This is a genomic window from Flavobacterium sp., assembly GCF_027482425.1.
Taxonomy (GTDB): Bacteria; Bacteroidota; Bacteroidia; order Flavobacteriales; family Flavobacteriaceae; genus Flavobacterium.
This window is the reverse complement of record NZ_JAIXWA010000054.1, coordinates 1-57,671: the sequence shown is the minus strand read 5'-3', so window position 1 is coordinate 57,671 and position 57,671 is coordinate 1. Positions and strand designations below refer to the sequence as shown.

The following is a 57,671-nucleotide window of genomic DNA, read 5'->3' as shown; positions in this document are numbered from 1 at the left end:
TTGGCGCTCAACACATCGGCTATAGCACCATTTTTATCAATCTCTTTTTCAAACGGAAAGTTTTTTAGGGAGAAATCTTTTAATTTACCTGTGCTTACAAGTTTAATGAATTTCAAATAAGAAGTGAGATTGGGTCCCAAATCATGATAATGCAAAAATGCATCTTTCTCGAATCCAACGTTAACGAAGGCTGCGTTGAGTCCTGGGACTGGTTTTCGAATTTTGGCAATAAAAATATCGCCTACCAAAAATTGGCTTCGATCTTCTTCTTCTTTGTGTAATTCAATGAGTTTTCCATCTTTTAATAAGGCAAAATCTACAGCATCGTCACCCTTTCGGATGATAAGTTCTTTATTCATGATGTAAATTTTTATCCCGGAACAGATCATTAAAGACCAATTTTAGGATGGATTAAACATTTATACAGGTTGTTTACCCGTTGGGAAAAATGAAAAAAAAATTAACTATTGTTTAGGTTTGCAACGTAAAACAACCCAAAAAACGGTATTTATTTCGAATTTTTTTAAGTTTTTCCCGTAATTTCAAGGAACGTGAAAAAAGAAAAAAGTAGTTAAAAACTACTTTTTCTTTTTATGACGGTTTGCTCTCGCTCTTTTCTTACGTTTATGCGTCGCAACCTTATGTCTTTTTCTTTTTTTACCGCTTGGCATAGGTTAATTTGTTAGTGATTAATAAATATTTTTAGACTGTAACTTCAGTTTTAGCTTTTACACCTTCAACAAATACTTTAGCTGGCTTAAAGGCAGGAATGTTGTGGGCTGGAATTTTGATGGTAGTATTTTTGGAAATATTTCTACCCGTTTTCTCTGCTCTTGTTTTGATGATGAAGCTACCGAATCCTCTTAGGTATACATTGTCTCCGTTCTCTAATGAAGCCTTTACTTCTTCCATCAATGCTTCTACAGTAGATTGAACATCTCCTTTTTCAAGACCTAATTTCTCTGAAATCTTCGCTACGATATCTGCTTTCGTCATTTTCTTTCGTATTTAATAATTATGTGTAAATTTTTGAGAGTGCAAATATAGGAATTAAAAAAACAAATTTTCAAGTATAATCTATTAAAATTTAAATACATAAAGTTATACTTTTGTTAAACTCAAATTATCCATGGAATTTACTAACTCACTATTACTTTGGTATTTAGAAAACCAACGCGATCTCCCTTGGCGTCAAACACGCGACCCTTATTGTATTTGGCTCTCAGAAATCATGCTGCAACAAACCCGCGTCGCTCAAGCCACACCGTATTATTTGCGCTTTCTTGAAGCCTTTCCTACAGTAGTCGATTTAGCCAAAGCCTCCGAAGAACAAGTGCTCAAACTATGGCAAGGGCTAGGGTATTATTCTCGGGCTAGGAACCTTCATCATACCGCCAAACAAGTTGCCTTTGATTACCATGGTCAATTTCCAACAACTTATCACGAACTCCTAAAACTCAAAGGCATCGGAGCCTATACCGCTGCCGCTATTGCTTCTATTGCGTTTGACGAACCCGTAGCTGTGGTCGATGGAAATGTTTATCGGGTGTTAGCACGCTTTTTTGGGATAGAAACAGATATCGCCTCTACTTCCGCTCAAAAGGAATTTTCTGCCTTAGCCAATACACTATTGGACCCCAAGCGCCCCGCTCAATTCAATCAAGCACTCATGGAATTTGGAGCCCTACAATGCACACCCAAAAATCCGCAATGCCACCAATGTCCTCTTCAGTGGAGCTGCATTGCTTATCGTGATCAAAAAGTAGATGAATTGCCTGTAAAAACTAAAAAAACTAAAGTGACCGACCGCTACTTCCATTACCTTGTTGTTGAAGACCCACAACGTAAGATTTTGCTTGAAAAAAGAACGGAAAAAGGCATATGGCACAACCTCTACCAATTCCCATTAATTGAAACTATCTCATCCTCATCTTGGGAGGATTTACAACAAAAAATAGAATCCATTTGGCCTAGTGAAACCATCAATTCTATAGTTGAAATGAATAAAACAGCCATTTTACATAAACTTTCTCATCAAAATTTGTACATTCGTTTTTATAAGATTAGTCTTAATAAAGAATTGGCGACTGGAGTTCCAAGAGAATCTCTTGAGGATTACCCTTTTCCAATAGTAATTTATAATTTTATTAAGACGTATTAGGTATTAATTCGTATTTTTGTGTGATATAAACACGCCAATTTAATTATGAACGGGACACTTAACAAAGTTATGCTGATTGGTCATCTGGGGGATGATGTTAAAATGCACTATTTCGAAGGCGGTAATTGCATTGGACGCTTTCCATTAGCAACAAACGAGATTTATATCAATAAATCCACTAACGAAAAAATTACATCAACCGAATGGCACAATTTGGTTGTACGCAACAAAGCAGCTGAAATCTGCGAACGCTTTTTATCCAAAGGCGATAAAATTTATGTCGAAGGGCGTATCAAATCGCGTCAATGGACTACCGAGGAGGGTATTACTAAATACACTACAGAAATTCAGGTGACTGAGTTTACATTTCTAAATGTGAAAAAAGATTTAGAAAGCCGTGCGGTACCCAACCACGAACCTAGAAATGCTAGCTATGAAACGCCAAGCTCGCATGTTGAAAACGATATGCCTTTCTAAACCACTCCGTTTTAATGTATTGCATTAAAAGGGTAAAAAGTCAAACTGCAGTTGCTTCTTGGATTATATTCCCGTTGTGAGAATATAATATTGTTTCTACAAAACAACCCAAAAAGCAATTGCAGTTCTTTTTTTCATAAACACTAGAATCTGCTGGTGTCTTTCTATATTTTCAACTTACATTCTCTATTTTTAAAATAATACGACTAGCTTAGCGTTAACCCCTTTGATAAAAAGAATAAATTGTCGTAGCTAAATGATACCTTTGTGCACCTATAATTATAATCATTAGATGAACCATTATACCTCCATTTTCTCGGCGCACCATCGCTTTTATAGCTTTGGTTTTTTTTTGACTTTGCTCTTGTTTTGCACTTCGAGTTGCAAAGAAGAAACCATTCCAAAACCGCCTGGTCATTTGCGTTTGGAGTATCCTATGGCCGCTTACACTTCCTACAACGGCCCTTGCCCTTTATCATTTGCTCGAAATAAAGAAGCACTAATTAAGGAAAAAGGCGACTGCTCGTTTACGATCACGTATCCCAAAATGAAGGCAACGCTATTTCTTACGTATAAACCGATTCAAGGAAATTTAGAACAATTGTTACGCGACACGCAAAAGCTTACTTATAAACATGTAATTAAAGCCGATAATATATTGGAACAACCTTTTATGAACGCCAAAGACAAGGTATATGGTATGTTTTATCGCGTGGGTGGGAATGCTGCTACTAATGCACAATTCTATGTGACCGACAGCACCCGCCATTTTTTAAGTGGCTCTATGTATTTTTATGCGCGCCCTAATTTTGACTCGATTATGCCTGCCGCCGATTATATTAAAAATGACATGCAATCCTTGATGGAATCTTTAAAATGGAAATAAAAAAAAGGATTCCAGTAGAAATGGAATCCTTGGGAAGAGTATAATTAAGTAAGTTGTTAACTTTTTTTAGCCACTTTCATATCGGTGACTTTGTACGTTTTACCATCGGCACAGGATTCAATAGCCGATTTTAATTCAGTACCTGAAAGTTGATCGGCATCAAAATACACGACCGCTTTTTTGGTTTCAAAATCGACTTTCGCCTCTTGAACACCAGGCATTTCTACAAGCTTTTCTTCAATCGTTTTGGCACACCCAATGGCACAAGTCATTCCATCAATTTGCAAAGAAGCCGTTTCAGGTTTGGTAGCAGGCGTTTTGGCTGTACTAGCAACGTCTTTGCCGTTTGGAGCAGCAGCGATCTCTTGTTTACAAGCGGTTAATGTCAAAACCATAGCCGCTAGGATACTGAATGCAGAGGATATTTTCATGGTAATTTCTTTGAATTGCAAACAAAAATAAATTTTTTTTTATACCAGCATTCATAAAATAATCCCAATTTTGCAAACCTTAACATCTTTGCTATGACCCAACAACAAGTAAAATGGTTATTCCTCATCATCCTAGCGCTTACATGGGGAAGTTCATTTATTTTGATAAAAAGAGGATTGTTGGGCTTGTCGCCACTTCAATTGGGAGCCGCTCGAATCGTGTTTTCTGCCCTTTTTTTACTCTTAATTGGCTTTCAGAGTTTAAAAGACATTCGCCATTATCAATGGAAATTTATTGCACTTACTTCATTGTTTGGCACCTTTATTCCGGCTTTTCTTTTTGCCATTGCGCAAACACAAATCAGCAGCGCTGTGAGTTCCATCCTAAATTCCTTGACTCCCCTAAACACGCTTATTTTAGGAGCATTTGCCTTTGGACTTACCTTTAAACGCAGTCAGATTTTCGGGGTAATCATCGGATTTTCAGGAACACTGTTACTCATTATCGACGGAGCCCTTTCATACCCCAATCAAAATTATATGTATACGGTGTTGGTGCTTATTGCTTCATTTTGTTATGCAACCAATGTGAATTTGATCAAAAAACACCTTTCTGATGTGAAACCGTTAAGCATTACTACCGGTAACTTTTTGGTCATGCTATTCCCCGCATTAGCCATTCTGTTGAGTACCAACATTCAGGAAATTATTATGGCACCTGCTACCCAAGAAGCGTTGCTTTACATTATGATTTTGGGCGTAATTGGAACAGGAATAGCTAACATTCTTTTTTACAAATTAATTCAAATCTCTTCTCCTGTTTTTGCCACTTCTGTAACCTATTTAATTCCGGTGGTTGCCGTGTGTTGGGGTATGGTTGATGGCGAAAAATTGACCGCAGTACAGGGCATTGGGGCACTGATCATATTGATTGGTGTTTACCTCTCGAGTAAAAAATAAAAAAGGCTGCTCCAAAGAACAGCCTTCTTGTTATAAAAGCTTTTAGTTTATTGAAAATCAGCGTCGGTAACTCCTTCGTTGATTTTTACATCCGAAACTTTGATTTCTAAATCACGACCTCCTTGAGAAAGTACAATAATATAAGGTACTTTAACTCCTTTTACATCTTTATAATCCGACAATAAAATGGAAGAGGTCATTTGCTGTCCATTGCGCTCTTGTGTTGTTGTTGAACCCACACGCAATCCCGTTTTCACATCGTAATAATAGATTGTTTTACCACTTTTCAATGCGTAAGCATCCACGCCATTAAAGGGTTCGATTCCATCTAAAACCACATCGGTTTTCTTAGCCAAGCCTAATTCTTCAAAGGTACCCGCCAATACTTTTTTATCTGCAAATTCCTCTGCGGTCATTTCTTTTTTCTGGCCTTGACCTGCAGAATACCCCGATTTATCCCCTATAACTTGTTTGGACAACTCCATCATCCCTGTAAGTTCTAATTTCATCAACGTGCGTCCTTTGCTATCTTTTTTAGAAACATACGCTAATGGAGCGGGAGCACCTTCAATTTCTGATGTTCCATTTACCGCGATTGATTTTACAGCCATTACTGCTTTTTCGCCTCCAATGGCGGCCATGTATTTATCCAAAACCGTTTTTACCGTTACCCCAGCAGGAACTGGCATTTTCATTTTTGGCTTTTCTGTTGGGTTACCAAACTTATCAAAGAAGAACATTGGAATTTTCAACTTTTCTAAAGCAGGTACAACTTCAGCCGCTTTCCCTGTAATGATAATGCGTAAGTTATCGGCCAATACGTATTTATTCATGACACGCATGACATCTTCTGCAGTTACTGCCTCAATATTTTTGATGTAATTTTCATAAAAATCGGCAGGTAAACTTTCGGTTTCAATGTTTAAAGCATATCGCGCTACGGTTTGCGGCTTTTCAACTTGCATTACGAAACGACCGATATAGCCAGCTTTCACATTTCGAAGTGCCTCATCGGTCACTTTTTCAGTGCGAATACGTTTGATTTCTTTCATGATTTCAACCACAGCACTATCCGTAACCGAATTACGTACTTGGGTGTTTGCTTTGAATTTGCTCATCATGTACTTATTTGACCCTACATTGGAACGGGCGCCATACGTCCAACCATGGGCTTCACGCAAATTCATGTTTAAATAACTATTAAAATCACCTCCTAACACTTGATTCGCCACGATAACAGGGAAAAAGTCAGGATCAGACAATTTCAAGTTCACAGTATTAACTACCGAAATCTCCGATTGCACTGCGTTGGGCATATCGACGAAATTGAGTTGCGTGTACTGAACATTACTAGGCTGGGTATACGTAACCGCAGGCGCTGTAGCTTTGGTCCATGAGCCAAATAATTTTTCGACTAACTTCTTGGTTTCTTTAAATTTTACATCACCAATGATGACCAAATACGCACGAGAAGGCACAAAATAGGTCACATAATTTTTCTTGATGTCGTCTAAGGTTACATTTTTAATGGTTTCCTCTGACAAATATTCTCCCGCAGGATGATTCTTGCTGTAAACCAATACATTTTCAACGCGACCAGCCACAGCAGGAACACTTTTCTCTTGTGTTTTTAACCCTTCGATTAATTTATCGCTTTCTTTTTCAAACTCTTCTTGCGTGAAATTAGGCATCAAAGATCCTTCGGCCATCAATTCTAAAATGCGCTTCGAATATTTAGACAAACCACTAGCATAAGCACCACTAGAACTGAAACTAATGTCGGCTCCTAAAAAGTCAACTTCTTCATTGAACGCATCTTTTGGGGTTTTGGTAGAACCCATTCCCATCAAACTGCTAGTCAAATCGTCAATTCCTTTTTTATTGCCTTCAGCATACGGTGCATTATCAATAGTCAAACTAAAGGAAACGCGAGGTAATTTGTGATCTTCTACCACCATCACCTTTAATCCGTTGGGAAGCGTAAACGTTTCTGGTTTTTTGATACTAATTTTTGGTGCCGGTCCAGGCTGTGGTTGAGGTCTGTCTTGTGCTTGCATAATGAATGTCAGAAACAAGCCTGATAAAAGTATAATAGATTTTCTCATGATAATTCAATTATTTAGCGTCTGCTTTGTCTTTGGCTGGAACATAATCCAGAATTAAACGCTGGTTGGGATTCAAATACTTTTTGGCAATGTCACGAATTTCTTCTCGTGTAATAGAGCGATACATTTCGATTTCGGTATTGATTAAATTAACATCGCCATACAACATATAGTAAGACGCCAAATTTTCAGCTACCCCTTCAACACTAGAATTGTTGTTTACGTAATTGTTTTCAATTTTATTTTGCAACTTCTTATAATCGTTCTCCGAAATAAGTTCGTTTTGCAATTTCACAATTTCCTCATCCATTTCTTTTACCAACTGCGCCAATGTAGTATCCCCTTGAGGCATTCCATAAAGAATGTACATTCCATAATCTTCTTGTGAATAATTAAAAGCTCCGATTTGTAAAGCCATTTTTTTATCATCGACAATTTTCTTGTACAATTTGGAACTGTTTCCATCGCTTAAATACGTTGAAATCATGTCCAATACACGAGCATCACGTGACTTCATGGAAGGGGTTCTGTACGAAGCCACCACCATGGGTTTCTGGATGTTGGGATCTTCATACGTAGCGCGGATTTCTTGCGTAATCGGTGCCTCTTCAAACTTCTGACGCTTCACCTCTTCCCCACGAGGAATGGGTCCAAAATACTTTTGAATCCAAGCTTTCGTTTGCGCAATATCAATTTGCCCCGCCACTACCAAAACGGCATTGTTTGGGGTATAAAACTTTTTGTTGAAAGCTTGAAACTCTTCCAAAGTAGCCGCATCCAAATGCTCCATAGAACCAATGGTAGCCCAACGATACGGGTGTTTCACAAACATATTTTTCTTTACCTCAGCAATCAATTGCCCATAAGGCTGATTGTCTACGCGCAAACGCTTCTCTTCTTTAACCACTTCATTTTGAGTATCAACTCCAATTTGGTTAATTACAGGATGCATCAATCGCTCTGATTCCATCCATAAGCCTAACTCAAGGTTATTAGAAGGAAAAACTTCAAAATAATACGTACGGTCATCAGTGGTATTGGCATTGTTTGTCCCCCCATTACCGGTAACGATTTTGAACCATTCCCCTCGTTTAATGTTTTGAGTCCCTTCGAACAGTAAGTGCTCAAAAAAGTGGGCAAAACCTGTACGTTCTGGGTTTTCGTCTTTGGCTCCTACATGATACATTACCGAGGTAATCACTACAGGCGCCGAAGGGTCGTTGTGGAGAATGACATGCATTCCGTTGTCTAAGTCATACTCTTCAAAAGCAACTTTTTGAGCATGAGCTGTACCTCCAAGCATAAGCAATGAACTTAAAGCGATTAAAGATTTTTTCATAAGAATTCGTTGTTTGTTTTTTCGGGGTTGAACCCAGCGTTAAATCGAATGCCCATAAGTCACACCCATGGTCATATTGTTACACAAAAATAGATTTTTTTAATTGGGTTTCTGTATTTTTTTACGTCTCGAGTTATACTGCAATCTAAACCTTTGATCCTAAGGTCGACTATTTTGAGAATTAGCTTGTTTCAATGAAATTAATTTGTATATTTGCATCCTTAAAATTTTTAACTAAACATTATTGTTATGTACGCAATCGTAGAGATAGCAGGGCAACAATTCAAAGTAAGCAAAGACCAGAAAGTTTTTGTTCACCGTTTAGCGAACGAAGAAGGTTCAAAAGTTTCTTTTGAAAAAGTTCTTTTATTAGACGACAACGGAACAATTACAATCGGCGCCCCAGCTATAGAAGGTGCTTCCGTAGAAGCCAAAATTTTACAACACCTTAAAGGTGAAAAAGTAATCGTTTTCAAGAAAAAACGTAGAAAAGGGTACAAAAAGAAAAACGGTCACCGTCAAGCTTTAACCCAAATCATTATTGAAGGCATTGCAGCCACAGGTCCAAAAAAAGCGGTTAAAAAAGAAGCTGCTCCTGCTGTAGAAGTTACAGAAGAAGCGCCTAAAAAAGCAAAAGCGCCTAAAGCTGAAAAATCAGAGGATGCTGCACCAAAAGCACCGAAGAAAACCAAAAAAACTGAAGAATAATAACTTATAAAACCAAAACATCATGGCTCACAAGAAAGGTGTCGGTAGTTCCAAGAACGGTAGAGAATCAGAGTCGAAACGACTTGGTGTAAAAATCTATGGTGGCCAAGCGGCTATCGCAGGTAACATTATCGTTAGACAACGTGGTTCAAAACACAATCCAGGTGAAAACGTGTACATGGGGAAAGACCATACACTACACGCTAAGGTTGATGGAATTGTAAAATTCCAGAAAAAAGGGGATAATAAATCATTTGTATCTATTGAGCCCTTCAAAGCATAATACTTCGTATTAGAATATAAATCAACCCGTTCCATTGGAGCGGGTTTTTTTATTGTATCATTAAACCACTTGCAACTATCTTCAGCAGAAGGTAAAAAAAACCACCTCGAAAGGTGGCTTTATTTTTAATTGGGATCTTTCATTTTAAAGGATTCCATGAATTTTGTGGTATAATTTCCGGCCACATAATCCGGTTCATCCATCAACTGACGGTGGAAAGGTATGGTGGTTTTAATGCCTTCAATGTAAAACTCATCCAATGCGCGCTTCATTTTGTTGATTGCCTCTTCACGGGTTTGTGCCGTAGTTATCAACTTGGCTATCATGGAGTCATAGTTGGGCGGAATCGTATACCCTGCATAAACGTGTGTATCTAAACGAACTCCGTGACCTCCTGGCGCATGCAAAACTGTAATTTTACCTGGCGAGGGACGGAAATCATTATACGGATCTTCTGCATTGATACGACATTCAATCGAATGCAATTGCGGTAAGTAGTTTTTACCTGAAATAGGCACCCCAGCAGCAACCAATATTTGCTCACGAATCAAATCGTAATCAATTACTTGCTCGGTAATTGGGTGTTCTACTTGAATACGGGTATTCATTTCCATAAAGTAGAAATTGCGGTGCTTATCTACCAAAAACTCCACCGTTCCTGCACCTTCATACTGAATATACTCTGCTGCTTTCACCGCTGCATCCCCCATACGCTGACGCAAATCATCGGTCATAAATGGAGAAGGGGTTTCTTCGGTTAATTTTTGGTGACGACGTTGCACCGAACAGTCCCGTTCAGATAAGTGACATGCTTTTCCATAGGAGTCACCAACCACTTGAATTTCAATATGACGGGGCTCTTCAATCAATTTTTCCATATACATCCCATCGTTTCCGAAGGCAGCTGCAGCTTCTAATCGGGCACTTTCCCAAGCTTTATCGAGCTCTTCTTCTTTCCAAATGGCACGCATCCCTTTTCCTCCACCGCCTGCTGTAGCTTTCATCATTACAGGATACCCTATTTCTTTGGCTACTTTTTTGGCTTCTTCTAGAGACTCTAAAATTCCATCCGAACCAGGCACACAAGGAACTCCCGCTGCTTTCATAGTAGCTTTAGCGGTTGCTTTATCCCCCATTTTATCAATCATTTCTGGCGAGGCACCAATAAATTTGATACCATGTTCCTGACAAATTTTAGAAAACTTAGCGTTTTCAGAAAGGAATCCATATCCTGGGTGAATCGCATCTGCATTCGTGATTTCAGCTGCTGCGATGATATTGGACATTTTCAAATACGATAAGTTGCTCGGCGCAGGTCCGATACACACCGCTTCATCGGCAAATTTCACGTGTAAACTTTCGGCATCCGCGGTAGAATATACCGCAACGGTTTTAATCCCCATCTCACGACAGGTGCGAATCACACGCAAAGCGATTTCGCCTCTATTGGCGATTAATATTTTCTTGAACATCCTGTTTCAATTTAAATTAAACCTAGATTTCAAACACGGCATAGGCATTCCTCGTCGTGTGGAAATCGCTACAAATTAAGACGGATCGACCAAGAATAGCGGTTGATCAAACTCTACGGGAGACATATCGTCTACTAATATTTTGACGATTTTACCCGATACTTCCGATTCAATTTCATTGAATAATTTCATCGCTTCTACCACACACAACACATCTCCTTTACCGATGGTTGAACCAACTTCAACAAATGGAGATTTGTCGGGGGCGGGTTTGCGGTAAAAAGTACCTATCATAGGTGACTTGATGGTAATATATTTTGCATCATCTGCCGCAGGAGCCGCAGGAGCGACTGGCGATACGGGAGCTGCTGCAGGAGCAGGAGCCGCCACTTGAGAAATGACAGGAGCCACAGGTGCAGATTGTACATACGTAATATCAGGAGTATTTCCTTCTAAAGTGGTGCGGATGGTAATTTTTACATCGCCAGTCTCCAATTTTACCTCAGCAACACCCGAGTTGGATACGAATTTGATCAGATTTTGAATCTCTTTTAAATCCATAGTTCTTTCGTTTTAGTTATCGTTTATTGTTTGTTATACGCCCATTTTAGGTAAATGGCTCCCCAAGTGAATCCACCCCCAAAAGCAGCAAAAATTAGATTATCACCTTTTTTTAATTGATTTTCAAAATCACTCAACAACAAGGGTAAGGTGGCCGAAGTTGTATTTCCATACCGTTGAATATTAATCAACACTTTGGATTCATCCAACCCCATGCGTTGCGCCGTAGCATCAATAATACGTCGGTTGGCTTGATGGGCGACCAACCAATGAATATCGTCATGGGTCAAATTATTGCGTTGCATGATTTTTTCACTCACGTCTGCCATTCCAGAAACGGCGTATTTGAAGACCGTTTTCCCATCTTGAAATACAAAATGCTGTCCGTTATCCACCGTATCTTTTGAAGCTGGCAAAATCGAACCGCCCGCATCGATCTTTAAATACTCTCGACCGATTCCATCCGAGCGCAAAAACTCATCTTGCAACCCCAAGCCTTCAGTGTTGGGTTCAAACAAAACAGCTCCCGCACCATCACCAAAAATGATACAAGTGGCTCGATCGGTGTAGTCGATAATGGAAGACATTTTATCGGCTCCAATTAACAACACCTTTTTATAACGCCCCGATTGAATATAAGCGGCAGCCGTCGACATTCCGTAAAGAAAACTTGAACAAGCGGCTGACAAATCAAAGGCAAAAGCATTAACAGCACCAATTTGAGAAGCCACATATACTCCAGTTGAAGCTACGGGCATATCCGGTGTTGCCGTTGCCATGATAATTAAATCAATTTCTAACGGATCAATATTGTTTTTTTCAAAAAGATTTTGGGCCGCTTTGATGGCTAAATAAGAAGTGCCTTTCCCCGCTTCTTTTAACAAGCGGCGCTCTTTGATCCCGGTGCGGGTAGTAATCCATTCATCGTTGGTATCTACCATTTGCTCCAGCACCTCATTGGACAAAACATACTCGGGGACATAAGCGCCTACGGCAGTAATAGCGGCTGTAATTGTACTCATAGTTTGGTTTAATAGCACTCTGAAAAGGATTCACTTTCAGAGGGTGGAAATTACAAAAAATAATTGAGTTATACTTTTTAAGGTGTAAAAAACAAAAAACTCTCACATAGTGAGAGTTTGAGGGATTTTTTACCGTATATATTAAGCCTCAGCTACTGATTTATCAATAACTACTTGACCTCTGTAATACATTTTACCTTCATGCCAGTATGCTCTGTGATACAAGTGAGCCTCACCAGTTACAGGGCAAGTAGCGATAGTCGCAGCAGTAGCCTTGTAGTGCGTTCTTCTTTTGTCTCTTCTTGACGCAGATTGTCTTCTCTTAGGATGTGCCATTTTTTATATTATTTATCCGTTAATAGTTGTTTTAATTTATCCCAACGGGGATCTATATTTTCTTCTTTTTGTGTTGTTTCTTTGGTTTTCACCGAGGTAACAGACAGTTTTTCTAGGGCTTCGTTTTTGAGTGATCCGTCTTTAACGCCAGGATGAACCCTTTTTTGGGGAACCGACAACACAATCAACTCATAAACATATTGCGTAATATCAATTTGGTGCTCACCGTGGGGCAAAATAAGAAGCTCCTCATTTTCATTGTTAAATGCGTCACCGAACTTAACGACCACTTTGATAGCGCCTTTGACAGGTAAATCGAACTTCTCACCCGTTACATCGCAGGGAACAAAAACGGTTCCTTTGTGTTTGAATGATAACTCCATAAAAGTTGACTTTTTATCTAAAACCACTTTTACGTCTACCGCACAATTTTCAAAATCGCAATACGCATACGATTCAAAGAACTTCTGGCTAATTTGATAGTCAAATTGGTGTTTTCCCAATTTTAATCCTGTAAAAGGAATTAAAAATTCATTTGTAACTTTCATCGTTTCACCAATTTGCCTAACTGCAAGCCTCAACTTTGGGAGTGCAAAGATATAAATTTATATCAAATTCAAAAGCCTTAATGCCCTTTTTTTGATTCCAACTGTTTTTCTTTAATTTTTAAGGGGTTTTTCGACCATTCCTTATATTCATGACGGGCCTTATAAATGTCAAGAGCAAGGTATACTGCTTCTTTAAAAGAAGTGGCATCTGCTTGATTTTTCCCCGCAATTTCAAAGGCTGTTCCGTGATCGGGTGAGGTGCGAATTTTATGCAAGCCCGCGGTGTAATTCACTCCCGAACCAAAAGAAAGCGTTTTAAAAGGAATCAACCCTTGGTCGTGATAGGAGGCAATTACGGCATCAAACTTTTCATGCTGTCCCGAGCCAAAAAAGCCATCTGCGGAATAGGGCCCAAACACTAACACACCTTGATCAAACAATTTTTGTATTTCAGGTTTTAATATTTCTTGATCTTCTTTACCAATAACGCCATTATCCCCAGCATGAGGATTCAATCCAAGGACCGCAATTTTTGGACGATTGATGCGAAAATCTTGTTTTAAGGTTTCATAAACCGTTCGAATCTTTTGATGAACCCTTTCGCGCGTTAAGTGTTGCGATACCTCATTAACAGGAACATGGTCGGTCAACAAACCTACACGCAATCGATCGTGAACCATCAACATTAAGGCATTGCCCTCTAATTGTTGATCGAGATAATCGGTGTGGCCAGGAAATGAAAAATCCTCCGATTGTATCGAATACTTGTTGATGGGTGCCGTAACCAACACATCTATAGCATCACTTTTTAAAGCTTCGGTGGCGGCTACAAACGATTTAATAGCATAGCTTCCCACTTGATCATCCAATTGTCCAAACTGAATGTCTACCGATTCCTTCCACACATTAAGTACATTAACTTTTCCAACAATTAATTGATCCAAACGGTCAATCCCATGAAGCGGCAACTCCGACTGCATGCTTTTTTTGATAAAAGAAATTACTTTAACGTTAGCAAACAAAACGGGCGTACACAATTCCAACATACGAGTGTCTTCAAAGGTTTTTAAAATCACTTCACAACCAATCCCGTTAAGATCTCCAACTGCAATTCCTACTATAATATTCTCCGCTTTTTTCATGGGTAAATGAAGTCGATTTAAATGCGTACTTTTGATGGACAAATTTAGAAAATAAAAACGACAAATGTTTACAGGCATTATAGAAACCCTTGGAACCATAACAGCACTAGTAAAAGAACAGGAAAACCTTCATATTACGGTGGCTTCCGAACTTACTTCCGAACTTAAAATAGACCAAAGTGTTGCCCACAACGGGGTGTGTTTAACCGTAGTCGCCATCGATGGCAATCAATACACCGTAACGGCTATTCAGGAAACCCTTTTGAAAACAAATGTAGGGCAATGGAAAGTTGGAGATAAATTGAACCTCGAACGCGCAATGAAATTAGGCGACAGATTGGACGGACACATTGTTCAAGGACACATAGATCAAGTAGGCACCTGCACAGCAATTCGTGAAGCCGAAGGAAGTTGGTATTTTACCTTTGAATATGACGCGCAGACCAACAATGTGACTATCGAGAAGGGATCGATTACTGTAAACGGTACTAGTTTGACCGTAGTTGATTCGAAAAAGAATGCTTTTAGTGTCGCCATTATTCCTTACACATACGAACACACGAATTTTCACACCTTTACTATAGGCACGCCTGTCAATTTAGAGTTTGATGTTATTGGAAAATATGTCGCTCGACTCTATGAAATAGGAAAGTAATCCTAGAAATTCGTTTAAATAAAAAAGAAAAGCTTCAAAAATTAATTTGAAGCTTTTTTATATTGTGTGAATTTATATAATACATACGCAACTGACGAAAGGGCTAAAAAAACCAACCCTTCATCCACCGGAAGTCCTGGTGGTGGTGGTGGAATTGGCGCAGGCGGATTAGGTGCTGCAAAGGTTATATTACCGCACAAAATCGCTAGAGTGATTAGAATTACTTTCGATGGGTCAATTTTCATAGGGCGTAAAAGTATAAAAAAAAACGCTTTGTCAAAATTTTTTACTTCATATTTTAAACGAGTTGTAAAACATTTCACAATATCGTAGCCTTTATCATGCTTCCCTAGTAATAACGAAAAAAATAGGTTTTTGGTTTGTGCCCGAGGATAAAATTTACAACCAAAATTGACTAAGGATTGTCATATCCATGAAATCTATACCCTTTTTTTACTTCAATTGACATTTCTTATTTATAGTGAAATCGATTTATTAATTGGCTCCCCGAATCGTCCCTCTCGGGGTAATTCCAAGACTTCGGAGCTCGCCCTAAACGCTATAAAAAAAGCCTTGCAGAAAAGGCAAGGCTTTAACGTGGTCCCACTTGGGCTCGAACCAAGGACCACCTGATTATGAGTCAGGTGCTCTAACCAACTGAGCTATAGGACCTATGGGCTGTTTATTTGCTATGGTATGAATTTATCGTAATTCGTCAAGCATTCAGCGATGCAATATTACTATTAATTATAGTTTCTTGCAATACTTTTTTGGAGTTAACATCACCCTGCGTCTTGACACAACTCAATCAAAACACCGTTGGTCGATTTGGGATGAAGAAAAACCACCAATTTATTATCTGCGCCGCGCTTAGGCTGCTCGTTGAGCAATACAAATCCTGCTGCGGTTAACCGTTCCATTTCGGCTTCAATATCAGCCACATCGAAAGCAATGTGATGAATCCCTTCACCTTTTTTCTCAATAAATTTTGCTATGGGACTGTCGGGTCGGGTAGCCTCTAAGAGTTCAATCTTATTGGGGCCGTTCCTAAAAAAAGAGGTTTTTACGCCTTCACTACTCACTTCTTCCTCTTTATAAGACGGCACGCCCAGCAAAGCTTCAAAAAGGAGATTGGATTCAGCTAACGATTTTACAGCAATTCCGATGTGTTCTATTTTTTGCATTTTAATTCTTTCCCACAAAGATAGTAAAACCCAAAAAGGTAGTCGTGTTTTTGTCGTAGAAGTCGGAAAGCATATTCCGATTAATATTGTATTTTTGTCGCATGGAATCGAATAGACAGAAAAAAATAGGAAGCGTATTGCAAAAAGACTTGGTCGATATTTTGCAAGGCGAAGTTCGTAAAAATGGTATTGCCAATTTGATCATATCGGTTTCCAAAGTCAATGTAACCACGGACTTGTCCATTGCGAAAGTTTTTCTCAGCATTTTTCCCGCCGAAAAAGGACCCGAAATTCTTGAAGCAATCCGTTCCAACACCCCTTTGATCAAACACGATTTATCACAACGGGTGAAGTTGCAATTGCGAAAAGTCCCCAACTTGCTTTTTTACATTGATGACTCCTTAGAATACATTGAAAAAATTGACCGCGCTTTAGCGGGTGAAGAAAATCCTATTGAAAACCGCGACCTTTTAGCCAAACGCAAAAAATCGTAAGTGAACCTTTCGCTCTACATCGCCCGTCGGTATTTGTTTTCACGCAGTAAAAACACCGCCATCAATATCATTACGGGTATTGCTTCCTTAAGTATTATTGTAGGCGCCCTAGCGCTGTTTGTTGTGCTGTCTGTTTTTAGTGGTCTACGGACATTTAGCCTGTCTTTTTCCAATGACTTGGACCCTGATTTGAAAGTATTTCCTAAATCGGGCACTCATTTTTCCTTCACGCCTGCGCAAGCTCAAAAAATAAAAAAAATTGAGGGAGTGGCCCATTTCAGTCAGGTTGTCGAAAAACGCGTCATGTTTTTATTTGATGGGAAAACGCAATTTTCTTTACTCAAGGGGGTCGATACCCAGTTTGGTCAGGTTTCCAAAACTCCTGAAAAATTATTTAATGGGCAGTGGCTCGAACCCAATACGGATCAAGTGGTGATTGGTTATGGCCTCTCGGAAAAACTGTCGTTGGGACTCCTAGATTACCAAAATGCTTTTGAAGTGTATGCGCCCAAACCCGGTCGCGGTGATTTGGGATTAAATCCGGAGGACTCCTTTATCATAGAGCGCATTTATCCTGTAGGGATTTATGCCATTAATGAAGAAATGGACAACCGTTATGTGTTTGCCGACTTACGGTTGGCGCAAGCAGTAGTGCAATTAAAACCCTATGAAATTACCAATCTCGAGATCCGACTTGAACCCAACGCTTCTGAGGAGCAAATTGTCGCTACACTCGAAAAATATATTCCGAATACTGTGGTGAAAAATCGTGCCCAGCTTAATGAAACATTATACAAAATGTTGAATTCGGAGAATGTCGCAGTGTACCTCATCTTTACCCTTGTGATCATCATGGCGCTTTTTAGTTTAGCAGGCGCTTTAATCATGATGATTTTGGACAAGAAAAACAATCTAAAAACCCTATTCAGTTTGGGTGTAACTTTACCTCAATTACGGCAAATTTTCTTTTTACAAGGAACCCTTTTGAGCGTTTTCGGGGGAATGGTTGGCCTTCTCCTAGGATCGCTGTTGGTGGTTATGCAACAGCAATACCAACTCATTATGATTACCGAAACCTTGGCCTATCCCATCGAATTTCATTGGGAAAATTTGGCCTTAGTATGGCTTACCGTTATTGTTTTGGGAATGTTGTCGAGCGGTATTGCCAGCAGTCGCGTTTCCGAGAAAATGTTGGATTAAAATACTACGCCAGAAAACGATTCAATAATTTCATCAAAAACACCCAGTAAAGCATCGCGATCATCGGTGGTGACTAAGCGATTTTTGTATTCTTTAAAATTGGGAATCCCTTTGAAATAATTGGTATAATGGCGGCGCATTTCTACAATGCCCAAGCGTTCCCCTTTCCATTCCATCGACCAAAGCAAGTGATTGCGTGCTGCTTCCACCCGATCGACAAGGGTAGGAACTGGCAGGTGTTGCCCGGTTTGAAAAAAATGTTTGATTTCGTTAAAAATCCAAGGATAACCAATGGCAGCACGACCGATCATGATGCCGTCCAATCCAAATTTGTTCTTGTACTCCAAGGCTTTCTCGGGTGAATCAATATCGCCATTTCCGAATATCGGAATATGAATACGCGGGTTGTTTTTGACCCGTGCGATGTGTGTCCAATCAGAATGTCCCTTGTACATTTGCGCGCGCGTACGTCCGTGAATGGTCAAGGCTTGAATCCCAACATCCTGCAACCGTTCGGCTACCTCATCAATATTGATCGAACTCTCGTCCCAACCTAGACGGGTTTTTACGGTAACGGGCAAATGCGTACTTTTTACAACAGCTTTGGTGAGTCGCACCATCAAATCGACATCTTTTAAAACACCCGCGCCGGCACCTTTACACACCACTTTTTTTACAGGGCAACCAAAATTGATATCCAATAAATCGGGTTCTACCGCTTCGACAATTTTCGCACTCATGGCCATTGCCTCTTCATCGCCTCCAAAAATTTGAATGCCAACCGGACGTTCGTAATCGAAGATGTCCAATTTCATCCGACTTTTGATGGCGTCACGAATTAAGCCTTCGGAGGAAATAAACTCCGAATACATCAAATCGGCGCCGTGCATTTTACACAAACGGCGAAACGGCGGATCACTCACATCCTCCATAGGCGCGAGTAAAAGCGGGAAATCCGGGAGTTCGATGGAGCCAATTTTGGGCATACACGTCTTTTTTCTGAGTGCAAAAATAGTACTATTAGAGAATTAATCTTATGAAAACCAAAGGAAAAGCGATTAATGCTAGCGCTAAACATTTGTTAATCAATTATAAACATGAAAAAATGCACAAAAACAAACGCTTCTATTGCCCAATGAGGCCCCTAAAATTGTAAACTTTAAACTATATTTGCACGATGTTGCGCTAGGGATTGAAGCGAAGTACCCCGCCGTTGCCGTGAGGCTGGCGTGTACTGCGGAAAGCCCGGTGAGGAGGAACGACGAGAGCGCCCTAACTATTATTCTAAATTTTGAATTAGAAATTTTGAATTAGAAATTTTGAATTTTTAAATTATTGCGCTACAAAAAAAGGACTATTGACGATGAAGAACATTCGGAATTTTTGCATTATTGCCCACATTGACCACGGAAAAAGTACGTTGGCCGATCGCTTATTGGACTCGACGCAAACGGTGACGGCACGCGAGGCGCAGGCGCAGCTTTTGGACAATATGGACTTGGAGCGGGAACGCGGGATTACCATTAAGAGTCACGCGATTCAGATGGAGTATACCTATAAAGGTGAAAAATACATTTTAAATTTGATTGACACGCCCGGTCATGTGGACTTTTCGTATGAAGTTTCGCGATCGATCGCTGCTTGCGAAGGCGCGTTATTGATTGTGGATGCCGCGCAAAGCATTCAGGCGCAGACGATTTCCAACTTGTACTTGGCGTTGGAAAACGATCTTGAAATTATTCCTGTCTTGAATAAAGTAGACTTACCCAGTGCCAATCCCGAGGAAGTGAGCGATGATATTGTGGACTTGCTCGGCTGTAAATTGGAGGACATTATTCATGCCTCTGGGAAAACAGGCTTTGGGGTCGATAAAATTTTAGAAGCCATTGTGGAGCGCATTCCAGCACCTAAAGGCGACAAGGACGAACCCTTACAGGCGTTGATTTTTGACTCAGTGTACAATCCGTTCCGCGGTATTGAAGTTATTTTCCGGGTGAAAAACGGAGAAATTCGCAAAGGCCAAAAAATCAAATTCATGTCGACAGGCAACGAATATTTTGCCGATGAAGTGGGTACTTTAAAATTGAACCAAGTCCCCAAAGACGTTATCGGTTGCGGCGATGTAGGCTACTTGATTTCGGGAATTAAAGAAGCGAAAGATGTAAAAGTGGGTGACACGATTACCGATGCGAAAACGCCGACCACGCAAATGATTCAAGGATTTGAGGATGTAAAACCGATGGTATTTGCGGGAATTTATCCTGTAGACACCGAAGATTATGAGGATTTACGCGCTTCTATGGAAAAATTGCAATTGAATGATGCTTCGTTGGTTTTTGCTCCTGAGAGTTCGGCGGCCTTGGGCTTCGGTTTCCGTTGCGGATTCTTGGGCATGTTGCACTTGGAAATTATTCAGGAACGTTTGGAACGCGAGTTCAATATGACCGTAATCACCACAGTTCCCAACGTTTCGTACTTGGCGTATACCAAAAAAGAACCCGAAACACCGATTATTGTCAACAACCCTTCGGACTTGCCCGAGCCCTCAAAGCTCGACCGCGTAGAAGAACCGTATATCAAAGCAACCATCATTACCAAGTCGGATTTCGTTGGAAACGTCATGAGTTTGTGTATCGAAAAACGAGGTATTATCACGAATCAAACCTATTTGACGACAGAGCGTGTGGAATTGAACTTCGACATGCCACTGGCTGAAATTGTATTTGACTTTTACGACCGATTGAAAACGGTTTCCAAAGGGTATGCGTCGTTTGACTACCATCCGATTGGGATGCGCACGTCGAAATTGGTGCGATTAGATGTGCTGTTGAATGCCAATTCGGTAGACGCGCTGTCGGCCTTGATTCACGAAGACAATGCGTACCATATTGGAAAGAAAATGTGTGAGAAATTGCGCGAATTGATTCCGAGACAACAATTTGACATCCCGATTCAAGCCGCAATTGGCGCCAAAATCATTGCGCGTGAAACGATTAAAGCCTTACGAAAAGACGTTACTGCAAAATGTTACGGGGGAGATATCTCGCGTAAACGTAAGTTGTTGGAAAAACAAAAAGCCGGTAAAAAACGCATGCGTCAAGTAGGAAATGTCGAAATTCCACAGTCGGCGTTCATGGCCGTGTTGAAGTTGAACGACTAGTTTTTGACTATTTTAAATTTTGAATTATAAATGAAGTTCGGTTTTGCCGGACTTTTTTTATGGGGAGCAGACGCCTGTGCTTTTTACGCGTATCCTCCCGCTCTTCGCTGTATCTCTGGCGACCCCTTTGGCAAGGAATCACCAGAGGATGCCGCTGCGATCGGGGCTGTATACACGAGTCGTTTTCAAAACTCCTCTTCCTCGCGATTACAACTTGCAATTCGTATGGGCTTATCGTACCTTTGCCCCCTAAAATGGTATGAATCATGCTGGAAGACAAATCCCCACAACGAACTCCCTTATCGCAATTTGGCGAATTTGGTTTAATCGCTCATCTCACCCAGAATATTGAGGTGGGTCAGCCTACAACGCACAAAGGAATTGGTGATGATGCCGCGGTGTTGCGCTTTGAAAATACCCAAACGGTTGTGACTACCGATTTACTGGTAGAGGGTGTTCATTTTGATTTGTCGTACATGCCCTTAAAGCATTTGGGCTACAAAGCGGTGGTCGTCAACCTCTCGGATATATGCGCCATGAACGCGACGCCCACCCAAATTACGGTTTCGATTGCGGTTTCTAATCGCTTTCCCGTAGAAGCCTTGGAAGAATTGTATGAAGGGATACGTTTGGCGGCCAAAACCTATAATGTAGACATTATTGGCGGCGATACCACCTCATCGCAAAAAGGGTTGATTCTCTCCATTACCGCTTTGGGGGTGGCGCAAGAACACGAGTTGGTGTATCGTAGTGGTGCCCAAGAAAATGATTTGATTGTGGTGACGGGCGACTTAGGTGCCGCTTATTTAGGGTTGCAAGTTCTGGAGCGCGAGAAACAAGTTTTTCAAGTGAATCCGAACAACCAACCCGATTTAGACAACTATACGTATTTAATCGAAAGACAATTAAAACCCGAAGCGCGCACCGATATCAAAGGATTATTGGCGCAATTGGAAGTGCACCCTACCTCAATGATTGACATTTCGGACGGACTCTCGTCAGAACTCATTCATTTGTGTAAAAACAGTGGAACGGGATGTAATTTATTTGAAGACAAATTGCCTCTTGATCCGCAATTTATTAGTACATGTGAAGAATTTAATGTCGACAGCACGACGTTGGCCATCAACGGCGGCGAAGATTACGAGTTGTTATTCACTATCAATATTGCCGATTTTGATAAAATCAAGGGAAATCCAAACTTGACCGTCATCGGACATATGACCGCTGAGGCAGAGGGAATACATTTGGTGACACGTGCCAACACTAAAATTGCCTTGAAGGCCCGCGGTTGGAATGCCCTTGACGAAGCCTAGAGTAACATGCCGCGATCTTTGGCGAGGGCCACTAAGGTTTCATCGTCACTTCCCACTATATTGAGCAATTCTTTCATGTTTTCTTTGCGGGTTTTCACCGAACTGGAAGAGATGGATATATATAAAGGGATGTCGTCGTAGTTGATACCTTTACTGAGATAATGCAGAATTTGACGGTCAATGACATCGACATATACTTTTTCTTTTTGTTGGTTGTTTAGAAATTTAATCACCGAATCGCTGTAATAGGTTTCCCCTTTCAAAATGGTGGTCAAGGCCAAAATCATGTTGTCAAAGGTAAGGTCGTTTTTGATGACCAAGCCCACGGGATTAATCTCTTCGATAATGGATTGCACCTTGAGGGATTCCGAGTGCATGGTAAGTAAAGCCACTTTGCACTGGGGCATTTCGGCATTTAATAGTTTGGCCAAATCTTCTCCAGTGTGGATGTTTTTCTCTTCATATTCGGGCATACTTACATCGAGAAACGCAATATCATAGGGTTCGTTGGCTTGCATAATGATGTCATAACCCGAACGGCAGTCCGTAGCTTCAAAAAACTGGAATGTTATTGATTTATCGGGAAATAAATTGATCACGTTTTTATACCCTTGAATGATAAACGGGTGATCGTCTACGATAAGAATATTGACTTTTTGGGACATGTTTGCAGAAATTGGTGTTAACTTTTAATACTTTTATGTTCAAGGGGTACGGTAATACTGATACGGGTTCCTTTTCCAGGCGCCGATTTAATTTCAATAATACCGTTGCTTTCATGGGTTCGTGTCACAATATTTTTCAGTCCGATGCCTTTACTTTTTTTGTCGACTTCAAATCCATCGCCATCATCAGTAATATTGAGCACTAAATTACCTTTTTTATCTTTACGAAATTCAACCTTAATGGTTTTGGCATTAGCGTATTTGTTGATGTTTTGTAAACTCTCTTGTAAAATACGGTAAAGGTTGATTTTGGTGGTATTGCTCAATTGGTCCCAATCGATGTTTTCTCCGATTACGGCATTGAGTTTCGCTGGATTGACTTTGGCTTGTTCGTCGAGTAGGTTGTTGACAATGGCAACAAAGTTATTGACGAGTACATATTTTTCACGACTCAGCTCATGGGAGATTTCCCGCAGGTCTTGCTCAATATTTTTGAGTTCCTCCAAGCAACGAATTCGTTCATGAATGGAGTCTTCATCATTTCGGTGATTGAGTCCGTCGAGGTTGAGGCGCAATCCAAAGAGACGCCCGAGCACGCCGTCGTGGAGTTCTTTGGCGATACGGTTTTTCTCGAGCACACGTCCTTCTTCAAGTTTGTTTTGCTGCGAAATAATCAAGCGGTAAATATCTTCATTAGCGCGTTGTTGCGCTTGACGCAGCAGTAATTCCCGACTTTTCGCCCGTTGTGCGCGCATAAAAAACAACAACCCGCCTACGGCAATAGTTCCAATAAAATAGTTGAGGATATTTCGGTTTTTCTTCTCGAGGGAGTCTTTTTGTTCGATTATTTCATTAGTCTCTAATTGAATTTTAGTAAATCGATCCCGAGAATTACGTTCAACTAATTGTAGACTATCACTAATTTTAATAAACTCTTTGGAGTATTTATATGCTAACTTTTCATTAACAACGGATGCTTGCTTTAAAGCTTGAATAAGATTTATTGGAATCTTTGATTTTCTTGCTTCTTCAATAGCTTTTTCACTATAATAAATTGACTTTAAATAGTCCCTTTTTAATTTATAAAATTGTGACAAATTAATATAACTCGTAACTATTCCTGTAGAATTTTTTAATTTTAATCTAATTTTTAAAGAATCAAAAAACAAGCCTGGCAACCCTTTGAAGCTGGATGATTTTAACCTAGAGTATGCAAGATTATCAATTAATAATGAATACAAATCTGGATCAGTAGTTATAATATTTTTATTTTTTAAACCTAGCTCCAAATAAAAGATTGCATCTTCATATTTCCCAATCTTATTATATAAGTAACCTAAATTATTGTACGAAACTATATCCTCATTGAAAGAGGTAACTAGATTATACTTTTGCACTAATTCTAAAGCCTTCTTTTGATAAAAAATCGCTTTATCGTATTCATTTAACTCATTAAAAGTTAATCCCAGTTGATTTAAAACACCGTATAGTTTATCTTTCTTGTCGGAATCCTTGAAAATTTCATAAGCACTTGTTAATGACAATTCTGCTCCAAGAAAATCACCACCATCAAATTGTACAATTCCTTTATTGAATAATATATTTCCTAAAACCAAAGGTTCATTTAAAGTGTTGTAAACTTTTTCAGCTTTTAAAAAATAAATTAATGAACTATCTAATCGTTTTACATCTTTGAAATAAGTTGCTTTACATCTGTATGCTTTACCCAGATTTAAGCTGTCTTTACCTTGTATTGCCTTTGACAACAAAATACTTGAACCGTCATAAAATTCTTCAAGTTTTTTTAGTCTATAAAACTCAAATGTAATATCTGCTAATTGATTCCTTACAATTTTCGAATTCTCTGAACTATTTTTTAATACTATAAATGCTTTAGATAAATATTTGAACTTTCCTTTACCAGTTAAACTATTTGAATTTGACAAACTTAAATAATATGTTATACTATCATTTCTTTGGAAATTCTTATCTGTATTCTTATTCTTAGAACAAGATATAATGAAGAAAGATATAAATATACAAAGTATTAGCTTCAACTTAAACCATTTTAAACAAAAATAAAAAACCGCTACCAATTGGTAACGGTTTTTTTTATAAAATTATGTTTATTCAACTATTCTAAACCACCTTTGGAGTTTTTCCCTCCTCCAATTTCAAATTCTAAACCACCTTTGGAGTTTTTTCCTCCTCCAATTTCTAAACCGCCTTTAGAATTTTTGCCTCCACCTATTTCAAACTCTAATCCACCTTTGGAATTTTTGCCTCCACCTATTTCAGTTGGAGTACTGAAAGAAGTTAAAACCAACATCATCATAAATAATGCTGAAATAATTGCTGACTTTTTCATGATCGTATGCTTTAATAGTTTTTTTAATTTATAAGCTGTAAAGCCAATTCGTTTGGGGCTTTCACGATGTAAAACTACTAGAGCATAGTGAGGTAATTGACAGCCTCACATGTATATATAGTGGATGATAGTCATTTGTGAGTGAATGGGGCTCAAATTTGGGTGAATGCATGGTTTTTAAAAAACAGGGTGAGAAAAGTCTATTTTTTAAACTAAAACACTGTTTTTCAATTATTTAAACTAAATCGGAAGTGTGATTTGCAAGGTCGTTCCTTCGGCAGGGGTCGAATAAACTTCTATTTTGGCAGCCATCATTTGAGCGCGTTCTTCTAGGTTTTTTAGGCCTATGCCAGGGGTCGTTTTTACCTCTTCAATGCCTTTCCCGTTGTCGGAAATTCGAAAAATTAACTGATGGGTATCGTGAATAAATTGAATTGATATCCGGGTCGCTTTGGCATGCTTGGTGATGTTTAGTAAGGCTTCTTGTACAATTCGCAAACAATTCACTTTAGTATCGTAGGGCAATTGTTCCCAATCCCATTGCGAAACGGTAAACTCCACTTCTTGATCATACACCTCATGATGGATATCAATTAACTCTTGAATCATAGAAAGTAAAGAAATAGTAGCCGAATTACTTTCATTTGTAAGGTTATGGGTTAACAAACGTAATTCGTTTTCCACCTGTTGAATATGCTCGATGCCTTCCATGGCTTCATGAAGCGTTTGTTTGTCTTGCTTGAAATGCAATTTAAAAAGTTGGTATCGGGTGCTGGCCAAGCGGTTGAGTACGTTGTCGTGAATTTCCATCGCAATGCCCCGTAGCAGATGCTTGCGGGTTTGGGCCTCGATTTCTTGATTTTTGACCAATAACTCTTCAATACGCGCATTGCTTTTTTGATTTTTTTTGTTGATTTCATGGCGTAATTGAAACAAACGATTACGGTAAATTAAGAAAATGATCAGCGACAACAAACTGGCCCCTGCCAATCCCCACATCAATTGGTTACGTTGGCGCTCGGTTTTGACTTTAGCTAAGGCCAACTGATTGGTTTCAAGCTGTATTTTGTAAAAATTATTTTGCTGGTATCGTTTTTTTACCAAAAGTTCATCTATTACACGGTCGTATTCTGTTATTGCAAAAAGGCGTTGTGAAGGATCAGCTCTGCTTAACAACACCAAAGAACTTAAATAATCAAAAGTAGATAAGCCATTTTTGCATAACCGATATGCTCGATTCGCCATTTGTTTAGCTTTATCAAATGATTTAATTGATAATAAATAATTGGTATACTCACGACAAATTAAAAATTGAAGATAATTAGATCCTTTGCATTTTTTTAGGTAATACTCATATTCTGAAATTGCATCGAAATCCTTATAAAGATTTATTTTGTTTTCAATATCTACTATTAATTCAAACATTAAATTACCCTTATATTCATCGTTTATTAATTGATTCATTAATTGATGGCTTTCTTTGTACATTTTGTTATAACTATACGATAACATTAAAGCCTCTCTAACTTCAGCTCGATGTTTTTTCTCAAAAACGATATCATCGACTCCATATTTTAGTGCATTTTCCAATAATGTTTTTGATGCACCATATTTATAATGTATATTTAAAATACCAACCTTTATAAGAATGAGTTTTTTTAATAGCCTTTCATTTTTTAATTTCTTTAATATCTTCTCCGCTTTCATTAAATAGTGTTCAGAAATTGAATAATCGTTTAAATACATTAGCAACTCTGAAATATTCAAATAGGTCTCACACATACCCTCTAGATGTTTTATCTTAGAGAAAACTTTATCTGCATAATTGAAATAAACAAAAGCTTTATCTGATAGGTCCTTATCCACAAAATGTCTTCCCTTTGCTAAATACGACCTTCCAATGAGTACCGAATCATTAGGAAACATTTTACAATACTTCTCAAAATCAGCGATATACTTTTGGTTTTTACTTTCCAAACAAAAAAAGCTGTTCCAGAGTATTTTATACTTGTACTCTTTGGTTAGTGAATCTCCCGCTGTACCAATAAGCTTTAGGGCTAAATCCAAGTTTCTTCGCACTAAACTGTGCTCCAATGAGTTTCTTCGATTAACACCAATGAGGCTATCCACCTTCAATAGGACCTGAGGGCTTGGCCCCTCCGTTTTTTTAGGGTTACTACAAGTGGTGAAGAGAAGTAAAAAACTAATAAAAACAACGTATCGCATAAGCCTATAAAAAAAGTGGATTCATCCGCTTAAGTTAACAAATAAATAAAAATCCCCTACTCGGAAAGGCGTAGAAAAAACATAGAATCCGGGCGTATACAACAGAATTAACGAAAGTGACAACATTGAATTCCGAGTGAGGGGATTAATCATAGTATCGGCTGAAACCCAATTTTAAGTGCTTGTACACAGTAAAATTACAAGGCTATTTTTAACTATTGCTACACTAAAAGTGTACATTTTGTTAAAATTTAACGCAACGCAATTTTGTGAACGTGCCACAACGTATTGATTTCATGTGTTATACATTCCAATTCACAGGCAACGGGTCCGTAGCGTTTCCAAAATCCAAACATACTATACGGTAAGCCCACCCATGGGCTCCATTCATAAAGCGTTACAGTAACCGAGGGAACTATTCCTGTTTTGGGTGCAAGGGACAACGCAAAATCAGCATAGGAAAAATCCAAATCGTTACACGCTTGCTCCCAAATCGCTTTAGAATCAAAATTGAACTGCAATGTATCGGTAATAAAAACAAGCCGAACTACTATTTTCCCTGAATCTAAAGGGTATTGTGATCGAACGGGAAGTACATTAAATAGTAAGGCAAAAAATCCAATTAGAACATATTGTATCATGGCGTAAATTATTTGATTGCAACAGCAGCATCCTTTTCATTCTCAAATCGTTTGACAAAGATACCCAGGCACTTTGCAATCTCAGGTGTGCAAAAAGTGTAAAATTTGTTAAAATTCAAATATATCCTCGGTCGCGTGCCATTTGCACTATGGTTTCATCATTGCCTTTTTCAATAGCAAAATACTCCCGAATTAGGGCCTTTCGTTTGTCTATGGCGCTTTTGGATAGCCCCAAATGATCCATGATGTAGCGTGTTTTAAACCCTTGTGCCAGCATAGCTATCATTTGTCGGTTAATACCGTCTAACACCTTGTAATCGGCATTTAATTGCTGTTTTAAAGCGGCTACCGTTTTGGTGTAACACGTACCGCCTTGATACACGTTTTCAAAAGCTTCTAACAATTCCATAGAGGAAAAATCACTTTTAATCATAATGGCTTCTGCCCGAGATTCCATGATCACACGATACAGAATAAGTGCCTCCGAGTGAGAGGTTAAAATCATTAATTTGGCCTGCGGTTGATACGTTCGAACGTAGTGTACTAAGTCAAAACCATTGTAAATTTTATAGGTTTCGCAAACAGGAAGCGTATAATCCAAAATAACGACATCGAAAGTCTTTTCAACAGCGGATGCTTTCAAAATTTCTACGGCTTGCGTGGTGGTGGTGGCCTCACAAACATCGATTTCTGCCCCTAAGCGATTGTTGGAAAAAATGGTTTTGTACCCCTCAATAATTAATTTGTGATCATCTACGATCAATACATTTATGGTCATGGCGTTTACTATTTTAGGCTACAAAAAAAAGAAAACTTCCTTAAATCTCCAAATAGTTCCCTGAAGCAATTTGATTGATTATGAGGTCGATATTGTCTTTATAGGACTTAGAGAAAGGTAGTTTTACCGTCGAATTTTTTAAGTGACACACCGAATTTCCTGTATGAATACGACCGATGTAGTTCCTATTGACAATGTAACTGTTGTGAATGCGAATAAAAGGCGATTGCAATACCCCTTCGAAGTGCTTTAAGGTTTTAAACGCGGTAATCATTTCACCTGTATTCAAATGGATATCCGTCGAATTGTTATCGGCTTGCAAATAACAAATTTCATCGGCATCAATGTAGCGATAATCTCCGTAAGATTTGACGCAAATCACCAACGGTTGGGGGGTGTTGACTTCGATTATCGTAGCTGGATTTTCGGCCACTGTAACCGATTCTTCCTCGGAAGTATCGGCTTCTGAAGCTACCTCTTCTTGGATCACCTTGGCCTCTTCAAGCATCTCATTTGCAACAGCTACTTCCGTTCCAATTGGAGTTTCCTCTGGCGCTTTTGCTGTGTGAAATTCTGTATTTAGCGAAGTAAAAGGAACTGCTTGAGGTTGTGAAACTGGGGTTGTCACAGGCGCTACTTCGTGCACGGCAGTCGGTTGGTGAAGTGTATAACCCATTGTTTTCTCCAAGCGCAACAGCGTTTTACGGAGTTCGGAAGTCGTTACTGGATGGATAAAATAATCAAAAACACCGTACTTGAAAGCTTGTAAACAAAGGGTGTCATTTTTGGTGGTAACAATAACTTGGGGTATTTGAACAAGATAACGGTACCATTCACTAATCAAAGCCAAAGACAACCCATTTTCAGGTTCTTCGGGGTCTATTTCTAAAAAAACCATGTCGGGACGAACTTCCAGCACTAAATCCAAAGCTTCTTCAGCCGAAGCAGCCGAACCTAAGAAGGTCATAAACGAAAAACCTACCGCAACCGCTGCTGTTTTTTGCATCCGTTGGGGATTATCGTCCAATACAACAAAGGAAATGGTCTTCAAAGCTTTACTTTTTGAGCAAAGCACTAGTGCTTTCCATTGGGAATTGCGGTTAAGTCTATAACAATCAAAATACTAAAAGTTTCACTGTTTGCGGGGGCACGCAAGGGCTAAAATAAAAGAAACGCTTCACAAAAAGCACCCAAAATCGACCATCGGATTCTGCAATCCTAAAAAATAGGTGAACTGAAAAAACGGTCGATAAAAGCGGTATTGTTTGTAAGAAATGACTTCTTTTATTGGTAAAACTTCGTTCAAATATCCTTTCGCAAAAAGGCTATTTTTACATATATGAATATAGAAACTATTACAACTGTCCCTCAAGCCTTGTAAATACTATTTTTAAACAACTTTATAAACAAAATTATAATTGAAAAAATTGTCGAATTTTTTTCGTTTGAACGATTTACATTACCTTTAAGGCTACCATTAACACGAACCGCAATTTTAAATTTATACTTAGCGATATGGGAATCACTAAAACGCAGGGTTTTTCATTTAAAATCAACGATTTAGCCGACAAATTAAAGGCCATGGGAAATCCCGCACGATTGAAAATTTTACAGTTTTTGATGCAAGCCCCTGCCTCTTCCTGTGGAGAAATCTTAGAAGTACTGCCATTAGCCCAATCTACGGTTTCGAAGCACCTATCGGAATTAAAACGCGTCAAACTTATTAAAGGGAAATCCAAAGGAAATAACATTTACTATTCCCTTAATATAAAAACTTGGGACAAAGTGAAAGACTTTCTACTCACTGACATAACGCTTCCTCGGGAGGAAGATGCATAAAAAAAGCGGCTCGTTCTAGGAATGAGCCGCTTTTTTATTTGATTTCTATTTTATTTCGTTCGCATTAACCAATTGCGCATCGATACTTCTTCCAAAATAATGCCCCGAAGCGCCGTAATTGACACTCGATCTTGCACCATAGAATCACGATGGCGTAAGGTTACTGTTTGATCTTCCAGCGTTTGGTGATCTACCGTGATACAAAATGGTGTTCCTAAAGCATCTTGACGACGGTAACGACGACCCACGGCATCTTTTTCATCGTAGGCTACGTTAAAATCCCATTTTAAATCCTCAATGATAGCACGCGCAATTTCGGGCAATCCATCTTTTTTAACCAAAGGAAGAACTGCAGCTTTAGTCGGAGCTAAAACACTAGGCAAACGCAAAACGGTTCGTGTGCTGCCGTCTTCTAAAGTTTCTTCTTGTAATGCTTTAGAAAATACCGCCAAGAACATACGGTCCAAACCTACCGAAGTTTCAACCACATAAGGCACATAATTTTTATTTTCTTCGGTATCGAAATACTGCAATTTTTTACCTGAATACTGCTCGTGTGCTTTCAAGTCAAAATCGGTGCGGGAGTGAATTCCCTCTAATTCTTTAAAGCCAAAAGGAAAATTAAATTCGATATCGGCCGCCGCATTGGCGTAATGTGCTAATTTTTCATGATCATGGAAACGGTAGTTCGCTGCACCCAATCCCAATGATAAATGCCATTTAAGTCGCGTTTCTTTCCAGTATTCATACCATTTCATCTCTTCTCCTGGCTTCACAAAGAATTGCATTTCCATTTGCTCAAATTCCCGCATCCGGAAAATAAATTGTCGCGCAACGATTTCATTACGGAACGCTTTCCCTGTTTGAGCAATCCCAAAAGGTACTTTCATTCGTCCTGTTTTCTGAACGTTTAAAAAGTTGACAAAAATTCCTTGAGCGGTTTCGGGACGTAAATACAAATCCATAGCATTTTCAGCAGAAGCGCCCAATTTGGTGCCAAACATCAAGTTAAATTGACGTACTTCTGTCCAATTCTTCGAACCCGTTTCAGGATCGGCAATTTCTAATTCTTCAATCAAGGCTTTTACATCTTCCAAATCGCCACTGTCCAAAGACTTGGCCATGCGTTCTAGAATGGATTTCTTTTTCGATAAATACTCCACCACACGTCCATTCGTCGTGACAAACTGTTGTTCATCAAACGAATCGCCAAAACGTTCACGGGCTTTATCGATTTCCTTTTGCGCTTTTTGCTGTAATTTTTCGCAATAATCCTCTAGCAAAACATCGGCGCGGTAGCGTTTTTTGGAATCTTTATTATCAATGAGAGGGTCGTTAAAAGCATCAACGTGCCCTGAAGCTTTCCAAGTGGTAGGATGCATTAAAATGGCCGCATCAATACCCACAATGTTCTCGTGCATTTGCACCATTGCCTTCCACCAATATTCGCGAATGTTTTTCTTTAATTCAGCACCGTTTTGTGCATAATCATAGACGGCACTTAATCCGTCATAAATTTCGCTCGACGGAAAAATAAATCCGTACTCTTTTGCATGCGAAACTACATTTTTGAAAATATCTTCTTGTTTTGCCATAGTGGTGCAAAAATATAAAAAACTGCCTTGTAGCGATGAGGATTAGCGTGTTTTTTATATCTTTATTTTTTTATTTATACGCCCATGTTTTCGCATCTTATTCGCCTGTTTTATCCCGAAACCTGCGCTGCCTGTCAAGCGCTCTTACTCCATCAAGAATTTGTGATTTGTACCCGTTGCCGGCATGAGCTTCCACAAACGATGCACCATCGGCAAAACGATAATGAGATCGTACGAAAATTCTATGGCCGCATCCCGTTGGTGTATGGTGGAGCCTTGTTGTATTTTCACAAAAAAGGGGCCGTGCAGGAACTCATTCACCACTTAAAATACAAAGGACAAGAAGCTATAGGGACAGCCATCGGTCATTGGCATGGCGCGGTTTTACAACGAAATTTCCCATCGCCATATCCCGATTTTATCATTCCTGTTCCCCTTCACCCTCGTAAACAACGGCAAAGGGGATTCAATCAAGTGGATTCTTACGCAAATGCACTGGCAGAACAGTTTAGTATTCCCTGCCTTCGTTCGTTACTTGTGCGGCAGCTGTATTCAAAAACGCAAACGAAGAAATCGATTTTAGGCCGATCGGAAGTGGTTCATGATATTTTTGGTCTTTGTGAGGCTGAGGCTTTTCATAACAAACATTTTCTGTTGGTCGACGATGTGATCACTACGGGGTCAACCTTGGAAGCTTGTGCGCGCGAACTGCTGAAAATCCCAGGGGCAAAAATTAGTATTGTTTGTATGGCCATGAGTCAATAAATTCGTTAAATCTCCTCAAAAAGATTTTCGCTTCCCCAATTATAATTGTTACTTTGCGAAGTAATTTCAGGCATTTATGTTTAAAAAAGCAGTATTTATCCTCCTTCTTATCACCCTCATCGGTTGGATGCCTTCTTGTGCTCGTCGTGGGAATGTTACCGGGGGGCCTAAAGATTCGCTCGCGCCGCATTTGGTCTCGAGTTTCCCTAAGAATTTTAGCACCCAATTTTCAGGCAATATCATAAAACTGCAATTTGATGAATATGTTAAGCTCAAGGATTTGGAAAAGCAATTGGTCGTTTCGCCTCCTATGAATACCGCCCCTGAGGTGACTCCACAAAACCCGAGTAAAATCCTTACCATAAAAATTAAAGACACCTTACAACCCAATACCACGTATAGTTTCAATTTTGGACAAAGCATTCAAGACAATAACGAAGGAAATCCGTACCAACAATTTCGCTTTGTTTTCTCTACAGGACCCGCCATTGACACCTTGCATTTGGGGGTAAAAATTAAAGATGCTCTCGAACGGAAATCCGATAATTTTGTATCGGTAATGCTTTATGAAGTGGATGCTAATTACACCGACTCAATTGTGTTTAAAAAAGCACCCAAATATGTTGCCAATTCGCTGGATAGCGCCAAAGTGGTGCGTTTAGAAAACCTTAAATCAGGTACGTATCGATTAATTGCCATAAAAGACCTCAACAAAAACAATCGCTTTGATCCCCAAACAGAAAAAATTGGATTCCAACGCGATGTTGTACGTATCCCCAATGATACCGTTTATCAACTCGAATTGTTTAGTCCACAGCGCGAATTACGCATTACTTCGACATCGCATCAAAAAAAATCACGGGTATTGGTAGGCTTTCAAGGGTCTATTTCCAAGGCTTCGTTGAAACTTCAAAAAGGAAATGAGGTGATCCCCCATCGTTTGGTGAAACTGGCCGGTAAAGACTCGGCTGAAGTTTGGTTCAATGCTACCAAAGGAGATTCCCTTACGTTACACATGCAAAAAGACAAGTATCAAAAAACCTTCGGATTTAAAGTTAGAGACGCCAAAAAAGACAGCCTTCAAATAGGGATTGGTCCGGGAGGCAATTTACCGTTTAGAGATACCTTGCTTATAAAGCCTTCTATTCCGCTCAAAAAATGGGATCCGAGTTTGATGCGTTTGCTACGAAAAGATTCCTCTGAGGTTAAGTTTACGTTGCAGTATAATGAATACCGCAATACGTTGGCCGTCCTTTTTAACAAAGAACCTCAAGAAAAATACAAATTTTCGGCTTTACCAGGTGCCCTAACAGATTGGTTTGAACAAAAAAATGACACGCTTCAACTCAATACGAATACGGGGGATTATGCCGATTATGGAAATTTAAAACTCAATCTAAAAAATGCCAAGCGATTCCCCATTTTGGTAGAATTAACAGACAATCAAGGCAAGGTTTTAGCTTCGTCATATAGCGATAAATCAACATCCTTTTCCTTTGAATTAATTCAGCCCAATACGTTTACTGTGCGCATAATTTATGACGATGACAAAGATGGAAAATGGACTCCCGGTAACTTTATGGAGTTAAAACAAAGCGAGGAAGTCTATTACTATCCTGAGCCCATTGAAGTTCGCATGAATTGGGATGCCGAGCAGACCATTGATTTAGGCCCTTGATGTTATAAGGTAAAAGGGTCGCGATCGTTTAAGAAGGGAAATCGTGATCGAGCCTCTACTAATTTTTCTTTATCCATTTCTACGATGAACACCTCTTCCATTTGTTGGGGTAACAGAAGGTAGTTTCCAAAACAATCGACTGCTTGAGAATGACCTGGGTATTCCAACCCATTACCGTCGATTCCTACGCGATTAACGCCAAGGGTATAACACATATTTTCGACCGCACGGGCTCGTAGAAGAACATCCCAGGCTTGTATACGTGGTGCTGGCCAATTTGCCACATATAGCGATATATCATACTCCTCTGTATTGCGTGAGAACACTGGAAATCGGAGGTCGTAGCAAATTAAAGGGCAAATTTTCCATCCCTTATAATCAATGATTACTCGGTGACTTCCGGCTTCATATACGCGATCTTCTCCCGCCAAGGTAAAGCGGTGTTTTTTGTCATACATCGAAATATCACCTTCAGGAGTTACAAAAAGCAAACGGTTATAAAACAATCCGTTTTCTTCGATGACCACACTGCCAACAAGGGCCGCTTGCAGTTGATGCGCCCAACGTCGCATCCATTCCACCGTAGGGCCTTCCATGGTTTCGGCACAGGAATTGGGATGCATGGTAAAACCTGTAGTAAACATTTCGGGCAAAACTACTAAATCGGTATGTGGCGAAATAGCGCTTAATTTTTTATCCAATAAAGCTCTATTTTCACTGGGATTTTCCCATTCTAAAGCGGTTTGAACTAAGGCTACTTGCATCGTTAGTTGATTTCAATTTCATCCACAAAAATAAAAGCATCTCCACCTGCACCGATATGCCACTCGGGTAATTTGCCGTAATTGATGGCTTTTACCTTGATATAGCGGGCTTGAATGGATTTGGGCAACTGCAATGCAAAATCATGGATCGAATTTTCATAATCTTGCGGGTCGACCGTATGCGTCAGCGTTCCCAACAATGTAAAATCAACCCCATCGAGCGAACTGTAATAGGCTACTTGTGTTGGCATGACAATCCAAGAACGGGTATCTTGCAAGCAGAAGGTTTTGCACGTGCTAATGCTTTTGGTTTCTTTCAAATCGACTACGGCTTCAAAATCTTGGGATTGATAGCCTTGCCAATCGCCTTTTCGCCAATTGGTTGTCCCGTGTATTCCATCGAGCAATCCCTCAGGGCCACCAGCATGGTATTGTGGATTGTAGGTAGAAGCTATTGCAATCGAATAATTGTTGGGTTTTTTGAAAAACGCAGCATAAATCGTTTGACTCGTTTGTTTCCCATCCATCACATAAGCACTCACGGTTGACGTTGAATCAATTGTAAATGGCCCTACATAAGGAACGAAGGTTCGCTTCACTCTTGAATAATCGGCTCCTTTTACGGTAACCAAATAGAAAATCGTATGCGAAGGATGCTGGGCGGTAATCGTCACCTGCATTTGGTCTTTAAACGCTTTATGAGCGGCTTCAATAACGGGAACGGGAACAATTTTGGGTGCAGTTAGGAAATTCGCTTGGTCTGTTTTTGAAACCGTTGAAATTCCCAAACGCGTTTTTGAGGTTTCGGGAGTTAGGGCAACACGTGATCCGTCTTCCAATTGAATCGTCGCCGAAGAAAACAAAGGCTGTGTTTGCGTCCACTCGGGAATTCCCGGAGTTACGGCATACATTCCTAAAGCGCTCAATACATACCACGCACTCATTTGACCACAATCTTCATTGCCAATCAACCCATCGGGGCTATTTTTGTAAAAGGTATTTAGGATATAGTGGACTTTTTCCTTGGTTTTTTCGGGCTTTCCGATGAAATTATAGAGATACGCCATGTGATGACTGGGTTCATTTCCGTGTGCATACTGCCCGATGAGTCCGGTCACATCCACTTGTTCGCGTCCAGTGGTTTTGCTTTCACTAGTGAACATTTCATCCAATTTGGCTTCAAATTTTGCAGCACCTCCATAGGCTTCAATCATACCGGTGATGTCTTGGGGGACAAAAAAGGAGTACTGCCAACTGTTGCCTTCGGTAAAATTATTGTTGATTTCCCGTGGATCAAATGGCTTATCCCAACCCCCATTTTTCTTGGGGCGCATGAAACCCGTATTCGGATCAAACACATTCTTCCATGCTTGGGCGCGTTTCATAAAATAGTGGTAATCCTCTGATTTACCCAAAATCTTCGCCATTTGCGCTATACACCAATCGTCATAGGCATATTCTAAGGTTTTGGATACACTTTCGTGCTCATCGTCCATAGCGATAAACCCTTGTTTTTTGTAAGCTTGCAGTCCCAAATGATCGAGCATCGCCGAATGTTTGGAAGCTTCAAACGCTTTTTGATAATCAAATCCTTGAATTCCTTTGGCCATCGCATCAGCAATAACGGAGACCGCGTGGTAACCAATCATACAATCCGTTTCGTTGGACGCCAATTCCCAAACCGGCAATCGTCCTCCTTGTTCGTATTGTTTGATAAACGTGTTGATGTAATCGGCCGTACGTTTTTTATCGATTAAGGTATACAAGGGATGGGCGGCCCGGAAGGTATCCCACAGGGAAAAAACCGAATAATAGGTAAAGCCTTCTGCTTTATGAATGCGATTATCACGCCCTCGGTAGGAGCCATCAATATCTTGAGCGATATTGGGTTGCATCATCGTATGGTAAAGCGCGGTATAAAAGACCGTTTTTTGGTCGGCATTGGAGGTTGAAATTTGAATCTTTGACAATTCCGCTTCCCAGGCTTTTTCGGCATTTTTACGAACCAACTCAAAGTCCCAACCCGTCACCTCACTACTGTTTAAACGAGCTCCTTCGTAGGAAGTAGGCGAAAGGGTAACTTTAACCTTAATTTTGTCTCCGGCTTTAACGCTTTTTTGAAGCGCAATTTTCAAAACTGTCCCCGAATAAAAATCATTTTGTTGCGAGCGATCGGCTTCAACACGAACTATATTCATGGGAGTATCCAATTCAATGCGGGCAAACACCCATTGATCTTTGGCCCAAGCTTCGCTACGACGGAGTACTTCGAGCGTATAATTATTGACCACACGTATTTCGCCATATAGCAATTTATCTCTATGGTTTAAATCGAGAATTAGATTGGCTAACCCTTCTTTTGTAAAGGTATATTCGTGAAAACCCACTCGTGTAGAAGCCGTGAATCGCGCTTGTATTTGGTGTTTTTCGAGGCGAACTTCATAATAGCCTGCGCTGGCTTTTTCGGTGGTATGTAAAAAAGGAGAGCCATAGCCTTTTGGGTCAAAAGAAACATCGCCCATCGTGGGCATAAGCATAATATCGCCGTAATCGGAGCAGCCGGTTCCGTTTAAATGCGTATGGGAAAAACCGTAGATTACAGGATCGGAATAATGGTAGCCCGAACAACCGTCCCAGCTGCCATCAATACGCGTGTCGGGGGAGAGTTGCACCATTCCATAGGGTAAGGTGGCACCGGGAAAGGTGTGCCCATGGCCGTCGGTTCCGATCATAGGGTTGACAAAGGAAGTATTATTTTGAGCTGGGAGTAGTAGCACCCATGTTGAAAGTAAGAGTGTGAAAAGGGATTTCATTTATGTTGTTTGTTTGTTGTATTCAAATATACGTTTTTTTGCGCAGGGATTGCGAGAGGGGGAGAAGCAACGTGCCGCGCACGGCGGATGACCCGACCCCGATGGCGGGAAATGATTATGAAAATAGAAGCTTTTTCATCGGGGACTCGCCCCAAAAAAAAACACCTCCGAAGAAGTGCTTTTTTATGAATTAACCTTTTGTAAGGAAATTATTTAAGACTAGCTTTTAAATATTCGCGGTTCATGCGCGCAATGTTTTCTAAGGAAATTCCTTTCGGACATTCGATTTCACACGCCCCTGTATTGGTACAGTTTCCGAATCCTTCTTCGTCCATTTGGCGTACCATGTTCATTACACGTTGTGTCGCCTCAACTTTACCTTGGGGTAACAAAGCATATTGGGATACTTTGGCGCCAACAAACAACATAGCCGAGCCGTTTTTACAGGTGGCGACACAGGCTCCACATCCGATGCAAGCGGCCGCTTCAAACGCTTTATCGGCATTTTCTTTGGGCACTGGAATGGTATTCGCATCGATCGTACGACCTGAAGTGTTTACTGAAACGAACCCTCCTGCTTGTTGGATACGGTCGAAGGCACTGCGATCCACTACCAAGTCTTTGATGATTGGGAACGCGCGGCTTCTCCAAGGCTCTACGTAAATGGTGTCGCCATCTTTAAACATACGCATGTGCAACTGACAGGTGGTGATACCCATATCAGGTCCGTGCGCACGTCCGTTAATAAACAAAGAGCAGGAACCGCAAATTCCCTCACGACAATCGTGATCAAAAGCAACAGGCTCTTGTTTTTGGGATACCAATTGTTCATTCAACTGGTCCAACATTTCAAGGAAGGAACTGTCGGTAGAGACGTTGTCCAACTTATAATCGACCAATTGTCCTTTGACGTTTCCATTTTTTTGACGCCAAATTTTCAAATTTATATTGATGTTCTTTTTAGAAGCCATGTTTCAATTATTTATAGTTTCTCGCTGCAATTTTAATATACTCGTATTTCAGCTCTTCTTTATGAAGTTCTTCTTTGCTGATATCGGGACCTTTGTACTCCCAAGCACTCACAAAAGCGTAGTTTTCGTCATCACGAAGCGTTTCCCCTTCGGCGTCTTGGTATTCTTCACGGAAGTGACCTCCACAAGATTCGTTACGCTCTAGGGCATCCATCGCCATCAACTGACCCAATTCAAGGAAATCGGCCACGCGAAGCGCTTTTTCCAATTCTTGATTCAATTCATCGGCACTTCCTGGCACAAACACGTCTTTGTAGAATTCGGCCCGTAACGCATCGATTTCGCTAATAGCTTCTTTTAAGCCTTGCTCGTTACGTCCCATGCCGACTTTATTCCACATAATCAATCCGAGGCGTTTGTGAAAATAATCGACTGTTTTGGTTCCGTTATTGGACAAGAAGCTATTAATTTGGTCATTGACGCGTTTTTCTGCTTCGTCAAATTCGGGTAAGCTTGTTGAAATTTTACCGGTACGAATATCGTCCGCCAAATAATTTGAAACCGTGTAGGGCAACACAAAGTACCCATCGGCTAATCCTTGCATCAAGGCAGAAGCTCCCAAACGGTTGGCCCCGTGATGAGAGAAGTTGGCTTCTCCCGCCACGAAACAACCTGGAATCGACGATTGTAAGTTGTAATCTACCCAAACACCGCCCATAGTATAGTGTACCGCAGGGTATATTTTCATTGGAGTTTCATACGGATTCTCATCGGTAATTTTTTGGTACATGGTAAACAAGTTACCGTATTTTTCTTCCAACCATTTTTTACCTAAACGGGTAATTTCTTCTGCAGAAGGATTGTGATTTCCAGAGGCATACGCCGCTTGTTTCCCTTTGTTCTGAATTTCAGTAGAGAAATCCAAATATACCCCTTCATTCGTATCATTAGCCTCGATACCATATCCCGCATCACAACGCTCTTTAGCAGCACGTGAAGCTACGTCACGAGGAACTAAGTTACCAAAGGCAGGGTATCTTCTTTCCAAGAAATAATCTCTATCTTCTTCGGCAATTTGCGTGGGTTTCAATTGCCCAGCGCGAATGGCTTCCGCATCTTCTTTTTTCTTTGGCACCCAAATACGACCTGAATTACGAAGCGACTCCGACATCAAGGTTAACTTGGATTGGTTAGTTCCGTGAACGGGAATACAAGTAGGGTGAATTTGCACGAAACAAGGATTGGAAAACAAGGCGCCTTGCTTATGTACTTTCCAAGCTGCGGTTACGTTACTTCCCATCGCATTGGTCGATAAGAAATACACATTTCCATATCCCCCAGAAGCAATAATTACAGCATGTGCTGAATGACGTTCGATTTCACCGGTGACCAAATTACGCGCAATGATACCACGGGCTTTTCCGTCAACTTTTACTAAATCCAACATTTCGTGGCGGTTGAACATCTGCACACGTCCCAATCCAATCTGACGGGATAAAGCCGAATAGGCACCTAGTAATAATTGTTGTCCCGTTTGACCCGCCGCATAGAATGTACGCTGAACTTGAGTTCCTCCAAAAGAACGGTTGTCCAACATTCCGCCGTATTCACGTGCAAAGGGAACACCTTGCGCCACACATTGGTCAATGATATTTCCTGACACTTCAGCCAAACGATGAACGTTAGCCTCGCGAGCACGGTAGTCACCACCCTTAATAGTATCGTAAAACAAACGGTACACAGAGTCTCCGTCATTTTGGTAGTTTTTGGCGGCATTAATCCCTCCTTGCGCGGCAATCGAGTGCGCACGACGGGGTGAATCTTGAAAACAGAATGCTTTTACATTGTATCCCATTTCTCCTAAAGAAGCTGCCGCAGAAGCTCCAGCCAATCCAGTACCTACCACAATAATGTCAATTTTTGGACGGTTATTGGGCGCTACTAGCTTTAAGTTATTCTTGTGATTGGTCCATTTTTCTGAAATGTGACCTTCCGGTATTTTTGAATCTAACTTCATATCGTGATGTTGATTATTTTAAGAAAAAATGAATGTAAACAGGAATCGCAGCAAACAAGGCAGGAACCAAAATAGCAAAAGCAGTTCCAAATGTTTTGATGAGTGGCGTTAACTTACGACTGGTTACGCCCATCGATTGGAAGGCACTTTGGAACCCGTGCAACAAGTGAAAAGCCAAAACCAACATAGCCAATACATATAATCCTGTGGCAGCCATTCCCCATTTTTTATCTTTAAACAAGTCGATGGTGATTTTGTATAAGTCTTTTTGACCAATAAAAATTACTTCGCCATCTTTTTTGTTGTAGACTGTTGTCAAATCGCGAACCGCTAGGTCATATTGACCCATGGATTGTGTTTTGATACCTTCTAAAATTTTTGCTCCAAAACGACCGTTTTCGTCAATTTGAAAATAGGGATTAGGAGACTCTTTAGTTCCCACAGCCACACGCTGTTTTACACCCATACCCGTGTTCATTTCCTTGACTACAATAGGCATGTTTTCATCAAAATGCATGCGAGCCCAAAAATTAGCCATGTGGGTTACAATAAAAACTAAGATAAGAGTGCCCAACACCGCCATGTTGCGAGACGCCAAACTACTACTAGCCGACGCATTCACTTTGGCATAGCCTACTGGACGAGCCGCTTTGTTCTGAAAAGCCAATAAAATACCATCTACCGCATGGAAAATGATGGAAATGTAAGTGAGGTAAGAAAGAATTTTTACCGCTGGATTGGTCGTCATAAACAACGCATAATCGTTGAAATGCTTGGCATCACTGAAAATCAACTGGAGATTCCCCAGCAAGTGACCGACCAAAAACAAGCATAAAAATAAACCCGTTAGCGCCATCCAATATTTTTTTGCAATGGAGGACTTCAGAAGTGCAGATTTTGCCATAATTTTTATTTGATTGTAATAGTTTTTTAAAAAATCAAACAAAAATAAGGGTTCTTGCAGTTAACTACAACCTTTTCGCACTAATTTATAATGAATTTAAAAAGCGTTTAGGGGACTGCAAAAATGTTGACAAAACCAGATAAAAAAATAGAAATACGAAAAAAAGAGCGCTTATTTTTCAAAGGTTGGAAGTAAACCCCGCAAGCCCATATCGACTACCGTTTCACCTGCAGCAGGTTCATACTTGCCATCGGGCACTACCTCTACCCACTCAAAGCTATTGTTATTGGAAAGCGAAAGCGTAAGTGCTATATCGCGGGTTTCGTTACCTGTGATTTGTAGTGCTGCGGGAAACTTCCCTGTTACGACACACGACCCCGCAGGGATTGGCGATGTAGCTGCTAGGGGATTGGGTACGGTCGTTGCCCCGGCAGGCGCTTGTCCAGAAGACGAATACGGGAAATCATTCAAGGCAAACGCCCAATACCCTTGCGCCCGATTGCCATCGACAGCAAAAAAATTATTTCCTAATGCATGACTTGTAATATAGGTGTTATACCCCACAAAACTCGCCAGGGTCCCCGCATAATCCGTGCCCGAATGCCGAACCGAAATGCCGTAATTTTGATAGGATAACGAAACGCGTACCCACTCGTAGGTGCCTTGTGCCAAAGTGCGTAAGGGTATTTTCAGAAAAACCGCTCCTTCGGCAACAATCTTAGATTGATTAAAGTCAATGGCCGTCGCACCTCCAGCATTGGTCTCAGGGGCATGATAAACCACCAAACCTTGGCCTAATTGCGTATTGGCATTTTGGGATAGCTCTAAATAATGCGCTCCAAGGGTATTGAATGTAGGCGATTGTGCGGCATGTCCTGAAGGTACCGTCGCGGGTTGTCCCAAATTGTTTAACCGCACTTGATTGGGGTCAAATTGAAACCGGACCACCAAATACGGCTCTGCAACCGTTTCTTCCTGATCACAAGAGTAAAAGGGCACAAAAACCAATAAAGCAATTCCAAAAGCGATCCATTTTTTCATACGTATTGCATTTACCTTCTAGACGAAACTAGTACGTCTTTGTTACATCCTCATCGATAACGAGAATAAAGTCGGCTTTATTGTAATGCTCCACTTCAAGTTTTCCCACCTCCTTTTGCTCTACCGCGGCAATGGTCATAACTTTCAAACCCGGTTGATAGGTTTTTAAATACCAATTGATTCCATCATAATTGTCGGAATGGTACGTCCCGTTGTAATGTAAAAAAACCGTTCCTGGCTGAAGGTTCTGTACAATAAAATACCCCATCGTCGCATCTTTGGTGGCTTGGGCTTTGGGCATATTTGGACTCGTATGTTCGCCCATCATTTTCATCATATTGACGTATCCAGGTAAATTCGCATCATACGGCATCGGTAGCGGCGCCATCCAGGATTTCTCTTCAGGCGTTAAGGTTTCTAAGACTTCAAATCCTTTTTTGGCTACCATCGAAGCATACCGGCGGGGAATGTTTGTCGCTACAAACTTTATCTTCTTTTCTTTGGCAAAATCCAGCAAGGGCTTGTAGTCAGTTTTATAATTGGACCACAACCGCGCCGTACTGTCCAATTGTTTTTGGGTAATACTGTCGGCCAAATACCGATTCACCGCTTGTTGATTATCGGCTTCAAACATTTCAGCCCCCATGACCAAGGGTTTTACTTCATCCAAATCCTTGGTCAACTCCAATTGCAACCAATGGCAAATGGCATTGTTATGGTATTCACCAAACAACACCACTTCAGTAGCCGCAGCGGCTTTAAGCATTTTGCCGTAACTCACCTTTTTCCCATTTTTATCAAATAATTGATACGCTGGCTTGTCTTGTGCATGTAACAAAACACTAAAGAGCACGATTACAGAAAGGACGCCTTTTTTCATGGATTTAATTTTTTCTAAAAGTACACTTTTCGATTCATTCCTAAAAATTGCCTAATATTGAACCATGAATTCGCATTTGAAGGTCACCCAAAGTCAACTCACCGATGTGCTCGAAATTTCGCAGCATCGTTTTATGCTATTGGAACTTCCAAAAAATGAATTCCTCGTTCGCGAAAACCAAGTTTGCCCCTATTTCTGTTTTATTGAAAGCGGCTTGCTCCAACATGCCATCGACGTGAATGGAGAAGAAAAAACAACCTATCTGTCCCTACCCCATACGTTTACGGTTTCCTTACACAGTTTTTTACACCAATTGCCTTCGCGCAAACACATCAAAACGCTTTCCGATTGCCGTTTGTGGGTGATTGACTTACCAACTTTTCAGGATTTAATCGCCAACCATCCACCGTTTCATGATTTTTATTTTCAATTGATCGAACGCCAAATCTGTTTGATTGACGAATACCGTATTGACTTACTGACACTTTCTCCCGAAGAGCGTTATTTGAAATTATTGCAAAACGATACCGTATTGATTCAGCAAGTGCCCTTACATTATCTCGCTTCGTTTCTCGGAATTTCCAACCGACACATGAGCCGCATTCGCAAAAACATAAAATAATGCCAAATGGCTACTTATCGCAGCTGACTTATCTTTAATTTTGGTAAATCATTTTCAAATTTTCAAATTAAAAAATCTTCAAATAAAAGATTATGAAATACCACGCCATCGACCGCGAACTTTTTATCACCAACCGTACCAAGTTCACGGCACAAATGAAACCCAATAGCGTTGCCATCTTTAACTCCAACGACATTTACCCTGTATCGGCCGATAGCACGTTGCCGTTTGCCCAACACCGCGATATTTTTTATTTGTCGGGTGCCGATCAAGAGGAAAGTATCTTGTTATTATTTCCCGATGCTCCCTATGCACATTTACGGGAAATCTTGTTTTTACGAGAAACCAACGAACATATCGCCATTTGGGAGGGTGAAAAACTAACGAAAGAACGCGCGTTTGAAGTCTCAGGCATTCGCAACATCGTTTGGTTACAAGACTTCCAAAAAACGCTCAAAGAAGTCATGGCCTACGCCGACACGATGTATATCAACACCAACGAACATTACCGTGCAGCCGTAGAAACCCAAACGCGCGAAGACCGTTTTATCAAATGGTGGAAAGAAACCTATCCTGCGCATAAAGTGGAAAAATCCAACCCGATTTTGCAACGCATTCGTTCGGTAAAAGAAAACCAAGAATTGGCCTTGATGCAAACGGCTTGCGACATCACCGAAAAAGGATTTCGCCGCATCTTGAGTTTTGTAAAACCCGGCGTCATGGAATACGAAATCGAAGCCGAGTTTGCCCACGAATTCTTGCGCAACCGCTCCAAAGGTTTTGCTTATACGCCAATTATCGCTAGCGGTGCCAATGCCAATGTGTTGCATTATATCGAAAACAATCAGGAATGTAAGGCCGGCGATTTATTGCTTCTGGATGTCGGTGCCGAATACGCCAACTATTCCAGCGATTTGAGTCGCACAATTCCCGTTTCGGGCCGTTTTACCGACCGTCAACGTGCGGTGTACAATGCGGTTTTGAATGTAAAAAACGAAGCGACAAAACTGTTGGTTCCCGGTACGCTTTGGAAAGAATACCATGTGGAAGTGGGTAAAATCATGACCTCCGAATTGCTTGGCTTAGGCTTGTTGGACAAAGCCGATGTGCAAAACGAAGATGCGGCATGGCCTGCGTATAAAAAGTATTTTATGCACGGCACCTCGCACCATTTGGGCTTAGACACCCACGACTATGGTTTGTTGTACGAACCCATGCAACCAAATATGGTGTTTACCGTAGAACCGGGCATTTATATTCCTGCTGAAGGTTTCGGAATTCGTTTGGAAGATGATGTGGTGATTCAAAAAAGCGGCGCACCATTCAATTTAATGCGCAACATCCCGATTGAAGCGGAGGAAATAGAAGCATTAATGAACGATAACTAGTATACAGTCGCAGTCGCAGTATACAGTTTGTTTCCTATAAAAAGAACATAATTGCACTAATTGATAGAGACGGCCTTATTGGGCCGTTTTTTTATGCAGCAAGAACACCCTGCGTCTATCCAGCATGGTCCCGCTTTCCGCGCTATCTGCCGCAGAGGGTTTTGTTTTTCAAATCAAGGACTGACACCGGCAGGATAGCCTGCTGCAATCGGGGCTGGTGACGGGAGTTGTTTTGAATGATGAATTATAAATTAGGAATTGATTAAATACCGAAAAGTTATAAACACCCTCCGTCCTTTTTCGTATAACCTTTATTTTTGCAATCGGCTATGGCACAAATCCATTACAAAAATATCACGGTTGACTATACCTCCTCTGGCAAAGGTGCTGCGGTGGTGTTGTTGCATGGTTTTTTGGAGAACCAAACCATGTGGCAGCATTTGGCTCCCGTGTTGGCGACCAAATACCGCGTGATTACGATAGATTTATTGGGTCATGGCAACACCGATTGTTTGGGCTATGTGCATACCATGGAAGACCAAGCCGACATGGTGCATCATGTGTTGCACGAACTTAAAATCCGGAAATCAGTGTTGATTGGGCATTCCATGGGCGGCTATGTGGCGTTGGCCTTTGCCGAACACTATCCCGACAACGTAAAAGGATTGGTGCTCTTAAATTCGACCTCCCGCGCCGACAGTGACGAACGTAAATTGAATCGCGATCGCGCCATTGCGGCCGTAAAGCAAAACTACACGGCTTTTGTGCGTATGTCGATTGCCAACTTATTCAGTGAAGACAACCGCGAAAAATTAGCCGAAACCATCGAAAACGTAAAACTCGAAGCGTTAAAAACTCCTTTGCAAGGCATTGTCGCCGCTTTGGAAGGCATGAAAATCCGAGACGACCGCGAAGTGCTTTTGCATTTTGGCCCGTATCCTATCGCTTTAATTTTAGGCAAAAAAGATGGCGTGTTGCCCTATGAGGACACGGTGACGCAAGTGGAAAATACCCGCGTGCAACTCACCACCTTCCCCGATGGTCACATGAGCCATTTGGAGAACCAAAAAGCCTTGGAGAAAACGATTGTAGCCTTTTTGAAAGCGATTTAACTTATTTTCTCCTTAAACGGAATTTCAGGATTAAAAATCTCCGCTAATAACGTTGCTAATTCTTCCAAATAAGCCGCAAGAATTTCTGGAGTGACTTCGGTTTGTACTTCTTTATCGGCTTTGAAATTGAATGGTAAAAATCCGCATTTTAAGTTTTTAAACGAAATGATTCCCACTTCCATAGGTCGCCCTTTCGCCTCATTTTCATAGAGAAAAGCATAGGCCAAAACCTGTATAATTTTGTCGTTTTTGATGTCTTCCGTCAAACCTTCAAAGGAGGATAAAGTGACTGACTTGGCTTCGACTTTCCCGGTTTTGTAATCGATAATACGCACACCACCATTCCGAAGTTCGATACGATCGACATTGCCACCAATTTTTATAGGGAAAGGCAATTTCGGATGCGCAAATTCACGTTCAAATCCTTGCTCCAAGGCCAGAATTTGAACCACATCACCTTGTTTCAGGGTTTCAAGTTCAAGCTTCAAAAAATTAAACACGTTGCGCTTCGCCACTTCAAAAGCCAACAAATTGCGGCCTTTTTGAATTTCACCCTCTTTGTAAACGTCTTTAAATTTCTCTATTACTTTTGCTTCGATTTTTGAAAAACAAGCTTCGATATCGTGTACCGTCAAAACACGTCCGATAAAAGGCGTGTACAGATCCTCCAGCACGGCATGAATAATCGTTCCTAACGTGTTTACTGCTATATTTTCTTCGACTTCCTCGGCCTCTGAAATGCGCAACAACCGTTGGAAATAAAACCGTATAGGATTTCGCACATAATTGGTTAAGGCCGAAGGGGAGAAGTATTTTTCGGTAGCAATTGTTTTCAATTGTTGCATCACCGCGTCATCTTTGGGAACCACCATGGGTTCGTAAGCGATTTGCGGGACTTCAGGGTAGTATTGTTCAAAAATCAATTGGTGTTGGGATTGTTTTTCAACGTCCAATTGCGTGATAAAACGACTGCGTTCTCCGGCATCGAGACCTTCTGAATCAGAGTTATAGAGCAAATAAATATGCTTTGCCCGTTGCAACAAATGGTAGAAATGATAGGTGTAAATGGCGTCCTTTTCTTTATAGGTAGGCAAGCCATACTCGCGCTTCACATCATACGGAATAAAAGAATTATTGGACTTCCCCGAAGGAAATTTACCTTCATTAACTGAAGTAATAATCACGGTTTCAAAATCGAGCACACGACTTTCCAGCACGCCCATAATTTGAAGTCCTTCCAGCGGCTCCCCTTCGAAGGAAACCTCGGCCAAATCGACAATTTGCTTGTATAACGCAAAAGCCGTTTCGGGTTTGTTATCAATATGATGCTGCTCAAAATACGAAATCAGTTTATTGACAATTTTATAGAGCGAGTACAAAAAGGCATTAGCAATTTTCTCGTCAGAAGAGGCATAATTCAATTGCGCTTTGATTTCCAGAAGCAACTCCGCTAGGGTTTGGAGCACTTCGGAGGCTTGATCTTCCCATTTTTGAAAAAGGAGCTGAAAAAGTGCTGTTGGAGGTTTTACCAACAAAGTAAACAATCGGTTTTGGGGAACAAACGTGACGTTATTTTGCCTTATGTATTTCACCAAAACTTCTGCTTGAATATAGGGTTCAACGAGCGGATGCGTGATTACATCCAAAACATCCCGAAAATAAAACACATACTGTTGGGGATTACGTTGCTGGGCATTGAGGTGCATTTTAAACCATTTGTGCGCCAATACTTGAGCGGGGTTGTTTTTACTGGAATACCCCATAGTAATATTCAATGCTGGAACAGAAGCAGGGAGATTATATAAAATAGGTACTAATAAACTCTCCTCTCCCAAGACTACGGCACAATCTTGTAAAGCGGTATCAGGATGGTGTTCTAAATGTTTTTCAAGTATACTGCCTACCAATTTGGCCTGACCAATGGATTTGGAGGTCCCGATTACGGTTATATTTTTAGGTTCTTGAAATTGGGAATACACCTTTTGTAAAGGCTGGGTTTTGTAGTAGGGCCATTCTTTTAGATACCTTCGTAAAAAAAGTCCCGCATCATGCAATGAGTCATCCAGAAACGCACGATCTGCATCCCAATACACCGAAGCGCGATTGGCGGCCACTAATTGTTGTACAATCGTTTCCTCGGCTTTGGTCAAAGCATTAAACCCGACAAAACAATACTTCTGAACAGGCGAATGTTGAATAAAATGATTGAGATTCGTGACGGCTTCGCGATACATAAGCCCTTGATACCCTCGTTTCTTGTTGCGTAAATGGTGGTAAAACTCGTTGTAATACAACGGGAGTTTTCGCCAAAAAGCCAAATGACGTTCGATCAACGCTGTGTGTTTCTCGACACTTACCGACCAATGTTCAATTTCTTTGATATTTTCAAGATAGGTCAAAATGGCATTAGGATGCAACAGATAGCGGTCTATTTCATTGAAATCCTGTAATAATGTTTTAGCCCAAGGGGCAAAAGACTCAAAAGGCTCAGGATTATCAGGTGTCAAACGACTATACACGGCATAAAACTCAAACAACAATTCGATGGAATCCAATGCGGTAATTCCGGAGATATCTTGTACAAAAGATTCAATACTGATAATTTCGGGTGCCACTAAAGGAACCTTAGTCTGGGCTTTCAACGCATTAATCAAAAAAATGCGCGCACGTTTATTGGGAAGAACAACCGTTAGGTTTTCCATCTGATGGCTATGCTCCTCTAGAAGTGTGGCGGCGATATCAAAGAGAAATGTGTTCTTTTGCATGCTATAAAAATAAAAAACGCCCCGAACAATTCGGAGCGTTTTTCAATATATTGTTGTGTAGGAAAATTATTTTACCAATTTCACCTCTACACGACGGTTTTGAGATTTACCTGCTTTTGTTTTATTAGAAGCAACTGGCATAGACTCACCAAATCCTTTAGAAGATAAACGAGAAGCATCAATTCCGTTAGAAACTAAATAGTTTTTCACAGCAGCAGCACGCTCTTCTGATAATTTTTGGTTAGAGGTATCTTTACCATCGCTATCGGTGTGACCCTCGATAGAGAATTGTGCAGATGGATACTCTTTCAAGATGGCTGCCATAGCTTCCAATACAGGGAAAGTTTGTTTTTGGAAAGAGGCTTTACCAGTGTCGAAAAGAATCGTTTTACCGTAATCATTCAATTTTTTCATTACCTCATCGGTAACTTCAGGACAACCTTTGTTAGCAGCAGTACCTTTTACATCAGGACACTGATCATCTTTGTCTAACACGTTATCACCATCTCTATCTGGCCATGGACAACCGCCATTTTCTTTAGGCCCTTTAACATCTTTACATTTGTCATCTTTGTCAGCGATACCATCACCGTCAGCATCGGGACATCCGCCTAAAGCTTTTACACCTGCTGCATCTGGACAAGCATCTTCTTTATCTTGGATTCCGTCACCATCAGTATCAGGACAACCTCCAAATTCTGCTAAACCAGGAGTATCAATACAAGCATCTTCCTTGTCAATGATTTTATCTCCGTCAGAATCGGGACATCCTTTGAATTCAGCTGTTCCTGCATCTGTAGGACAAGCATCTTCGTTGTCATACAAACCATCGTTATCTGAATCTTTAGCTCCAAATTTGAAGATTAACCCTGCAAAATGTTGAACGTGAGGCGCAACATCTACTGAAGGATCTCTTGAATCATCAAAGGAATGCTTGTAAGTAGCAGTGTAGGTTAAACCAATTTGTTTTCCAAACCAGTAGGTCAAACCTAAACCTCCATTCACAGTACCTGCAGAAGCATCACCTAAAAAGGTATATCCTCCACCAATATGTGCAGATGGTTCAATTGTTTTTGATTTGATTAAACTCATGAAACTGTAACGTACAACCCCGTCAATGCTGTAATACATCAAATCGCCAGGATTAGCAACAGGATAATCATTGATATTTGTAGTAGCATCATAAAAACGCTCCCCTACAATTTTGTTTACTCTATTGATAGAACCGGTAACACCAAAAGAAAAGTTATTCCCTACATATTTGGATACATTAATAGACGAAACGGCTGGCATGATACTCCAGTATCTCTTTGCATCGAAAAATTGAGAAAACTGATCTTCAATTTTTGAGGCCGCACTTACTCGTGCACCATCGATTCCGTTTACTCCAAACGAAATGGCCCATTGATTGTTACTGTCCTGAGCTTGAACGCTTAATCCGGCAAGCATCAAAATAGCACATAATTTTTTAAGATGTCTCATACTTAATTTTGTTAGATTTATATATGAATATGGGTACAAAATTATAACCAATTAATGAATTATCAAAATGTTAAGACACATTTCGGTTAGATTACGCCCAAGCTTTGTCCAACTTCGGTAAATGCAGCAATCGCTTTATCCAAATGCGCTTGGGTATGTGCCGCCGAAAGTTGTACCCGAATACGCGCCTTTTCTTTGGGCACCACTGGATAAAAGAATCCAATCACATAGATACCTTTGGCCAATAATTGATCGGCCATTACTTGTGATAACTTGGCGTCATACAACATCACAGGAACAATAGCCGAATCGCCATCAATGATATCAAATCCTGCCGCTTTCATGCCCTTTTTAAAATAATTTGTGTTCCACTCCAACTGATCGCGCAGTGTGGTATCCTTCTCCAAAAGTTCAAAAACTTTAATGGAAGCGCCAACAATAGCAGGTGCTAATGAGTTGGAAAACAAATAGGGACGAGAACGTTGCCTCAGAATTTCAATAATTTCTTTTTTAGCCGTAGTATAGCCTCCCATAGCGCCACCTAAGGCTTTTCCAAGGGTTCCGGTAATAATATCTACACGCCCCATGACGCCTTTCGCCTCTAGTGTTCCCTTGCCCGTAGCTCCAATAAAACCTGCGGCATGGCATTCGTCAACCATGACCATGGCATCGTATTGATCGGCCAAATCACATATTTTATCCAAAGGAGCAACCAAGCCATCCATAGAAAACACGCCGTCGGTAACAATCAATTTAAATCGATGTCCTGCTGCTGTAGCTTTTTGAAGTTGCACCTCCAAATCAGCCATATTATTATTTTCATAACGATATCGTGCCGCTTTACACAAACGAACGCCATCAATAATCGAGGCATGATTCAAACTATCAGAAATAATACAATCTTCTTCGCCCAACAAAGGTTCAAAAACCCCTCCATTGGCATCAAAAGCAGCCGCATACAAAATAGTATCCTCTGTCCCATAAAAATCGGCAATTTTTTGCTCCAAGGTTTTATGAATATCTTGTGTTCCACAGATAAAACGTACCGACGACATTCCGAAACCATGTGTATCTAGAGCCTCTTTGGCCGCTTGAACGACTTCTGGATTAGAAGATAGTCCGAGGTAGTTATTGGCACAAAAGTTCAAAACGGTCTCCCCGTTTACAATGATTTCAGCCCCTTGAGGCGACGTGATGATCCGTTCTTTTTTGTACAAGCCTCCGTCTTTAATGGCTTGAATCTCCTGTTGCAAATGCTGTTGAATTTTTCCGTACATAATCTCAATTCGTTTGTTCTTGCAAATGTACAACTTCAACGTGTTCGCCAATATAAACCAAACATTTTTTCCGTACTTTCCAACCCATCGCTTCTATGGCTGTTTGATAGCCTTCTACTTGTGCACGATAGGTATCTTTGTGGCTCCCTGTTTTGTAATCCAATAAAACCGCGGTTTGATCGTCAAAAACCACCACGCGATCGGGCTTAAAAACGGGGCCATGAGGCAATAAAAAGGTTTGCTCGTTGTACACACGGCCTTTTTCTGAAAAAAATTCATCCAACTCCGGATGGGTCACTACAGAAAGAAGGGTTTGTTGAATCAAATCCCTTTGCGAAGTCGCTAATACGCCTTCTTCTATGGCTTTGGCTAAAACCATTTCTATATCACGCATTGTGGCAACTGAAGCCAGTAGTTCGTGTACCAAATTTCCATAAGCAATCGCATCGCCTTGTTTGGTATTCCACATTAAGCTCTCCCGTTGGGCAATTTTGATGTTACTTGGACTAAATAAGGCTTCCACTTTGGGGATGAGCATGGAGGTAATTCCAAGATCGTCAGGTGTAGAAAGTCGCAAAGGATTCCCAAAACTAACTTTCCCCTGTTCAAGCCGGTATCCTTTGGATTCTAAAAACGAAAGAAAGAAGGATGACAAATTGGACGGCAATTCGCCTTTATTTGTACGATTTTCAGCAGAAATAACAAACAACTGCTCTTCGGCACGGGTCATGGCAACATACAATACGTTGATGTTGTCCAATAACTCTTCTTCCTTTCGTTGCGTATACACCGCAGCCGCTTCGGGACTGAACGTTTCAACCTCTTTGTTTTTGGTAACCAATGCTTTGGGAATACCTAAAGCAGCATCGGGAAGGTCGAGCCACAACTTGTCATGTTTATTTCGAGAAAAATCTTCTTCAGCAAAAGGAAAAATAACAACGGGAAATTCGAGTCCTTTCGACTTGTGAATAGTCATGATTCGGATAGCATCGTTGCCTTCAGGAGAAGCAATACTTAATTTTGGTGCTTGACGTTCCCAAAACGCTAAAAAATCGGCAATGCCAGCTTGTTTGCGCAAATCATGTTCCAACACGACATCTTGAAAAAATTGCACATAAGCATGATGTTTAGACGGTGGAATAAATAAATGGCTTACGTATTCTACGACTTCATACAGCGACTTTTTGCGTAGGTTTTGCAGTGAAAAATGGGAAAAAGTAGACCCAAACCGTGTGCTTAACCATCGTTCCCAGTCGGTTTCTAGCGTTTTTGCCATTCCCTCGGCAATGCATTCATGCACGTGGGTTGGATTAAAATGACACGCCAAATAGTATAAAACATTGGCTTTGGCCTCTTGATCTTTCGCATTATTCAAAAACCGAAGCGATGCTACCAAAACGCGAACTTCTGCAGATGCTGCCAACAACAAACTTTCCGAAGAGATAATCGGCAGTTGTTTTTCGGTAAGATACTGCGCTATTAGGGCTCCTTTTTTATTACCGCGAATTAATATTGCTATATCGCGATAGGCAAATCCTTGTAATCGAATCTGATCTATTGTATTTACTAAGGCTTCCAAATAAAGGTCGTCTTTTTCTAACACTTCTTCATCATCTGAACTTTCCGCTTTTCCGGGTAAAAATTCAAACTGAACGTAACCTCCCTTTTTGGAATTGGTTTTTTGAAAACTATAGTTTGCATACAATTCTTGGTAGTCTGGATGCTGAAACTTCCCCGATAGGAATTGGAAAAAGTCATTGTTAAATTCAATGATTTGCGAATAACTACGGTAATTTGTATCCAACGTTTTTCGGGCGAAATCTTTGTTTGAAAACGGAATTTCTCCTTTTCCTAAAGCAATAAACTGTTCGGCTTTTCCGCCGCGCCACCGGTAAATGGACTGTTTAGGATCGCCTACCAAAAGTAAGGAGCCAGGCACTCCATTTTCCTCTCCTGCTAAGGCGTTATCAATTAAAGGGATCAAATTGTGCCATTGCAACTCGGAAGTATCTTGAAATTCGTCGATAAAAAAGTGACGGTATTTTTCGCCCAATTTTTCATAAATGAAAGGAGCCGGTTGCTGTTGAATTTGCTCTTGAATTAGGGTGTTGAATTCGGTTATCGAAAGGATATTTTGGGCTTCTTGTATGACTTTTAACTTTTTTTGGAGGGTGTTAAACAGCGAAAGTGGCGTGACATTTTTTAAAAACGCATTATAAAACCGCATTTTTTCTAAAGCGCCATACATTAGGGTTAAATGCGACATAATCTCTGGAATAAATGATTCGATGAGCGCTCTGTCAGAAGCGGTTTTATTGATTTGAATTGCCTCCGCTTCGCGATAGGTTTTTTGATTGGTATTGAAATTCTTTTGTGCGATACTTTTTAAATGGTTGGGAAAAGTTGCTCGAGAAAATGATTTTAAATCCACCCCGTTATTTTCCAATAACCCAAGAATATATAAGGCTTCTTGCGCAGCGGTTTCCTCCATAGATCGTCTTAATTCAACCAATTTTTCTTTGAGAACAATAAAATCTTCTATGGACTTGTCTTGCAATTGTTGAATTTCTTCGCGGTTATTTTCATTTAACATCAATTTCCCCGTTTCAATAATTTCCCTGGAAATATCCCAGCTTTTATCTTCATCGGTTTTTTCCATGGTAAAATTCACCAACAACTGCGTCAAGGTTTCGTCTTCACCCGCTTGTGCGATTATGGCATCTACCGCTTCTTGTAGCAAACCGTCAGTATCCAAAGAAACTTCAAAGGTGATAGGCAATTTTAATTCATGAGCAAACGACCGAATGACTTTGTGAGTAAACTTGTCGATGGTTGAAATATCAAAGGCGGCATAGTTGTGAATCAAATTTTTGATAATCAGACGGGATTTATCTTGAATGGCAACGGTTGACATCCCCGTTTCGGCAGCAATATCTTCAAGTAAATCTTGGGCCTTTGCACTCGGTTGAAGTGCGGCAAATTGCGATAAACTCTCAACCACACGACTTTTCATCTCGTGTACGGCCTTGTTGGTAAATGTGATGGCTAAAATCGACCGGTAGGCATCGGGCTGGGGTGCTAACAAAATAATCTTCAAATACGATTTTACCAAAGTATAGGTCTTCCCCGAACCGGCTGAGGCGTCATACAAATTAAATGCAGGTGTTGTACTCATGAAATAGGGTTAGGACGGTGGATTTGATACACAAAGTTAGTTTTTTCTGCTTCGCCATAATAGGCTACTTGAATTTCGTCAATTTTTTCAGCTCCTAACTTGACCATAGCTTTTTGCGAGCGAATATTCTCAGACCCCACATGAAAGTATATGGTATCGACATATTGGAATATATAATCTAACATAAGTTGCTTTAAATCGGCATTATACCCTTTGCCCCAATACGTTCGGCCAATAAAAGTATAGCCAATAAGGATTGACCTTTCTTCCAAATTATAGGCGTAAAATCGGCTGCATCCCACTACCAAATGGGTTTGCTTGTCGAGAACTAACAAGGCCCCTTTGGATTCCATTGCGCCTTCAAAATACGTTTTAAAAACGCTACGTTGATAGCGGTTGGGATTCGGATGCTGTTCCCAAACCAAAGGATCGGAAGCTACCGTATATAGCGACTCAAAATGCGCTGGAATCAAGGGAATAGTATAAACCTTTTCGCCCTCCAGACGAGCGGGTTGTAGTAAAATGGACATAAAAAACGATACGTTAAACCTATAGTAAAATTGAAAAATAGTATTTTCTATTCCGAAGTTAAATGTATAAATTTGAAGTCAATTAAATAATCCTTTAAACAAAATAGTTATGGCATTTGAATTACCACAATTACCCTATGCTTACGATGCATTGGAGCCTCATATTGATGCCCGCACTATGGAAATTCACCATAGTAAACATCACAATGCGTATACCACCAACCTAAACGCGGCCATTGCGGGCACCGATTTGGAGGGAAAGACCATTGAAAATATATTGATTAATTTGGACATGAAAAACGCTGCCGTTCGCAACAATGGTGGTGGGTTTTACAACCACAATCTTTTTTGGCGTATTATGACACCAGAAGGAGGCGGAAAACCTACGGGAGAATTAGCCGAAGCCATTGACCGTGACTTTGGTTCGTTTGACGAATTCAAAGCTAAATTCACTAAGGCAGGAGCTACACAATTCGGATCCGGATGGGCATGGCTTTGTGTGCAAAAAGGAGGCAAATTAGAAGTGTGTGCTACACCCAACCAAGACAATCCGTTGATGCCTGAAGTGGGCTGTGGAGGTATGCCTATTTTGGGAATGGATGTTTGGGAACACGCCTATTACCTCAACTACCAAAACAGACGTCCCGATTATATTGAAGCATTTTTCAATGTGATCAATTGGACAGAAGTGGCACGTCTTTACGCTATTGAAAAATAATTTGTTTCACACTGCTATATAAAAACCCGATTGATCGCTCAATCGGGTTTTTATATACTAAAAAAGACGTTCGTGAATACGAACGCCTTTTTGCCCCAAATCTACCATAAACTTAACCTACTAAATTCTATGGTATAACAAAGTTAACAATATCGGTAGGGAAACCCAAATGTTTCGTAAAAAAGAAGCTAAAAGGTAATAAAAAAGGGTAGATGAA

The 57,671-nt window shown here is 40.5% G+C and carries 51 protein-coding genes and 1 tRNA gene (1 of these 52 running past the window's edge); 18 read left to right on the top strand and 34 right to left on the bottom strand.

The features are described 5' to 3' along the window. Positions 1-359 carry the 5' portion of an Rne/Rng family ribonuclease gene (locus Q0037_RS07620; protein WP_297517046.1) on the bottom strand. It extends 1,192 nt beyond the left edge of the window, so 359 of the gene's 1,551 nt are visible here — the first part of the coding sequence; its start codon is at positions 357-359; the stop codon falls past the left edge of the window. Positions 360-702: 343 nt separating this feature from the next. After that, positions 703-996, bottom strand: a complete 294-nt coding sequence (locus Q0037_RS07615) for an HU family DNA-binding protein (protein WP_073361914.1) — start codon at positions 994-996, stop codon at positions 703-705. Positions 997-1,129: 133 nt separating this feature from the next. Between Q0037_RS07615 and mutY the strand changes: the two genes are divergently transcribed. The 3 genes from mutY (at position 1,130) to gldD (ending at position 3,524) form a co-directional block, all read left to right on the top strand. Continuing rightward, positions 1,130-2,161, top strand: coding sequence for an A/G-specific adenine glycosylase (gene mutY, locus Q0037_RS07610; RefSeq protein WP_297517045.1), 1,032 nt, complete (start codon positions 1,130-1,132; stop codon positions 2,159-2,161). 45 nt (positions 2,162-2,206) lie between these two features. Next, the gene (locus Q0037_RS07605; protein ID WP_297517044.1) at positions 2,207-2,638 is read left to right on the top strand and encodes a single-stranded DNA-binding protein; all 432 of its coding nucleotides are present in this window, start codon (positions 2,207-2,209) and stop codon (positions 2,636-2,638) included. Between the two features lie 292 nt (positions 2,639-2,930). Further along, positions 2,931-3,524, top strand: coding sequence for a gliding motility lipoprotein GldD (gldD, locus tag Q0037_RS07600; RefSeq protein ID WP_297517043.1), 594 nt, complete (start codon positions 2,931-2,933; stop codon positions 3,522-3,524). Positions 3,525-3,580: 56 nt separating this feature from the next. Here gldD and Q0037_RS07595 read toward each other — a convergent pair whose 3' ends face one another. Further along, a complete protein-coding gene (locus Q0037_RS07595; RefSeq protein ID WP_297517042.1) occupies positions 3,581-3,955 on the bottom strand; it encodes a heavy-metal-associated domain-containing protein in 375 nt (124 codons plus the stop codon). Positions 3,956-4,048: 93 nt separating this feature from the next. Here Q0037_RS07595 and Q0037_RS07590 point away from each other — a divergent pair, with 93 nt between their 5' ends. Then, positions 4,049-4,915, top strand: a complete 867-nt coding sequence (locus tag Q0037_RS07590; RefSeq protein ID WP_297517041.1) for a DMT family transporter — start codon at positions 4,049-4,051, stop codon at positions 4,913-4,915. Positions 4,916-4,962: 47 nt separating this feature from the next. On the opposite strand, the gene Q0037_RS07585 is transcribed toward Q0037_RS07590, so the two are convergent. Beyond that, positions 4,963-7,020: a pitrilysin family protein gene (locus Q0037_RS07585; RefSeq protein WP_297517040.1), complete on the bottom strand. Its 2,058-nt coding sequence runs from the start codon at positions 7,018-7,020 to the stop codon at positions 4,963-4,965. A gap of 10 nt (positions 7,021-7,030) precedes the next feature. Next, entirely contained in the window at positions 7,031-8,359 is a 1,329-nt protein-coding gene (locus tag Q0037_RS07580) for a pitrilysin family protein (RefSeq protein ID WP_297517039.1), read from the bottom strand. 249 nt (positions 8,360-8,608) lie between these two features. On the opposite strand from Q0037_RS07580, the gene rplU reads away from it, so the two are divergent. Both rplU and rpmA read left to right on the top strand, forming a co-directional pair. Then, positions 8,609-9,067 (top strand): 50S ribosomal protein L21, encoded by a 459-nt coding sequence (gene rplU / locus Q0037_RS07575; RefSeq protein WP_297517038.1) that lies wholly within the window; start codon positions 8,609-8,611, stop codon positions 9,065-9,067. A 22-nt stretch (positions 9,068-9,089) separates the two neighbouring features. Continuing rightward, complete coding sequence (gene rpmA, locus Q0037_RS07570; RefSeq protein ID WP_297517037.1) at positions 9,090-9,350, top strand: 50S ribosomal protein L27; 261 nt, start codon at positions 9,090-9,092, stop codon at positions 9,348-9,350. A 125-nt stretch (positions 9,351-9,475) separates the two neighbouring features. Here the strand turns inward: rpmA and accC are convergent, their stop codons facing one another. The 6 genes from accC to pdxA all read right to left on the bottom strand — a co-directional run bounded on the left by accC (position 9,476) and on the right by pdxA (position 14,431). Beyond that, complete coding sequence (accC, locus tag Q0037_RS07565) at positions 9,476-10,822, bottom strand: acetyl-CoA carboxylase biotin carboxylase subunit (protein ID WP_297517036.1); 1,347 nt, start codon at positions 10,820-10,822, stop codon at positions 9,476-9,478. Between the two features lie 75 nt (positions 10,823-10,897). Beyond that, positions 10,898-11,383, bottom strand: coding sequence for an acetyl-CoA carboxylase biotin carboxyl carrier protein (gene accB, locus Q0037_RS07560; protein ID WP_297517035.1), 486 nt, complete (start codon positions 11,381-11,383; stop codon positions 10,898-10,900). Positions 11,384-11,406: 23 nt separating this feature from the next. After that, positions 11,407-12,405, bottom strand: coding sequence for a beta-ketoacyl-ACP synthase III (locus tag Q0037_RS07555; RefSeq protein ID WP_297517034.1), 999 nt, complete (start codon positions 12,403-12,405; stop codon positions 11,407-11,409). A gap of 141 nt (positions 12,406-12,546) precedes the next feature. After that, positions 12,547-12,741, bottom strand: coding sequence for a 50S ribosomal protein L32 (gene rpmF / locus Q0037_RS07550; RefSeq protein WP_073361890.1), 195 nt, complete (start codon positions 12,739-12,741; stop codon positions 12,547-12,549). Positions 12,742-12,749: 8 nt separating this feature from the next. Beyond that, positions 12,750-13,289, bottom strand: a complete 540-nt coding sequence (locus tag Q0037_RS07545; protein WP_297517033.1) for a DUF177 domain-containing protein — start codon at positions 13,287-13,289, stop codon at positions 12,750-12,752. Between the two features lie 77 nt (positions 13,290-13,366). Continuing rightward, positions 13,367-14,431 carry a 4-hydroxythreonine-4-phosphate dehydrogenase PdxA gene (gene pdxA / locus Q0037_RS07540; protein ID WP_297517032.1) on the bottom strand — a complete coding sequence of 355 codons (1,065 nt, stop codon included), beginning with the start codon at positions 14,429-14,431 and terminating at the stop codon, positions 13,367-13,369. Positions 14,432-14,495: 64 nt separating this feature from the next. On the opposite strand from pdxA, the gene Q0037_RS07535 reads away from it, so the two are divergent. After that, positions 14,496-15,086 carry a riboflavin synthase gene (locus Q0037_RS07535; RefSeq protein ID WP_297517031.1) on the top strand — a complete coding sequence of 197 codons (591 nt, stop codon included), beginning with the start codon at positions 14,496-14,498 and terminating at the stop codon, positions 15,084-15,086. Positions 15,087-15,684: 598 nt separating this feature from the next. Here the strand turns inward: Q0037_RS07535 and Q0037_RS07530 are convergent. Next, positions 15,685-15,758 (bottom strand) — tRNA-Ile (locus tag Q0037_RS07530). A 110-nt stretch (positions 15,759-15,868) separates the two neighbouring features. After that, entirely contained in the window at positions 15,869-16,270 is a 402-nt protein-coding gene (gene mce, locus Q0037_RS07525; RefSeq protein ID WP_297517030.1) for a methylmalonyl-CoA epimerase, read from the bottom strand. A 101-nt stretch (positions 16,271-16,371) separates the two neighbouring features. On the opposite strand from mce, the gene rbfA reads away from it, so the two are divergent. Together rbfA and Q0037_RS07515 are read left to right on the top strand one after the other, a co-directional pair. Further along, the gene (gene rbfA / locus Q0037_RS07520) at positions 16,372-16,764 is read left to right on the top strand and encodes a 30S ribosome-binding factor RbfA (protein ID WP_073361880.1); all 393 of its coding nucleotides are present in this window, start codon (positions 16,372-16,374) and stop codon (positions 16,762-16,764) included. Then, positions 16,765-17,964 (top strand): ABC transporter permease, encoded by a 1,200-nt coding sequence (locus Q0037_RS07515; protein ID WP_297517029.1) that lies wholly within the window; start codon positions 16,765-16,767, stop codon positions 17,962-17,964. It begins immediately after the preceding gene. On the opposite strand, the gene dusB is transcribed toward Q0037_RS07515, so the two are convergent. Then, positions 17,961-18,950, bottom strand: a complete 990-nt coding sequence (gene dusB, locus Q0037_RS07510) for a tRNA dihydrouridine synthase DusB (RefSeq protein ID WP_297517028.1) — start codon at positions 18,948-18,950, stop codon at positions 17,961-17,963. The genes Q0037_RS07515 and dusB overlap by 4 nt on opposite strands. 377 nt (positions 18,951-19,327) lie before the next feature. Between dusB and lepA the strand changes: the two genes are divergently transcribed. Together lepA and thiL are read left to right on the top strand one after the other, a co-directional pair. Beyond that, positions 19,328-21,124, top strand: coding sequence for a translation elongation factor 4 (gene lepA, locus Q0037_RS07505; protein WP_287785102.1), 1,797 nt, complete (start codon positions 19,328-19,330; stop codon positions 21,122-21,124). Between the two features lie 266 nt (positions 21,125-21,390). After that, positions 21,391-22,440: a thiamine-phosphate kinase gene (thiL, locus tag Q0037_RS07500; protein ID WP_297517027.1), complete on the top strand. Its 1,050-nt coding sequence runs from the start codon at positions 21,391-21,393 to the stop codon at positions 22,438-22,440. On the opposite strand, the gene Q0037_RS07495 is transcribed toward thiL, so the two are convergent. From Q0037_RS07495 to Q0037_RS07465, 7 genes are all read right to left on the bottom strand, one after another. After that, positions 22,437-23,105, bottom strand: coding sequence for a response regulator transcription factor (locus Q0037_RS07495; protein WP_297517026.1), 669 nt, complete (start codon positions 23,103-23,105; stop codon positions 22,437-22,439). The genes thiL and Q0037_RS07495 overlap by 4 nt on opposite strands. A gap of 17 nt (positions 23,106-23,122) precedes the next feature. Continuing rightward, a complete protein-coding gene (locus Q0037_RS07490) occupies positions 23,123-25,051 on the bottom strand; it encodes a tetratricopeptide repeat-containing sensor histidine kinase (RefSeq protein ID WP_297517025.1) in 1,929 nt (642 codons plus the stop codon). 188 nt (positions 25,052-25,239) lie between these two features. Further along, a complete protein-coding gene (locus tag Q0037_RS07485) occupies positions 25,240-25,473 on the bottom strand; it encodes a hypothetical protein (protein ID WP_297517024.1) in 234 nt (77 codons plus the stop codon). 240 nt (positions 25,474-25,713) lie between these two features. Next, a complete protein-coding gene (locus tag Q0037_RS07480; protein ID WP_297517023.1) occupies positions 25,714-26,718 on the bottom strand; it encodes an ATP-binding protein in 1,005 nt (334 codons plus the stop codon). A 1,232-nt stretch (positions 26,719-27,950) separates the two neighbouring features. After that, positions 27,951-28,340, bottom strand: a complete 390-nt coding sequence (locus Q0037_RS07475; protein WP_297517022.1) for a hypothetical protein — start codon at positions 28,338-28,340, stop codon at positions 27,951-27,953. A 115-nt stretch (positions 28,341-28,455) separates the two neighbouring features. Beyond that, a complete protein-coding gene (locus tag Q0037_RS07470) occupies positions 28,456-29,118 on the bottom strand; it encodes a response regulator (protein ID WP_297517021.1) in 663 nt (220 codons plus the stop codon). A gap of 40 nt (positions 29,119-29,158) precedes the next feature. Beyond that, positions 29,159-30,169: a LytTR family transcriptional regulator DNA-binding domain-containing protein gene (locus Q0037_RS07465; RefSeq protein WP_297517020.1), complete on the bottom strand. Its 1,011-nt coding sequence runs from the start codon at positions 30,167-30,169 to the stop codon at positions 29,159-29,161. Between the two features lie 464 nt (positions 30,170-30,633). Between Q0037_RS07465 and Q0037_RS07460 the strand changes: the two genes are divergently transcribed. After that, positions 30,634-30,957 (top strand): helix-turn-helix transcriptional regulator, encoded by a 324-nt coding sequence (locus Q0037_RS07460; protein WP_297517019.1) that lies wholly within the window; start codon positions 30,634-30,636, stop codon positions 30,955-30,957. A gap of 50 nt (positions 30,958-31,007) precedes the next feature. Here the strand turns inward: Q0037_RS07460 and Q0037_RS07455 are convergent, their stop codons facing one another. Further along, positions 31,008-32,552: a glycine--tRNA ligase gene (locus tag Q0037_RS07455; protein WP_297517018.1), complete on the bottom strand. Its 1,545-nt coding sequence runs from the start codon at positions 32,550-32,552 to the stop codon at positions 31,008-31,010. Positions 32,553-32,636: 84 nt separating this feature from the next. On the opposite strand from Q0037_RS07455, the gene Q0037_RS07450 reads away from it, so the two are divergent. After that, positions 32,637-33,317 carry a ComF family protein gene (locus Q0037_RS07450; RefSeq protein ID WP_297517017.1) on the top strand — a complete coding sequence of 227 codons (681 nt, stop codon included), beginning with the start codon at positions 32,637-32,639 and terminating at the stop codon, positions 33,315-33,317. 76 nt (positions 33,318-33,393) lie between these two features. Beyond that, on the top strand, positions 33,394-34,995 hold the full coding sequence (locus tag Q0037_RS07445; RefSeq protein ID WP_297517016.1) for an Ig-like domain-containing protein: 1,602 nt from the start codon (positions 33,394-33,396) through the stop codon (positions 34,993-34,995). 2 nt (positions 34,996-34,997) lie between these two features. Here Q0037_RS07445 and Q0037_RS07440 read toward each other — a convergent pair whose 3' ends face one another. From Q0037_RS07440 to Q0037_RS07410, 7 genes are all read right to left on the bottom strand, one after another. Beyond that, positions 34,998-35,759: an amidohydrolase gene (locus tag Q0037_RS07440; RefSeq protein WP_297517015.1), complete on the bottom strand. Its 762-nt coding sequence runs from the start codon at positions 35,757-35,759 to the stop codon at positions 34,998-35,000. Positions 35,760-35,761: 2 nt separating this feature from the next. Further along, positions 35,762-38,572 carry a GH92 family glycosyl hydrolase gene (locus tag Q0037_RS07435; protein ID WP_297517014.1) on the bottom strand — a complete coding sequence of 937 codons (2,811 nt, stop codon included), beginning with the start codon at positions 38,570-38,572 and terminating at the stop codon, positions 35,762-35,764. 209 nt (positions 38,573-38,781) lie between these two features. After that, positions 38,782-39,543, bottom strand: a complete 762-nt coding sequence (locus Q0037_RS07430; protein WP_297517013.1) for a succinate dehydrogenase/fumarate reductase iron-sulfur subunit — start codon at positions 39,541-39,543, stop codon at positions 38,782-38,784. A 7-nt stretch (positions 39,544-39,550) separates the two neighbouring features. Next, the gene (locus Q0037_RS07425) at positions 39,551-41,560 is read right to left on the bottom strand and encodes a fumarate reductase/succinate dehydrogenase flavoprotein subunit (RefSeq protein WP_297517012.1); all 2,010 of its coding nucleotides are present in this window, start codon (positions 41,558-41,560) and stop codon (positions 39,551-39,553) included. 13 nt (positions 41,561-41,573) lie between these two features. Beyond that, a complete protein-coding gene (locus Q0037_RS07420; protein ID WP_297517011.1) occupies positions 41,574-42,464 on the bottom strand; it encodes a succinate dehydrogenase cytochrome b subunit in 891 nt (296 codons plus the stop codon). Between the two features lie 171 nt (positions 42,465-42,635). After that, on the bottom strand, positions 42,636-43,505 hold the full coding sequence (locus Q0037_RS07415) for a hypothetical protein (RefSeq protein WP_297517010.1): 870 nt from the start codon (positions 43,503-43,505) through the stop codon (positions 42,636-42,638). A 28-nt stretch (positions 43,506-43,533) separates the two neighbouring features. Next, positions 43,534-44,385 (bottom strand): ChaN family lipoprotein, encoded by an 852-nt coding sequence (locus Q0037_RS07410; protein ID WP_297517009.1) that lies wholly within the window; start codon positions 44,383-44,385, stop codon positions 43,534-43,536. 64 nt (positions 44,386-44,449) lie between these two features. Here Q0037_RS07410 and Q0037_RS07405 point away from each other — a divergent pair, with 64 nt between their 5' ends. The 3 genes from Q0037_RS07405 (at position 44,450) to Q0037_RS07395 (ending at position 47,507) form a co-directional block, all read left to right on the top strand. Then, the gene (locus Q0037_RS07405; RefSeq protein WP_297517008.1) at positions 44,450-45,007 is read left to right on the top strand and encodes a Crp/Fnr family transcriptional regulator; all 558 of its coding nucleotides are present in this window, start codon (positions 44,450-44,452) and stop codon (positions 45,005-45,007) included. A gap of 92 nt (positions 45,008-45,099) precedes the next feature. Next, a complete protein-coding gene (locus Q0037_RS07400) occupies positions 45,100-46,395 on the top strand; it encodes an aminopeptidase P family protein (protein ID WP_297517007.1) in 1,296 nt (431 codons plus the stop codon). Positions 46,396-46,724: 329 nt separating this feature from the next. Further along, a complete protein-coding gene (locus tag Q0037_RS07395) occupies positions 46,725-47,507 on the top strand; it encodes an alpha/beta hydrolase (RefSeq protein WP_297517006.1) in 783 nt (260 codons plus the stop codon). Here the strand turns inward: Q0037_RS07395 and Q0037_RS07390 are convergent. The 5 genes from Q0037_RS07390 to Q0037_RS07370 all read right to left on the bottom strand — a co-directional run bounded on the left by Q0037_RS07390 (position 47,504) and on the right by Q0037_RS07370 (position 56,736). Further along, on the bottom strand, positions 47,504-50,272 hold the full coding sequence (locus tag Q0037_RS07390; protein WP_297517005.1) for a PD-(D/E)XK nuclease family protein: 2,769 nt from the start codon (positions 50,270-50,272) through the stop codon (positions 47,504-47,506). The genes Q0037_RS07395 and Q0037_RS07390 overlap by 4 nt on opposite strands. Positions 50,273-50,338: 66 nt before the next feature. Continuing rightward, the gene (locus tag Q0037_RS07385; RefSeq protein WP_297517004.1) at positions 50,339-51,754 is read right to left on the bottom strand and encodes an OmpA family protein; all 1,416 of its coding nucleotides are present in this window, start codon (positions 51,752-51,754) and stop codon (positions 50,339-50,341) included. Positions 51,755-51,840: 86 nt separating this feature from the next. Beyond that, positions 51,841-53,031: a glycine C-acetyltransferase gene (kbl, locus tag Q0037_RS07380; RefSeq protein ID WP_297517003.1), complete on the bottom strand. Its 1,191-nt coding sequence runs from the start codon at positions 53,029-53,031 to the stop codon at positions 51,841-51,843. 4 nt (positions 53,032-53,035) lie between these two features. After that, positions 53,036-56,206, bottom strand: coding sequence for an exodeoxyribonuclease V subunit beta (locus Q0037_RS07375; protein WP_297517002.1), 3,171 nt, complete (start codon positions 56,204-56,206; stop codon positions 53,036-53,038). Beyond that, positions 56,203-56,736: a GNAT family N-acetyltransferase gene (locus tag Q0037_RS07370; protein WP_297517001.1), complete on the bottom strand. Its 534-nt coding sequence runs from the start codon at positions 56,734-56,736 to the stop codon at positions 56,203-56,205. The genes Q0037_RS07375 and Q0037_RS07370 overlap by 4 nt, the downstream gene beginning before the upstream one ends. 109 nt (positions 56,737-56,845) lie before the next feature. Between Q0037_RS07370 and Q0037_RS07365 the strand changes: the two genes are divergently transcribed. Next, positions 56,846-57,454 (top strand): superoxide dismutase, encoded by a 609-nt coding sequence (locus tag Q0037_RS07365; RefSeq protein WP_297517000.1) that lies wholly within the window; start codon positions 56,846-56,848, stop codon positions 57,452-57,454. The last annotated feature ends 217 nt before the right edge of the window (positions 57,455-57,671 follow it).

Excerpts from the sequence above, each read along its gene's own strand:
- Q0037_RS07555 (WP_297517034.1), bottom strand. The coding sequence starts at position 12,405 with ATGAGTACAATTACAGCCGCTATTACTGCCGTAGGCGCTTATGTCCCC.
- mce (WP_297517030.1), bottom strand. The coding sequence starts at position 16,270 with ATGCAAAAAATAGAACACATCGGAATTGCTGTAAAATCGTTAGCTGAA.
- Q0037_RS07495 (WP_297517026.1), bottom strand. The coding sequence starts at position 23,105 with ATGTCCCAAAAAGTCAATATTCTTATCGTAGACGATCACCCGTTTATC.
- kbl (WP_297517003.1), bottom strand. The coding sequence starts at position 53,031 with ATGTACGGAAAAATTCAACAGCATTTGCAACAGGAGATTCAAGCCATT.
- accC (WP_297517036.1), bottom strand. The coding sequence starts at position 10,822 with ATGTTCAAGAAAATATTAATCGCCAATAGAGGCGAAATCGCTTTGCGT.
- pdxA (WP_297517032.1), bottom strand. The coding sequence starts at position 14,431 with ATGAAAAAAGCGGAGAATATTATAGTAGGAATTGCAGTTGGAGATCTT.
- dusB (WP_297517028.1), bottom strand. The coding sequence starts at position 18,950 with ATGCCCAAAATTGGCTCCATCGAACTCCCGGATTTCCCGCTTTTACTC.
- Q0037_RS07370 (WP_297517001.1), bottom strand. The coding sequence starts at position 56,736 with ATGTCCATTTTACTACAACCCGCTCGTCTGGAGGGCGAAAAGGTTTAT.
- Q0037_RS07410 (WP_297517009.1), bottom strand. The coding sequence starts at position 44,385 with ATGAAAAAAGGCGTCCTTTCTGTAATCGTGCTCTTTAGTGTTTTGTTA.
- Q0037_RS07440 (WP_297517015.1), bottom strand. The coding sequence starts at position 35,759 with ATGCAAGTAGCCTTAGTTCAAACCGCTTTAGAATGGGAAAATCCCAGT.
- Q0037_RS07395 (WP_297517006.1), top strand. The coding sequence starts at position 46,725 with ATGGCACAAATCCATTACAAAAATATCACGGTTGACTATACCTCCTCT.
- Q0037_RS07405 (WP_297517008.1), top strand. The coding sequence starts at position 44,450 with ATGAATTCGCATTTGAAGGTCACCCAAAGTCAACTCACCGATGTGCTC.
- accB (WP_297517035.1), bottom strand. The coding sequence starts at position 11,383 with ATGGATTTAAAAGAGATTCAAAATCTGATCAAATTCGTATCCAACTCG.
- Q0037_RS07400 (WP_297517007.1), top strand. The coding sequence starts at position 45,100 with ATGAAATACCACGCCATCGACCGCGAACTTTTTATCACCAACCGTACC.
- Q0037_RS07535 (WP_297517031.1), top strand. The coding sequence starts at position 14,496 with ATGTTTACAGGCATTATAGAAACCCTTGGAACCATAACAGCACTAGTA.
- Q0037_RS07455 (WP_297517018.1), bottom strand. The coding sequence starts at position 32,552 with ATGGCAAAACAAGAAGATATTTTCAAAAATGTAGTTTCGCATGCAAAA.
- Q0037_RS07580 (WP_297517039.1), bottom strand. The coding sequence starts at position 8,359 with ATGAAAAAATCTTTAATCGCTTTAAGTTCATTGCTTATGCTTGGAGGT.
- Q0037_RS07460 (WP_297517019.1), top strand. The coding sequence starts at position 30,634 with ATGGGAATCACTAAAACGCAGGGTTTTTCATTTAAAATCAACGATTTA.
- Q0037_RS07365 (WP_297517000.1), top strand. The coding sequence starts at position 56,846 with ATGGCATTTGAATTACCACAATTACCCTATGCTTACGATGCATTGGAG.
- rbfA (WP_073361880.1), top strand. The coding sequence starts at position 16,372 with ATGGAATCGAATAGACAGAAAAAAATAGGAAGCGTATTGCAAAAAGAC.
- thiL (WP_297517027.1), top strand. The coding sequence starts at position 21,391 with ATGCTGGAAGACAAATCCCCACAACGAACTCCCTTATCGCAATTTGGC.
- Q0037_RS07605 (WP_297517044.1), top strand. The coding sequence starts at position 2,207 with ATGAACGGGACACTTAACAAAGTTATGCTGATTGGTCATCTGGGGGAT.
- Q0037_RS07415 (WP_297517010.1), bottom strand. The coding sequence starts at position 43,505 with ATGAAAAAATGGATCGCTTTTGGAATTGCTTTATTGGTTTTTGTGCCC.
- rplU (WP_297517038.1), top strand. The coding sequence starts at position 8,609 with ATGTACGCAATCGTAGAGATAGCAGGGCAACAATTCAAAGTAAGCAAA.
- Q0037_RS07585 (WP_297517040.1), bottom strand. The coding sequence starts at position 7,020 with ATGAGAAAATCTATTATACTTTTATCAGGCTTGTTTCTGACATTCATT.
- Q0037_RS07485 (WP_297517024.1), bottom strand. The coding sequence starts at position 25,473 with ATGAAAAAGTCAGCAATTATTTCAGCATTATTTATGATGATGTTGGTT.
- Q0037_RS07480 (WP_297517023.1), bottom strand. The coding sequence starts at position 26,718 with ATGGCGAATCGAGCATATCGGTTATGCAAAAATGGCTTATCTACTTTT.
- Q0037_RS07375 (WP_297517002.1), bottom strand. The coding sequence starts at position 56,206 with ATGAGTACAACACCTGCATTTAATTTGTATGACGCCTCAGCCGGTTCG.
- lepA (WP_287785102.1), top strand. The coding sequence starts at position 19,328 with ATGAAGAACATTCGGAATTTTTGCATTATTGCCCACATTGACCACGGA.
- Q0037_RS07425 (WP_297517012.1), bottom strand. The coding sequence starts at position 41,560 with ATGAAGTTAGATTCAAAAATACCGGAAGGTCACATTTCAGAAAAATGG.
- Q0037_RS07430 (WP_297517013.1), bottom strand. The coding sequence starts at position 39,543 with ATGGCTTCTAAAAAGAACATCAATATAAATTTGAAAATTTGGCGTCAA.
- rpmA (WP_297517037.1), top strand. The coding sequence starts at position 9,090 with ATGGCTCACAAGAAAGGTGTCGGTAGTTCCAAGAACGGTAGAGAATCA.
- Q0037_RS07450 (WP_297517017.1), top strand. The coding sequence starts at position 32,637 with ATGTTTTCGCATCTTATTCGCCTGTTTTATCCCGAAACCTGCGCTGCC.
- gldD (WP_297517043.1), top strand. The coding sequence starts at position 2,931 with ATGAACCATTATACCTCCATTTTCTCGGCGCACCATCGCTTTTATAGC.
- Q0037_RS07545 (WP_297517033.1), bottom strand. The coding sequence starts at position 13,289 with ATGAAAGTTACAAATGAATTTTTAATTCCTTTTACAGGATTAAAATTG.
- Q0037_RS07595 (WP_297517042.1), bottom strand. The coding sequence starts at position 3,955 with ATGAAAATATCCTCTGCATTCAGTATCCTAGCGGCTATGGTTTTGACA.
- rpmF (WP_073361890.1), bottom strand. The coding sequence starts at position 12,741 with ATGGCACATCCTAAGAGAAGACAATCTGCGTCAAGAAGAGACAAAAGA.
- Q0037_RS07420 (WP_297517011.1), bottom strand. The coding sequence starts at position 42,464 with ATGGCAAAATCTGCACTTCTGAAGTCCTCCATTGCAAAAAAATATTGG.
- mutY (WP_297517045.1), top strand. The coding sequence starts at position 1,130 with ATGGAATTTACTAACTCACTATTACTTTGGTATTTAGAAAACCAACGC.
- Q0037_RS07615 (WP_073361914.1), bottom strand. The coding sequence starts at position 996 with ATGACGAAAGCAGATATCGTAGCGAAGATTTCAGAGAAATTAGGTCTT.
- Q0037_RS07435 (WP_297517014.1), bottom strand. The coding sequence starts at position 38,572 with ATGAAATCCCTTTTCACACTCTTACTTTCAACATGGGTGCTACTACTC.
- Q0037_RS07445 (WP_297517016.1), top strand. The coding sequence starts at position 33,394 with ATGTTTAAAAAAGCAGTATTTATCCTCCTTCTTATCACCCTCATCGGT.
- Q0037_RS07475 (WP_297517022.1), bottom strand. The coding sequence starts at position 28,340 with ATGATACAATATGTTCTAATTGGATTTTTTGCCTTACTATTTAATGTA.
- Q0037_RS07390 (WP_297517005.1), bottom strand. The coding sequence starts at position 50,272 with ATGCAAAAGAACACATTTCTCTTTGATATCGCCGCCACACTTCTAGAG.
- Q0037_RS07385 (WP_297517004.1), bottom strand. The coding sequence starts at position 51,754 with ATGAGACATCTTAAAAAATTATGTGCTATTTTGATGCTTGCCGGATTA.
- Q0037_RS07470 (WP_297517021.1), bottom strand. The coding sequence starts at position 29,118 with ATGACCATAAATGTATTGATCGTAGATGATCACAAATTAATTATTGAG.
- Q0037_RS07590 (WP_297517041.1), top strand. The coding sequence starts at position 4,049 with ATGACCCAACAACAAGTAAAATGGTTATTCCTCATCATCCTAGCGCTT.